We start from the raw sequence: 57,671 nt of genomic DNA on the forward strand, positions 1-57,671 counted from the left end.
AATAGGTTTTCCAAACTCCGTATTCATAATTGTACTTGGATACAGCGTTCTTCCTTTATTCCAAACTACAGTAAAAATATCTGTAATCCCGGATTCTTTACAAATTCTGACCGTTTCTTTAATATTGGCAAGTGAACTAAGCGCTGGAGAAGCAACATTTGTTACCCAAACGCCTTTTATTCCTTTTCCTGCAACAGGTTTTACTACAGGCTGTACTGGCTCATAATCTCCACTTGAAGAACAAGAAACGATTAGTAAACTTAAAAAAATGAAAAATTTTCTCATAATACATCAAAATATTTAAAGCTTATTTCTTCAAATAATCACATTAATAAAGAGGCTGTTTTGGGATATAGCCTCTCTAAAAGAAATTGATTTTTTAGAAACCTAAATTATATACTGCCAGTTTATCGTTGGTAGCAAGGAAAGCAACATGAAGCTTACCGTTGATTACAGCAAAATCCGCATCGACCGTTCTGTTTGTATTAGTTGCTACAGTAGTTGAAACAATATTGACAATTGGATTATCTAATGCCGCTTGTGAAGAATCAGTGATGTCAAATATTCTGAAAATTGCTTTATTGTCTCCAGGAATTATAACTGTTGCCAAATATTTACGCCCTTTATAAGTGAAAACTCTACCATCTGAAGTTGGGATACCACTTAATTTTGCACCTTCTACCATTGAACTACTCAACAAGTTAATTCCATTAAAATTAGTTCCAGAGGCTATCCCAACAAATCCAGTATCATTTGGTTCGATACTATAATAGAAACCTGTTCCAGTATAATTATAGGCTTTGATTGCAGGCGTTGGATTTAAAACCCCTCCACTTACAGTCCAAACAAGTACATCTGTTTTTTGAGCCATACCTACAGTAATTACAGCATCTCCATCTAACGATCCTGAGATATTAATTCCGGCAGCTCTTGGTCCGTAAGTAAGCCCAAGTGCAGCACCTGTATAGTTAATATAAGCTTGTGGAGCTGTATCATCTTTAGAATTCCATTTTACAATTTTCAACGCTGTCGCTGTAGTAGCGCCAGCTCCTAATTGTACACCAAGAATTTTACCATTAGCATCAGTAGCTACCTTACGAATACCTGTCACAGCACCATTATCAAAATCTGTAGCTGTTCTATATAAACCATTTTGATAATTACCGTTCAAATCATAAGCATTTATACCATAAAGTATAGGACCCGCAGCCATAGCATGTGATGTTACTAATACAGATCCATTTGAAAAGGCAACTGAAGAACCAGCGTCAGCATTTAGCTGCAATTGTGCTTGTGTTTTTGCAAAAACTAATGTTGGATCGATAAGTGCATTTTTCACTGTAAACTCAGTTTCAACGCCGTTTGTTCCCGTGATTTTTACTTTAAATCCTTGTAGCATATTAATATTAGCCCCTGTAAAGGCTGGATCAATAATACATCCAAAACCAGCATTAATTTGTACCGTTGCAGCATTTAAATTAGTCAATGAAGACAGAACAGGCTGCACAATATTCTTAGTCGCATCAACAATAATCATTTGAGTAGTGCTTAGACCATTGATTATCATTGATTGAATTGTGGCTGGACCAACAGGATCTGAGGTAAAAATTACATCATAATAGTACTTCGTAACACCATCTGCCCCTAAAACTTCCATCTTAAATGGCGGTTTGTTTGGTAGAGAAATTGAATAATCTTTCTTGCTTCCATTTGTGTAATTAGTCATGATTCCGTTTACCCATGTATAGTTCACAGTTAGATTTGACACATCTGTACCTACTGGAATCTCCACAATAACTGTCGTTTTACCAAAATGTACTTTTTCTTGAGGGATTGTCATGCCAACCACTTCCAGATAACTCAACTTTGGTGGGGATTGTATGATTAATTTCCATTTTGACACATTTCCGTCTTCTCCTTTAACAGTAACATCCACTGGTTTTGTAAAATCATGCGGTACATTATTTTCAAAATCAGTTAACGATCCATTCGCAACTAAAACCTCTGTTTTAATAGCATTAAGAGGAAGCCCTGGCTGTAAAACCACTTTTAACTCATTTGAGCCGTCATTTGTAAATGTATACAGCGTTCCATCCAATTTAAGAGCGACAATTTTTGCTCCTTCAAAAGCACGATCGTCAACTTTATCTGCTTCACAAGACGAAAAAAGCAGTAATCCTGTCAATAAGCATACTAACATGCTTATGCTGTTTTTTATTTTTAAAATCATACTAATTATTTTTTTATGGTCTGTAATCCTTTCATTTGATCTAAAAATTCAGCCCAGTTAATGTAACATAAATCAAAAATCATAAGTCCTGAAGAATTTTTAAAGGCCGATTTAATAGCAATTCTTCTTTCACTATCATTCAAATCGGGTAAACTCAATGATGCAGAAACTGGTATCTTACCATCGACCAAAATGTTTCCTAACGTTACATATTTCGCTATTTCCTTATCTGTTTTATAATAAGTTCCAATCATGATAAAATCTAAATTGTCCAAATAGCTTGTTTTTGAATATTCAGCTGAATAGAACTTTGATTCTGGAAATCCCAATATCGGATTATAATTAAATGTACTGCTGGCCCAGTTTACCCCATTTTGATAATAGGTCTCATACCAAGAACCTACGTAAGCCGCCAATTGGAGATTCGGTTTTGTTGAAGCTTTATACTCATTAACAACCTTTCTTACTTTTGAAGCGAATTCTTTGATAAGTGTACTTCTGAAAGTAATCCAATCAATAAAATATTTGCCTTCAACCATTTTACCTTCACTATCAATACTAAAGGCATCATTTGGAAAATGATCAAGCTGTTTGCCTTTTTGTTTAAGATACTCAGCAAATTTGTTTTTTGACAATTCGCTGAAATCAGCATAAAAATTATCAAAACGGGTTCTGTCCAGTACAATACCGTCTATTGCGTAATTATCCAAGACTTCCTTTACACGCAAAAGTTGAAAATCGACCACTTCGGGATTCGCAGGATTAACAAAAGCTAATGCCACACGTTTTCCTAGCTTAGCTTCCTGTCCTACTTTAGATTCAGAAATTTTTAAAATCTGGCCTTTGTCTTCTGGACGTTGTACCATTTCTTCCCATTCAGGATGTGACCTTAAAACAGCGTAATCTTGGGTAGTTACATTCCCTTCTGTAAAGAAATTAAAACTTACGAACATCTTAAATCCACCCTTTTTAGCTCCATCAGTCAATTCTCCAAGCAAATCAAAACCATCATCATTTATCTTTTTATTCGGGTTTGAAGTACTTGTGAAATAAGGTGTATGTGACAAATTATTTTTTCTGTAGGAAACATAACCTTCTGGTCCTTTTACATCTAAAACTAAATGTGTAAATCCAGCAATTTTAGCATTTTTCAGCATCGAATCAACTGCAGCGCGATTTGTCAATACTTTTGCATTAGGAAATTGTTCAATCCACAATACTTTAATTTTTGATGCAACTTCTTCTTTTTCTTTGTAAAAAACGACTAGATTTTCTTCGCTTATTTTTTTCGAATTCTCTAAAAGAACAATATTGATGTAATTAACTCCTTTTTGCAGTTTGCAATTTAGAGCCAACTTATTTTGAATACTCTTTTGGATCTTCTGATCTGAAACAACAATCTGATATTTAGAACTTGAATTCTTATTAATCAATTCGCAGTTCACAAGAAATTGTTTGTCATAAACAGTCGTAAATTTATCACGATCAACTTTGAGCTGTGCAGACTGAATCCCTAAAATTTCTTTCAGATTTGAAATGTTTCCATTTTTTCTTAGCTTGACAACATCCTTCTTTTTAAAATGACTTTTGATGAATGACTCTGCAACTGCATTTTTTGATGCTTGCACAGCCACTAAATAATTCCCATCTGTTATTTTAGAACAGTCTATTTGCTGATTGGAAAAAACATCAATCACTAAATTGTTTTTGTCAATTAAAACACCTGTTACAGGAAAATCCAGTTTTGAATCTGTCGTTTTAATAAAAACTTTATCACTTAGCTGATTTATGGTTTCAATCGTCAATTCATTTCCTCTTACTACCAATGTAGGATCAGAGCTGGCGGCCTCTAGAGTAATTTTATCAGATTGAGCGAAAAGTCCAACCTGACAAAATAAAAAGAATAAATAAATCAAATATCTACTGCTCTTAACTCTTTTCTTTGTTTTATAACTATTGTCCATATCCATCATTTTGAGAAAGCCATGGCGCTTTATTTCTTTCCACCTGCGGTATTGGCCATAAGTAGTATCTGTCTTTCCAGTTATTTGGTCTATCTGCATCTCTTTGGCGTAATTTTGAACCATATGCAGCATATAAAGCTAAATCATTTAAATCTCTGTCAGATCCAGCTCCTCCATACTTTGGAACCATATCTGCAGTTACCTGAGTGTATCCATCAGGGTAAGTTCCCGGATTATTACCTGAAGGAGGAATTACTCCTGTTGCTATAGGGAATCCATATGTTTTTTCTGCATTTTCTAAAGCTCCGGTTCTCCATCTTCTCATATCAAAAAAGTGTAAACCAGTTTCTCTTGCCAGTTCTACTTTACGTTCTCTGCGCACCAATTGTCTAAGTCTTACAGGATCTGATGACGTTACTCCAGGCATATTGACCCTTCCTCTAACTTCATTGATCGCACTAAGCACTGTTCCATCAGCTTGGTTTAACTCTATTTTTGCTTCGGCATATATTAATAAAATTTCAGCATAGCGCATCATTAATATGTTGTAAGAAGGCTCAGAAACAATTTCGTCATTAAAATAATTGTATTTTCTCCATAAATAACCTACTCCACTTTGAATGTATCCATATTGTGCCACTGATCCAGTATAGTCAAGATTTGAAATTGATTGAGAATTTCCTGCTGCATCAAATGATAAAGTTGTTGGTTTATACAACTCCATTAAAATATTTTGTTTAACTCCTCCATTATTTGCAATAATGTGATCTTTATGAGTGTAGATTGTAAGTTTTAAACGAGGGTCTCTATTCGCAAATGGATTTTTCGGATCATATCCTGAACCTGCTTCATCAATTCTTTTGCCGTTAGTCATTTCATAAGTGTCTACAAGCAATTGCGTTGGAAATCTACCTGATTGACCACCAACTGTTCTGGCTATTTCACCAAAAGATTGATAATGTGTTTTTCTTGCTCCTTGATCTGAATAAGCCAGTGCAAATATATTTTCCTTTTTTGCAGCAGGGGTAAGTTGTCCGGCTCTAGTAAATAAATCATCAAAATTAGGATCCAATGCTCTTCCCGATTCTGCCATAATACGTTTTGCTGTTTGTGCAGCAATATCAAAATAAACAGCTGCTTTAGCAAGATCTTTTACACCTTTCTCACCAAAACCTTCTTTACACCAAGATCCCGCATACAAAGCCATTCTTGCTTTTAAACCTAATGCATACGATTTATCGATTCTTCCAAATTCTGCAGCTTGCCATGGTAATTGTGTACTAGCCTCTTCTAAATCGTTTAATAAATAATCTACAATTTCTGTCCAAGGTGTTCGGGCAATTGCTTTTTGTTCTTCCGCTGTTACCGATTTCGTAAAAAAGGGCACATCTCCATATAAAGCTGTTAAATAATGATAATGAGTGGCTCTAATAACCTTTACCTCTGCTATATATTGTTTTGCCTTATCACTTAACCCATTAATATAAGGTGCAGAACCTTCTAATACAGTATTGGCTCTTGCTACACCTTTGTAAAAGTTGGCCCATTGTGCTTCTACCATAAAATTGTTTTCCAAAGCGACGTTGTTTACACCAATCGAATTATTATCAGCACGTTCTATTCCCATTGGAGTGTACATATCATATAGAGTAAAAAAAGGAAGCTGACTTGTCTCCATATACAAACTCTGATAAGCACCATTTGTTCCTTGTTTTATAGCGGCTTCGTTGTTGTAAAAATTAGATGATAAATAATCACTTAAAGGTTCTTTATCAAGATAATCATCACAAGATCCTAACCCTACGACAAGAGTTAATCCTAATATTGTTTTTCTGATTAAGTTCATTTTGTTAAAATTTTAAATTAGCACCAAATGTTATCGTCTGCATAATTGGATAGAATTCACCACCCAAACTTCCTCCATAACTTACCTCAGGGTCATATCCTGCATAAAAATGACTTAAAGTCCATAAATTTTGTCCACTAACATAAAGACGAAGACCATCAATATGCGCTTTTTCTAAAAATGATTTTGGAAGACTATATCCTAAAACAACATTTTTTAATCTTAGATAAGCTCCATTTTTCACCCATTTATCAGAAGTAACAAAGTTATCTCCCGAGTTAGCTTCCGGAACCAAAATTGGATATTCTGCATCTTGATGATCTGGAGTCCAGGAATCTAATTGATGTGTAAATAAATTTGATCCGTTTGCAAATGGTTTAACTCCAATACCACTCATTAAAACCTTTCTTTCCCCAACTCCCTGCCAAAAGCAAGTAAAATCAAAATTTTTGTAACTAGCTGTCAAGTTTACACTGTATTCGTAATGCGGAAAAGGATCTCCTAAATATACTTTGTCACTTTCTGTAATTTGATTTGGATTCAGACCACTTTGATCCATTTTAAGGTATTTTACATATCCTGGCTTAGCTGCACTTGACAATTTTGGTGAATTAGCAACATCAGCTGCGTCAACATAGTATCCATTCGTTTTGTAGCCCCAAATTCCCTGATTAGGATAGCCTACCGTTACTGATCTGTCTGAGTTTGGTCCATACAATTTTGTTATCTCATTTTCATTATTACTAAGTGCTAGAGTTATACCATAATTGAACTCTCCAACTTTATTTTTATATGAAATAGTAGTTTCCCAACCTTTATTTCGCATATCTCCTGCATTACTGTATGTGGCATTAAGACCAACATAATAAGGCACGGGATAAACCATAAGCATATCATAAATATCTTTTATATAATAATCAAAAGTTGCAGAAAGCTTTCTTTTGAAGAAAGTAGCATCTAAACCAAAATTGGTCTGCCTTGATTTTTCCCAGGAAATATTAGAATTTGATAAGGTCGTTTGTGCCACACCTTGCGCTAATTGTTTATCAATCCAGTAGCTATACCCAGATTGTATAGTTGAGGCATAAGGATAGTTTCCAATATCCTGATTCCCTAAAGTTCCAACAGACGCTCTTAATTTGAAGTCACTAACATAGTCTAAAATAGGTTCCATAAATTTTTCTTTACTAACAGTCCATCCTGCTGAAAAAGAAGGAAAGAAGCCCCATTTTTTTCCATCTACAAAACGAGAAGAGCCATCATAACGTCCACTAACTTCAAGTAAATATTTACTTGCATAATTATAATTAAATCTTCCATAAAAAGATGACATCGCCCATTCTGAAGCTCCTCCAGTTGCGGATGCAGTAGCCCCGTCTCCATTTACTAAATAATATCTTTCAAGATCAAAACCATTTTTACTGGCACTAAAATCTCTATACTGATTCTCTTCACTTTGTGTACCTACCATCAACTTAGCTTCATGTTCACTAATTTTTTTAGTATAAGATGCCTGAGCTCTGAAATAGTTTCTAACAGTTTCGGTATAAGATTCTGTTACTAGATCTCTAGCTGGATAATAGCCTTGTACAACACCTTTTAATGAAGTTAAGTATGGTGTTGTTATATAGGTTCCTCTGGCATCTGTTTTTCTATAACTATATTGACCTAAAATTTCTAAATCTTTTATTGGTGTAGCAGTTAAGGTTGCATTCATTAATATCTCTGGTCTAATCATAGTATTTTGTCCTGAAGCTACGGCATTTGCAACTGGATTGTCTCCATTTTTTCCGTATCCCCAGTTTCCATCCAACTCCTTAACAGCTGAAAGCGTAGGAAGCATATATAGAGCTTTATTAATAATAGATTTTGGAGTTGAAATTCCAGGTGTTATTTGTGTGGATGTTCTATATGAAAATTCATTGTTTAATTTTAACCAACTGTTGATATTTGCATCTGTATTTAACCTAACATTGATACGTCTAAAATTGTTATTATCAATTAAACCACCTTGATTAAGAGATGATAAAGATCCAAAATACTTCAAATCCTTACTACCACCAGATAATGTAACATTATTGTTGTTCATTAAGGCACTATTTTTAACAGTAGCCTCTTTCCAATCTGTATCATACCTGTTCCAGTTATCTGGTTTATAAGCTCTTTGATCTGCTATCATTTGCTCTCTTGCTGCTCTTTGATCCGCAGGAACTACAATCCCTGCATTGTCAAAAGAGTTAAGTTCCGCCTGAAGATAATCTGCTGCTTTTACAACTTTAGGCATATTAGTAGGTGTCTGAATCGAAGTATAAGAATCAAAAATCAATCGCATTTTACCTTCTTTACCTCTTTTGGTGGTAATAAGAATAACCCCATTTGAAGCTCTTGAACCGTAAATTGAAGCAGAAGCTGCATCTTTCAATACCGAAACAGATTCAACTGTATTCATGTCAATCTGATTCATATCCATTTCAATTCCGTCTACCAAAACTAATGGGAAAGTATTAGAATTTACAGAACCAATACCTCTAATTCGAATGTTGGCACCGTCTGAACCTGGTTCTCCAGAAGTTTGCTGTACTGTTACACCTGCAATAGTTCCTTGTAAAGCTGTAGACAAAGAAGCAACAGCTCTTTTATTAAGATCTCCTCCTTTAACAGCTCCAAGAGCTCCTGTCACGGTTTCCTTTTTCTGAGTTCCATAACCTACAACCACGACTTCCTGCATTTGGTTCTCAAGAGTCTGCATTTGTACTTTTACAGTTGTCTTCTCTGTTATATCAACAGTCATGTCTTTGTGTCCCATATAGCTGACCTTTATCAAGTTTTTGCCAGCCGGGACATTAATTTGAAAATTTCCATCAAAATCTGTTGAAACTCCTTCCTTTGATCCCTCGACAGCAACATTTGCTCCAATCAGTGGCAAACCATCAGGGTCAATAACAGATCCTTTTAATTGTCTTGATTGTGCCTGTATTGCAACAGAAGACAAACAAAACAATAAAAAAAACATCATTTTTTTCATAGTTACATAATTTAAATTGGTTAGTTAATTAGTTTATTTTAAGGTTGTCCACAATTCGTACAATCCTCTAGGAACATGAAAACATCCTTTCCATTTTCCTCCTTTGGCTTCAAGGAGCGGTTTACCTTCTCTGGTCAAATAGCCAAACCATTCCCCTTTGTATTTTTCATCTCTAAAGTGATTCCAAGTATAATCATGAAGTTTTATAAACCATTCTTTGGATTTTTCATTCCCTGTCAGTTTATAAGCTTTGGCGAAAGAAATCATGGTTTCAATATGAACCCACCATAACTTTTGATTCCATTGCAGTTCCTGTGTTGGATGGCCTTTTATATCTAAGAAATAATAGATTCCTCCAAACTCCTTATCCCACCCAAATTCTGTTGTTTTTATTAAAATTTCTTCACACTGTTTAATCAATTCTGGTTTATTGTATCGAGCTGCGATATCCATAAGAAACCACATTGATTCATTTCCGTGGCCTGGATTGATTATTCTTCCCTCAAAACTGTCACTAAAAGCGCCGTTTGCTCCAACATTCTCCATGATAATACCATGCTCTTTGTTCAGAAAATTAGTCATAATATCTTCAATAAGTGGTGGAATCATTTGATCCACTACTTCTTTACCAATTGCTTCTTCCAGCAATAAAGACAGATTGCACAAAATCATTGGAAGCGAAAAGTTCTTTAATTCTCTCGTACCCACAAATGCCTTGCTCCACTTGCCTTTTGGGTTATTTTGTCTTGCCAGAATGTTGTTATAGGTGTTTACAGCAACCTCTTTATGCAAAGGATCATTTGTCGCTTTAAATAACTCGCCAAAAGCCATTGCTGCGAAACAGTCTGAGAATATATTGTAAGGAACTACTAAAGGTTCTCCTTTTTGGTTTAAAGAAAAATACCAGTTCCCTTCTGCGTCTCTTCCATTATCCAATAAAAATTTTGCTCCATGAAGTGCAATATCAAGCCATTCCTGTTTTTTTTCTACTTTATTATAAAGCATCGAAAAAGTCCAAACTTGTCTTCCTTGCAACCAAATAAATTTATCTGTATCGTAAACGTTACCTTGTCTATCCAAACACGTAAAATAGCCTCCGTACTCTTTATCAATAGAATATTTTTCCCAAAACGGAATAACTTCTTTCAATAATTCGTCTTTGTATAAGCCTGCGTATTGATACAAATCTGTATTTTGAAGCTGGTCAAATTTGATATCATTATTTGTTTCTAACATTTACACTATGTTTTAAAGTTTATTATTTTCTAAATGTATTTTTTGATCATTCCCGCCCATTTTAAATACCCTGGACCAAGAAGATGCAATCCGTCATTGGTGTATGTTTTGCTCAGTTTTCCGTCTTCATCTAAGAATTCCGGAAAGAGATTTATAAAAAACACTTTATTTTCTTTAGCTAATTTTTCTAATCCGATGTTTACTTCTTTGATAATCTGCATTTTTCCTTGATGTTTTTTGAAGGTGTCAAATGCATCATTTGTAGGCAAAATACTCTGAACATAAACTTGCGTTTTAGGGCTATCTTTTTTGATTTTGGAAAGAATTGCTTGATAATTATTCCAAATCACAGCAGGTTCAATTCCCAGCGAAATATCATTTATCCCAATCAGAATGAAGATCTTTTTAGGCTTTCGATTAACGATTTCATCCATACGATCCAAAACACCTAAAGTGATATCACCTGAAATTCCTCTGTTTCTGACTTTTCCGTCTGTAAAAATTTCATCCCAATTCGCGCAATTCGTTATGCTGTCGCCTAGTAGAATAATTTCGTTTTTCTGCACAGGCATAGCTTCAAAAAAAGAGCGTCTTTGATCGTAGAAATAATTATGAAAAACCTGTTTGTTTTCTTGAGCTAAAAGCCCCATAAAAAGAGTAGAAAAGAAAACACAAATACTCTTGAACATTTTATTTCTTTTTAGTTTTAATATTTCCTGAAAAATCAATTTCTTTCTCAAATGCTTTTAAGCCTTCTTCAATCAAAACAGCCAAATCTCTTTTATTTATTGGCTTTGCCGAATAATTCTTTTTTTGAATCTTAGCACCTGCTTTTACAAGAAGATTAACCGCTTCTTGTTCTGTAAGAAGTGTTCCAGATTTTACAATTTGATTTTTTTTGTCAAACTGATTCAACCCCTCTGTAAATTCCTGAACCGAAATATTCTGTTCTGGATAAAACCAAGTTCTGTTCGCCCATTGATAACTTTCTCCTTTTGTTTTCAATATTCCTGTTGCTGTAACTTTTTGAATAGTTTCAAAAGCTGAATCGGTCGACTTTACATCAAAAAGTGGCATGATATACGCTTTTTGATCTAATAAAGATTGTTGTACACTTCTAACAGAAACATTACGAACATCTTGATTTTTGTTAACTGCCAAGGCTGCCAAAGTTCCTGCTGCCTGACCCGTTAATAGTACTACTGGCTGTAAACGTGTTGCACCATTTATTAAGTTTGAAACAGAGATAGCTTTATCCGAAACAATAAAACCATCTACTTTTTCTGGTATCAAAGCTCCTAAAGGAATGTTATAAGATGGTACAGGCGGAAAACCGACATGTGGTGCTTCAGGATTTTGATTATGATGATGATCTACAGGATAATCGCCAACTGAAATTCCAGTTTTATATAAAGCTTCTTTTTGATTATAAGGTTCTGCAACATGATTATAAGTTAAAAATGAAACTCCTTTTAATCTTCGGCCTTCTCTATGATATGGTGCGTAGGCAAGCAAATCTGATGTCGTAAATTCATCATCTGCTAAACCTAAATTTTTATATCCTAATTCTTTCTGAATGTAGTAAACGAATTGTAAAGTATAATTTCTTGCTTTAAGAAGTTCTTTGTTTCTTTCTTCTCTAGACATTTCAATAACGTTCAAATACACATCATTCCCTTTTTTAGGCCAGTTGATCATGTATTTGTTGTTGGGTAATTTTCCGTAAGTCAACATTTGATCACAATCAATTTGCTTATTATCAACCGTCTCTGCACATGAACCTTCGAAATGAGAAGCCGAGTAATTTTCAGGTTTTACGATTGTCTTGTCAGCATCTTTTCCGTAGTCTTTTAAAATAGCAACCCAAGTTAAATCCTGAACAATATTATTTGCTTTCAGCGGTGCATTTTCTTCTTTAGTTTCTGCTTTGGAATCCATACCCAATCTATATGCAGTCCCAGCCATCTTAAGGCTTTCTCCAATGTCGGTTGCATCAATTGTAACTTTTGCTGTCACTTCTAAAACATCATTTTTATCATTTTTAAAAGTAGCACCAACCACTTTATTCCCAGATTTTTTAATAGCTTCAATATAAAACCCATGAATAATTTCTAACTTCTTTTCTTTAGAAGCTATTTTATTAAAAATCATGTTTCCAACAGATGGTTCAAATAAAGTATTGCTTACCCAACCAGTTTCTAAAGCTGCCGCTCCCCCATAGTAATCTCTAAGTGCACCTCTGAACTCATTCCAAATTCCTGAATCTAGATTATGGTTTCCATCGCAAGCTCCCACTCCCTGTGAAGTAAACATACCTCCTATCCATGGAGACTCTTCAACAATCAAAGTATTAGCTCCTAATCTTGAAGATGCTATACCAGCAGATGTTCCGCTGGTAGAGCCTCCAATTACTAAAACGTCAACCGTCTTTTTAGTGATATTCTGAGAATATCCATAACAAAATAAAAAAAATGCAATTATTTGAATTTTCATAATATATAATATTTTAATAGCAAGCTTGAATTATTTAGGTTCTCCAAAACCATTTTTTCTTAGAGAAAAAAGTCGTTATTAAAACGGCAAATACCGTAAGTATAAACCCTCTAAGAAACCCCATAAAAGCATTTTTGTTAAATACTTCAAAATAATTTGTAATCGTTAAAATAGTCAAAATCGGCATCACGAACATTGAAGTTGAGACATAGGCGATCATTGGATTTTGTCCTGTTAAAACCAAAAATTTAGTAGCCCTACTGCATTTGAAATAATCACAAATCACAGAGAAAAAAAGTATCGCAAAAAATGCCAATCCAGATGTTACGAAATAATAACTATATGTTGAAGTATCTTTTCGAATACCACCTTCATAAGCTTCCAAAAACAACCCTAATAGCAAACAGTAAGCTCCTGCCGAAAAAAGTTTTTTCCAAAAAACACCAAATTCTGAAGTACTCGATTTTAAAATAAAATAGTTTAAAATCAACAAACCTAAAGAAACCACAAGATTCATTTCTAATTCACGTACAAATAAGAAATAAACGTTGCTTATAATGATTGTTAAAGAAATTAGACCTGCTACGATTGCTTTGTTGTCATTTTCTCGCACTTCATTTTGTGGCGCAACAGTCCATTCTTTAATATATTCTCCGGCAAGAGTTCCTAGAATTACTATAAAGAAATATTTTAAGTAATAAAATTTATAAGCCCATGCGAAAGGCGTAAAGTCATACAATTGTTTGACCCAGCCATCATTTTTACTTGATAAAAATACAGCCATAATAAAGGGCAAAACCAATAATCTATAAACTGGCTTTTTGAACGTGAAAATATAAATCATACTTGTCCAAAAAGCCATGTTTGCAAGTACTATTAAGATAATATCGCTGTAATAAAAATCAAAATTATGATTTTCTTTTCCTTGAAAATTTGTCGCTAAGAGCAAACCTAATCCAATTGCAAAAGCAACTAATTTTATGATTGAGCTATTCAATTTGGGATTTTTTGATTTTTTTATAAACGAAAATGTATCTGTCGAAAACATAAAAAACATCAAAACAAAACTGCCTATAGAAATTATGCATGACGTAATATCTACTGGGCTGCTAATTACAAATGGCCTCATGTGCATAAAGAATATGGCAAAAAAGACCAATTGTAATCCTCTAAAAAATGAGTCTAGACAGAGTGTCCACTTATTGGCACCATTTTCTAATTTGCTTCCTAATGAAAAAGGAAAAGCGGCTCCCATTGAAAATAAAAAGAAAGGAAAAACAAGATCTACCCAAGTAATCCCGTAAATATTAGGATTAAATGATGAATTGGGAGGTACTTGAGCATGTGCCATCCAAGCGGGCAAATAAGTAAGTATTATTTGTCCAGAAAGGATCATTGCAATAATCGCAAATCCTCTTAAGGCATCAATAGATAAAGCTCTTGTTTTCATATCCTGATTTTAAAAATCAATTATTTTAAGACAATATTATACCTGTCGCTGCAATAGCGATTATTTTTTTTGACTGTTGTGTCAATCTACTTTTTAGTGGTATTCTTTTGAAAAATATTCTGGAAAAGCTTTTAAGCCTTCATAGAAAAAAAATGATTCTCCTTTTATTCCTAACTTTCTGTTAGTATCAATCATTGCCTTTAAAAAATCAGGCTTTGGATTTATGCCATTCACTTGAAGCAGGACTCCCGAAAAGAATTTACTTTTCTGATCTTCTTTAAGAAATTTCAACTGCTCTTCTAATGTACTAGTATAACTTTCAATTGTTTTTCTATAAACCTGCGGAATAACATAATCACAATATCCTTTGTTCAACCATGTGGGCCAGTCTTGCAAATATTCCTCTTTTGCCCAAGGATGAATACTTGGAGCCATGCTTACAATCAGTTTAGGTTTAATTGCTTTTAATTCTTTATAAAGCTCACCAAGAAAAACAGTCAATTTATCTGCACGCCAAGTAAGCCAATCTTCGTTTTTATAATCATCTGGCGGAAGATTTCCTTTATGTTCTTTTTTATATAAAGCAATCGTGTAAGGATCATAACCGCCAAGCGATGGCATTGCAGGCAAACGGTCATCGCCTTGAATCCCGTCAACATTATATTTTTTTACAACCTCAACAATCAATGATTTTACAAAATTTTGAACTTCTGGGTCCATAGCGTTCATCCATTCAAAACCATTTTTTGTAACCAAGTTTCCTTTATTATCGATTGCTTTCCAGTTTGGGAACTTTTTTAAGATCGCACCTCCGTTTTCACCATATGAAGAGGCAAAACCAAATTCAAACCAAGCGTGTACTTTTATATTTTCTTTATGTCCTGCATCAATCATTTCTTGTAAAGGATCACGATCTTCAAAACGTTTCATAATTGCTTTACCAAATAAATCTTTCATTATCTTACTTGGATACAAAGTTGTTCCTCTATTCCAAACCACAACATATATATCTGTAATACCTGATTTTTTGCAAAGCGTAACAGTCTCTATAATATTTTCTTTAGAATCTAAAGCTTTTGATGCAACATTAGTAACCCACACTCCTTTTACTGGAGCAATTGAAAATTTGCCATTAATTGATTCTTTATTGCTCCCACAGCTAAAAAGCGAAAACAACAAAATAGGTAATAAAGTAATTTTAAATATATTCTGCATTAGTTGTGGTTTTTATTCTGAACAAATATATAAAATTTTATTAACCACAACTTAGTTATTAAAAAAATTTATTAATTAAAAAAAAGATTATTTTTAGAAAAGACTAAGTATAAAACAGAAAAACCTAGCAAACACAACCCATAAGCCACTAAAACCATTTTTTAAAAATTTTCATTTTTTTATAAGTATTTTTTTTGAAAAGAAAATTATTCGGACAAAACAAACTTATACTCATATAAAAAAAGAACAAATACTAATTATTTATCAATTTAAAAGATTCTTAAACATACTTTTATCTGAATTTAAAACAGTAAAAAAACAACAGGTTTTGAAAAAAAATTTAAAAACTAAGCTTTATTTTGAGAGCAGGAACTAGTAGATATAGAAACAAAAAAAACTCTATAAAATCAATTTATAGAGTTTTGGAAAAATCTTAAGAAGGATTAATTATTTAAAAAAAGGGGAAAGCATCTTTTCTTTAACAATACAGCAAGCACCGATTACTCCTACGCGATGTCCGAGTGTTGATTTCTTTAATTTCATATCGCGATTTACCAAGCCAAGAGAATGTTTCTTAAGTGCAGACTGAATAGGCAGTAGTGCAAAATCTCCGAGCTGTGAAAAATCTCCTCCAATAACAAGCAAATCTGGATTAAATATATTCAACAAAATAGATAAATAACGCCCCATTTTTTCACTTTGTCTTGTTACCAATTCTATACACAAACTATCTTCTAAATTTATTGCGCCAGAAATAATATCCAAATGCTGTAGGTCTTCATTTTCATTGAGTTCAATTTTAGAATGTTTACCTTCTTTAAGTGCTTCTTTAAATTGTCTAACTAAAGACCAACCGGAAATTTCAGTTTCTAAACAACCTAATTTACCACACTGACAAATAATTTCATTTTCAAAAAGAGTACTATGTCCAAATTCTCCAGAATACCCAGATTTTCCATAATAAAGCTTTCCATCTGTCATAATACCAATAGCCACACCCCAGCTGTAATTTAAGAAAATTATATTCTGCTCATCATCCACTACACCTTCACAATATTCACCAAAAGCCATTGCTCTCGTATCATTTTCAAGATGAACCGGAAGCTCAAGCTGTTCTGATATTATCTCAGTAAGAGGTCTATTTTCACTAAAGAAATAGTTATAACTAAAACCTTCCATAGAATTTATACGACCAGAAAAATTAATACAAATTCCTACGATCAACTTTTTCTCTACAGAACTTTCTTCTATATAATTATTTATCAAAGCACAAAATTCTAAGAGAGATTCCTGAGAATTTTTTAATGCAAACGGAACACGTAAATCAAGACTTATAAACTCATTTTTAATATCCTGTAATCCTATAGACATATGAGTCCTCCCTACTTCAACACCAAGAAAAAAAGCGCAAGTAGGATTGATACTATACAATGAAGGCCTTCTTCCTCCGCTATTGGTAATTTTCCCCATGTCCACAACATTACCTTCTTGTAAAAGTTCATTTACAGCCTTGGTAACAGTAGGAACACTAGATTGTAATTCAGAGCTTATTTCTGCAATTGTAGCATTTCCTGCAGAAAGCAATCGTTTCACAATTGACTGCCTCAGCATATGCCATTTTTGCCCAGAAAGGCTATTGTCTTTACTAATATCAAGTAAATCTTTTAAATTCATTTATCTTAGATTTTAACAAATTTTACTACAAACATAATTCATTTTCAAGTCAACGATTATTTTTTTATTATAAAAATCAAATACAATCTTACAAACTTCGTAACAATATTTTTGACTTTCAATACTTTAAACATTATAAAAAGCAAACTGAATACGAAAAAAACATCTAAAAAAAGCAACGTTTTTACTTTTACTCAAAGATTTAAAAAAAAATTAAAATAACAATCAATTTATTATTAAATATTCTTAATAATAAAGCTGTTGATATTAATTTTTGACTACTTTAGCAAACAACTAACTGATTATCAAAATAATTAAATCTAACCAACCATGAAAGTAAAAAAACTATTATGCATTATTACCACAACTATTCTTACTTATGCTTGCTCACACGAGGAAACCATTGAAAAAACGAATGCGAAAATCGCTGTTGAAAACACAACCAATCCGACAGCTAAAACACAATTAACTTTAAATTCAATAGTTTCATCTGACTGGACTTCTGGTACCCTTTCAACTTCGATTATACCTCCTCAAAATTTAAAATATTTAAATGGTAATTTGTCTGAAAAGCCTATTTGGAAAAGCAATAATCCCGAAATCATAAACGGAAACGGATGGCTCATGCAAAATGCACGAGTTGATCCTAACCGAGGTGGCTCTTCAAATCCTCTTTCAGGCACTTTTGGCGTTTATTTATTTCATATCAATCAATCTGGCGCCACAAAATACCTACATATTTTAGTTTCAAATCCTCAAACCACCGCACTAACAATTTCAGGAAAAGGATCTACTTATACAAATGCCGAGAAACCCTTAAACGGAAGCGCAACAGGGCAAAGTTATTTTGTTTCTAAAGACTGGCTGCAAAACACGCCACGAACAACATTCAGCAACATCACTGTTAACCCTTCTAAAGTCTATGAGGTTTACAAAGCAACATTAGCCAATAATAATATGGTTGATGGTTCTTATGAAATTACAGCTTCACAAGGCGTATATGTTTACACTGTGGTCACTTCGACTGGAAATATAAATGACGCCGTAAACGCTACTCAAACTGCCGCTGCGGGAGATATTTATACTGAAAGCACTAACGCATATGGTCGAGAAGCGGGTATATATACCGACTCGGGATGGTCAGGAACAACAGATATTGACTTACCCTCCGGACCTGCTTACATGGGATTATGTCTTAACACAAGTTCAAAATTTGCAGTGAGCGGAGCTTATCTTCAAAATCAAAATGCACCTTACTCTTATAAATTAAATGGAGCTTCACAAAATACTTACGGAAATTATGGTCATAAATATACGTTGACTTTAAAGCTGAATAATCCTAATAGTATGGCTAAAAATGTGTCACTTACATTTGCTTCAAATTTTACTTCTGGAACTAATTCACCTTCATTTACTTTTAATGGACCGCTTTATTTAAATGGGGCTTTGAAAAATATTTACACGACTCCAACTCAACCTGCCCAAAATTTATCAAATTGGAGTATTCCTGCAAATTCCTTTTTTAATGCTACAATAACATTTTATGTTCCTGGCTTAATTACAACCGGACAACAACTAATTCTAAAACAAACCAACTAAGTCTATCTTTTAGCCAGTACAATATTAAAAATGCATAAATATGATTTCGTTCTTAAAGATAGTATAGCTTTTTTTCATTTTATATTTATCAAAAAACTAACAAAAAAAGATTGACAATTTCTTAATCAACTTACACAAAACAAAAGAGACGACCAAATAGTCGTCTCTTTTTGTTAAGATCTAAATCTTTTATTTTCTAGTTTGTTTTTGCAGATGCTAAATCTACAGCAGCATCAACTTCTTTTATTACTTCTGGATTCGTAATTACAAATTCGGTTCTTCTGTTTAACTGATGGTCTGCTTCAGAACAAATAACACCATTTGAACATTTATTTACCAATTCTGTTTCTCCATAACCTTGTGCTTTGATTCTAGTGGCACTAATTCCATGTTTTACAATCCAGTCTTTAGAAGATTTTGCTCTTCTGTTTGATAAGCCCCAGTTGTACGAATCGCGTGCTCTACTATCGGTATGAGAACCTAAATTGATTTCCAATTTTGGATATTTCTGCATAATTCGAACTACTCTTTCAAGCTCTAATTGTGCGTCTGGTCGAATGAACCATTTATCCAAATCAAAATATATCGGATTGATTTTGATCATCAACTTACCTCTTACATAAACAAATTCGCTAGAACCTAAGTCTAAATTTAGAGCAAGTTCCAAGTTTGCTTCATTTGTCGAGGCAAATGTTTTTTCGTCCATATCATAGTAATCTTTTACAGCTGTTACTTTGTATGAAGAATCACAGTTTACTTTAAAATTAAAAACAGCAAATTTATCTGCGATAGTGCTTTCTACTTTATTGCCTTTTGCATCATATAAAGTTACTAAAGCTCCTGGTAAAAGTGCTTCTGTTTCTTTTTCACGAACGGTTCCTTGAACAAATTGGTTACATTTTGCACCAACTAGACTGTTTAATTCTTCAAAAAAGTAGATATCGTCATCCCCTTTTCCGCCCTCTCTGTTAGATGAAAAGTGACCTGTTTTTTTCCCGTTTTGAAAAACCAAAGAAAAATCGTCTTTTGCACTGTTTATTGGAAAACCTAAATTTACCGCTTCTCCAAATCCTTTGTTATTTTGAATTTCAATAGCATAAATATCTAAACCGCCATTTCCGTCTTTCATACCATTTGAAGAATAATAAAGTACATTATTCGAATCAATGTAAGGAAACATTTCGCTTTTGGTGGTATTTACTTCTGGTCCTAGATTGTATGGTTCGCCATAAGTCCCATCAGTTTTTACATCTACAGCCCAAATATCTGTAAGTCCCATTGAGCCTGGTCTGTTTGATGTAAAGTACAACTTTGTGTCATCCGAATTTAATGAAGGATGACCTGTATCAAATTGATCACTATTGAATGGTAATTTGGTTATGTTTTTCCAATTACCATCAGTATCGACATCCGCTTTATACAATTGTATTAAAACCCAGCCTTTTTTATCTGTATGATATTTTTTGCTATTGTAGTTATCTCTAGAAAAATAAACTGTTTTTAAGTCTTTTGTAAATGTAACATTAGACTCATGCATTTTAGTATTTAAGTCTTTAGAAAACAATTCAGAATCAACTAGTTCACCAGTAGCTGTTACGGTTGCTTTATAAAGTTCTAAAAAAGGCTGACTATTAAGATACCATTTTGCGTTTCTCGATTGTTTCGTCTTTTTTGATGAAGCGTAAATTGCACTGTTTTCACCATAATACGTTACGCCAAAATCAGAATATTTTGTGTTGACGTCAAGATTTCTAATATTATAATTTTGAGAATAAACAACCGCTCCAAATAACAATATTATAAGTAAAGTAATTTTTTTCATATCTTATTTTTTATTTAGAAGAATCGAGGGCTTTTTATTTTTTTCTTATGCAAATCAAATAATATCATAATCTCGTGAGATCCCGAATTAAACACTCCATAATTTGAAGTAGTGTAATCATAAGCATATCCAATTCTCATGTCTTGACTAATATTGTAACCAACCATACCGCTGATTGAGTCATCTAATCTAACTGAAACTCCAAACTCTACTTTTTCCTGAACTAATAAGTTTAAATTCAAATCAACTGAAAGTGGTGCTCCCGGTGCTGCCTTTAACATGGTAGAAGGCTTCAATTTTAAATCCGGATTTAAATCAAACACATAACCGGAAGTAAGGAAATAATGTGTTTTTTCTGAAGCTGTAGAAGTGATTCCGTTTTTCTTGTCCAAGTATCTTGATTCAATAAAATTCGGTGCAGATAATCCAACATAAAAACGCTCATTGTAATACATCAAACCGATACCAAAATTGGGTGCAATCTGATTTATCGGTTGGTTTAATGGATCAGGATCTACCGTTACAAATTCTCTGATATTTAAGAATGTTGCTCCAGCTTTAAGACCAAAAGCAAATTTATCTTCTTCAGAAAGATTTAAGGTATAAGAGAAATCAACGTATGCGTTATCTTCTTTTACAGGTCCGATTTCATCGTGAATAACAGAGAAACCCAATCCTACATTTTTTCCAACAGGACCATTTATCGACAATGTAGCCGTTTGAGGCGCACCATCTACTCCTACCCATTGCGTTCTTCCTAAAATACCAATACTTGTAAATCCTTTTGAACCAGCGTAGGCAGGATTTATAATATTCATGTTATACATGTATTGTGTATACTGAGGATCTTGTTGAGCAAAAATTGTACTAGTGGAAAATATCAAAACAAAAAATCCAATTAGTATTTTAATTTTTTTCATAAAAACGAGTTTAATTTTTAAAAGGAGAGAAGATTATTAACCTCTTCTCTCCCTAAAGAATTGTTTATTTTTTTAAGTATATCCAGCCTGTTTGTGGCTTTCTTTCGTCATTGTTGAAATGAATAGTGTAGAAATAAGTTCCAGCTGGAACTGTTTCTCCTGAAACATTCATTCTTCCTGTAGAATAACCATCCCACCATAATGGCGTTTTAAATTTGTCACCATTGTGTTTGTACTTGTAAACAAGGTTACCGTATCTGTTTACGATTTCCATACTAAAGTTTGGATATAATACTTGTAAATGCTCAATTTCAAAAACATCATTTATACCGTCACCGTTTGGAGTAAATCCTTCTGGGATCAATAAAGAAACCTGAGGTTCTAATGTTACAGCGTCTTGATCATCTTCCTGTAGTTTATTATTTCCAGGTGTAGAATCGATATCCATTTCATTTGCTGCGATAACTTCTGCAACGTTTGTGAAATCACCTACCGGCAATACATAAGCCGTTACTTTTAATGTTTCTACCCCATTGATTCCAATAGTTCCTACTTGCCATATTCCAGTAACTTCATTGTAATTTCCTGTTGTTGTTACAGCACTTAAGAATTTGTAACCTGATGGAAGCAAATCTTTAACCTGAACACCTGTTCCTCTACTTGGTCCTTTGTTTGATAATGTTATTGTAAATTCAACATTAGTTTCAGCAATTGGTTTTAAGATATCAGCTTCTTTAGTCAATTCTAAATCTATTATCGCTATCGGAGTTGCAGTGATACAGCTTTGATTATTTGCTGGATCAATATCTGTTTGATGCAATGCTTTTATACTTGCACAGTTTTGATAATTACCTGACTCGTTAACAATAACATCAACAATCAAAATCTCTGTTTCTCCGTTTAAGATCTTACTCACTTTCCAGTCACCTGTTACGTAATCATAAATTCCTTTTGTAGAACTATAATTTACAAATGTGTAACCTGACGGAAGTAAATCTGATACCACAACATTTGTTGCATCTATATCTCCATTATTTGTTAATAGAATTTCGAATGAGATCTCAGAATTTACTTTTGGACTCGTATTATTTTTCAGGATAGTCTTAACAATTGCCAAGTCTACAGATTGATTAGGCGCTGCCGATGCACAAGCATAATCATCTTCTGAAACATTTCCGTTACCTGGAGTAGAATCAATATCTGGTTCATTTGCTTTAGTAATTTCTGCACAGTTCATGTAATCTCCATTATCTAGAACTTTAACATCAACTAATAAAACTGCAGTATTTCCTGTTTCTACAAAACCTACTTTCCAAAGACCTGTTGCAGGACTGTATGTACCAATAGTCGAGCTGTAGTTGATAAATTTATATCCAGAAGGAATTAAATCTACTACTTCTACTCCCGTTGCTTTTGTAGGTCCGTCGTTCATTACTCTTACTTCAAAAGTAATGACATCACCTACAGCTGGATTGGTAACATTTCCAACAATTTCTTTCGTTAAACTCAAGTCTATGTATGCTGTTGGCACAATCGCAACACTACCAATGTTATTCGCTGGATTAGAATCTGCCTGATCCGCTTTTACCGCACTAGTTGTGTTTGTTATTGTTGTACCGTAAGTTCCTGTATTGACTTTTGCATCAATTGTAAGCGTTGCAACAGCACCATTTACAAGATTACCAATTGTCCATAATCCTGAACCATTGTTGTAATTTCCAGCCGAAACTACGTCACTTGCGTAAGTAACTCCTACTGGTAATTTGTCCACTAAACTTACATTGGTTGCATCACTAGCACCATTGTTTGTTACTGTTATTGTATAACGAATAGTTTCACCTTCGTTTGGTCTAGCGTTATTAACTGTTTTAACAACTGCTAAATCTAAATTTGTAACCGTTATGGTTTCAGTAGGATCATCAGGGGTTCTATTCGTATCAAATTGATCTTGCGTATTAGATACAGTGTTTGTTAATACATTTCCTCCCTGATCTAATCCTACCAATACTTTAATTTCGATAGATCCTTCTTCACCTGGCTGTAATGTTCCTACTGTCCAGTTTGGAGTTGTCCATACTCCTTTTCCTGGAGTAGCTGAAACAAAGGTTAAACCAGCTGGCAGATCATCTTTAACTACCAAGTTCGTTACTAATGTTGTTCCTTTATTGGTTACTGTAACGGTATAGGTTACTGTTTCTCCAATGTTTGGTGTGCTGTTATTAACTACTTTAGTCAATACTACATCAGCACCATTTTGAACTACAATTGTTTCTGTTAAATCATCGCCAACAGTTGTTGGATCTGATTGATCACCTTTGGCAGCAGTAGTTGTATTTACAATTGTTTTTCCTGCTGATCCAGAGTTGATTATTACATTAATATCTAAAACTTTAGTTGCTCCATTTGCAAGATCTCCTATCGTCCATATACCAGAACCGTAATTATAGTCAGCTCCCTGATTGTTGCTTACATACGTAACTCCAATTGGAAGAATGTCTGTTAAACGAACTCCAGTCGCATTACTTGGACCGTTATTAGTCACTTTTATGCTGTAAGTAATGGTTTCTCCCTCACTTGGGTTCGATTTACTTACTGTTTTTTCAGTTACTAAGTCTGAACTTGTCACAATAATTGGCTCTGTTAAATCATCTCCAACAGTTGTCGGATCTGATTCATTACCTGCTGCAGGCGTAACTGTATTAATGATCGGTGTCTGACTTGGCGTTCCTGCCGCAGTAACTCTTGCATTAATTAATAAAGTTGCAGAAGATCCAATATTTATATTTCCAATACTCCACTGTCCTCCAGTATATGTATTTACTGTTCCTCCAGTTGCAACATGCGATACATAAGCTAATCCTGCTGGTAAGTTATCTGTTAAACTTACTCCTGTAGCTGTGCTTGGACCATTGTTTACAACTGTTATAGTATACTGTACAATATCTCCTTGATTTGGATTTGATTTATCAACTGTTTTTGTTGTAACCAAATCAACTATTTTCACTGGAACAACTGTAACATCTGACTGATCAATTTCATTCGGTGTGTTGTTTCCGTGAATAATACCATTTGGATCTAATTGATCTACTTTAGTAACTTCAGCAATATTGGTATAATTTCCTGTCGCATTAATTCTTGCTATTATAGTTAATGTTGCTGTTGAAGCATTTGTTAAGCTTCCTAAATTCCATAATCCGTTTGATGAATTATATGTTCCAGTGTTAGGCGTTGCGCTAACGAAGCTAAATCCGCTTGGCAATTTATCTACGACGTTAATACCTGTAGCATCACTTGGCCCGTTATTTACTACCGAAACTAAAAATTCAACATTATCACCAATTCTATGAGGCGCTGCTGTTACAATTGTTTTTGTAAGAGCGATCTCAGCTAACCCGTTTACAGTGTCAGTATCCGTTTGACTATTATTAGTAGTATTAGGATCTTGAACTGATGATGATGCACTTGCAGTATTTACAATCTGACCTGTATAGTTACTTGGAACTGCAATTGTTACTGTATAGGTAACTGTTTCACCAACATTTATACTATTAATTGTTGCATTAGCAGCCGTAATATCTCCACTACCATTCGCATTTGGCACTATTGTTCCTCCTGTTCCTACAGCAGACCATGTTGTTACTGCTTCAAGTATTGGATCTGTGATATCATCTAACACCACTACGTTTGTAGCTACTGCTGGACCATTATTTTTAACTGTTATAGTATAAACACTATTTGTTCCAGGAACATATTTATCTTTATTATCCGTTTTAGTAACCACTAAATCTGCCTGCGGTATTACTCTAATAGTTATTAAACTATTATTAGACAGATTACCTTCATGATCTTTAACATTATAATTGATTGGAGTAGGATCTGTAATGAAACCAGAATTTGGTGTAAATGTTACTCTTCCATTTACTAAATCTACATTCCATCTTCCTTCTCCAGGAATTGTTATACTTGTAATGTCTCCACTTGGATCCTGAACAATGTTGGTTCCATTTCCAGGATTAACCAAACTTACTGTCGTTGGATCTACTAAATCTCCCGTAGTATCGTTAGCTATAACATCAACCACTACTGGTGTATTAATAGGGTTTCCTATTGATAAATCAGGTGAAGTAGTTGGAGCGTAATCTATTGTTATAGTAGCTACGTTTGAACTATTTCCTTGATTATCTTTTATTGTATAATTAATTACAGGCGGATCAATTGTGTATCCTGCTTCTGGAGTAAATGTTACATTTCCAAGAGCATCTGCAATCCAAGTACCAACTCCTGATACAGAAACTTCTCTCGGAGATACTTGAACACCTCCAAAAACACTTGTTGCATCTAGTACTACTGTTGCTACATCAACTGTATCTCCTGTAGTATCATTTACAGCAACATTTATTGCCACTGGCTGACCTGGAGTACCAGGTGTTGTATTTCTATCGTTTGTAGCAACTGGTACATAATCAATTGTTACTGTTGCATTATTAGAAATATTGCCATCATTATCCTTCACATTATATTGAATAGGTGTAGGATCTTTGTGGAATGTTGGTAATGGTGTAAATGTAATTGCACCAGTTACTGGATTAACACTCCATTTTCCTTCGTTTGGAACATCAAAACTTGTAGTTCCTTTTGAATCTGTAACGATAGCAGTAGCTCCAGCAGGATTCAATAATCGAACTGTTGAAGGATCGATTGTTCCATCAGGATCTGCATCTACTCCAGAACCGTTATTTGCTAGTGGATTTACAGTAACCGCTGTGTTTACTGGATTTCCACTACTTAAATCATTATATGCTACTGGCGCCTGAGCGATATAAGTTACTGTTATGGTAGCAGTATCACTCAATCCAGTTTGTGTTTCTGTTAATTTATAAACTATTGGTGTTGGATTTGATGTAAATCCTACTTGTGGTGTAAATACAATTAAACCAGTTGCTGGATCGTAATTCCAAGTTCCTTCTCCTGGCACTGTCAATGTTGTTTCTACACCAGGTGTACTAGGATTTAAATCCACAATAGTATTTGTTGGAGTTGCCAGAGTTCCATCTCCTAATCTATCATTTGTTAGAATATTTAATGGCGTTGATGGCTGATTTGTTGTATTACCATTGCTAATATCATTCGCAGCAGTTGGTGGTAAACTAACTACAATTGTTTCCTCTAAATCATCTCCTACTGTTGTTGGATCAGTTTGATCACCTTTAGCTGCAGTTGTGGTATTAACGATAGTTAAACCTTTAGTACCTGCGTTTACTTTTACAGTAATTTCTAAAGTAGCTGTACTATTAACTGCTAAGTTCCCAAGAGTCCATACTCCAGAAGCACGGTTATAATTTCCTGTAGTAACGGTATGACTTTCATATGTCAAACCTGCAGGGATAATATCTGTTAAACTTACATTTGTAGCATTAGTCGGTCCACCATTATTAGTAACAACTATATTGTATTTAATAGTGTCTCCTTCATTTGGTCGTGAAGCAGATATTCCTGCAACAGTCACAGCTGAAACCGTTTTTACAGTTACTAAATCTGCTACATTAACCGGCGTAACGATTACAGTACTTTGATCATTCTCTAATGGATTATTATTTCCAGGAATTGAATTCGGATCAAATTGGTCTGAGCCTGTTACTTCCGCAACATTGTTATAAATTCCTGTTGCTAATACTCTGGCAGTAATTCTTAAACTAGCGTTTGCTTGATTTGCTAAACTTCCAACTGACCAACCACCAGAATTACTATCGTATGTTCCTACTGAAGGAATTGCGCTTACGAATGCATAACCAGATGGTAATTTATCAGTAACAACAACACCCGTTGCATCGCTAGGTCCGTTGTTTGTTACAACTATATCAAATATGGCATTTTCACCAACATTTGGAGATGCATTTACTACTGTTTTTACTAAGCTTAAATCTGCAATGGCTCTTGGAGTACTAGAAACTGAACTTGTATTATCAGTAGGATTTCCATCATTTTCTGTACTCGTTGCTGTTGCTGTATTAAGGTAAATACCTGTTGGATTTACAGTAGCAGAAATATTTAAAGTTCTTTTTGCTCCAACTGGCAAATTACCAATTGTCCAGTTACCAGAAGTACGATCATAACTATTTGCCGAATCATCACTTACCCAGGTATAACCAGTAGGCAATCCATCATTTACAACTACTGTTGTAGCATCGCTCGGTCCATTATTTACAACTTCAATTGTAAATACCACTGTAGATCCTACATCTGGAGTTGCGTTATTTATTCTCTTCACTACTGCAAGATTCACTAATGGTGAAGGTGTAGTAGTTACTGTTGAAAAATCATCTCCAGTTCCATCATTTGGTGTAGAATCTGGATCTAATTGATCACTTGCTATAACTTCGGCATTATTAACATAACTACCGTTTTGTAAAACTTTAGCTGTTATCTGAATTGTTTCTGTAGTATTGGCAATAATTGGTCTTGAAACTGTCCAATCTCCTGTAGTTCTGTTATACAGACCTGCAGTTGAAGCCGCATTAACAAACTCGTAACCAGAAGGCAATAAATCTCTAATTACAACTCCAGTAGCACTACTTGGACCTGCATTTGAAACTGCAATAGTAAAGACAACATTATCGCCTACTTTTGGAGCAGTTACATCAACAATTTTACTAACTGATAAATCAGCAATTTGTATAGGAGTTACAATAACTTCACTTTGATCATCTTCTGTCGCATCATTATTTCCTGGAGTAGAATCGCTATCCACTTCATTAGTTCCTGTAACTTCTGCTACGTTATTGTAATTACCTGTTGGCAACACTCTAGCCTGAATAGTTAAAGTAGCTGTCGTATTTGTCAAAGTTCCTACTGTCCAAGAACCTGAAACATTGTTATAACTTCCCACAGATGGAATTGCACTAACAAATGAATATCCAGATGGCAGTTTATCTGTAACCACTACTCCAGTTGCATCACTTGGTCCAGCATTTCTTACCGTAATAGTGAAAGTTACAACATCATTAACATTAGGCGTAGCATTATTAACTGCTTTGGTTAAACTCAAATCCACTAATGGACCACGAGAAATGGTTACCTGATCCTGATCATCTTCTTCTAAAACATTATTATTAGGAATTGAATTTGAATCGGTTTCATTAGCCCTAATTACCTCAGCAACATTGGTGTAATTTCCTGTCGCATTTACTGTTGCTCTAACAGTTAAAACCGCTGTTGCTCCATTTGCTATATCTCCAATAGTCCATAATCCTGTTCCGCTAGCGTAAGTTCCTATTGAAGGTGCCGCACTGACAAAAGTGTAACCGCTAGGAAGTAAATCTCTAACTTCTACTCCAGTTGCATTACTTGGGCCTGCATTTGAAACTCTTACTGTAAACACAACATCTGATCCTGCTAAAGGACTAATATTATCTACTGATTTAGTTAATGATAAATTAATTAAAGCTGTCGGAACAGTAGTTACAGTCGAAGTATTATTCGCAGGGTTTGGATCTGTCGTAGTTGCTGTTACTTGAGCTGTATTTCTATATTCATTAGCTGTTCCTGTTATAGGTTTTACTTTAGCTATAATATCTAAATATTCTGTTTTTCCGTTAAAAACACTTCCTGAAAGTGTCCAGTTTCCTGTACTTGCGTTATAAGATCCTGAAGTAGAAGTGTAGCTTACAAAAGTATATCCTGATGGAAGTAAATCATTTACAATTACTCCTATTGCGTCACTTGGTCCAGCATTTCTTAATTCAATGGTAAACTTAACATTATCTCCTACTCTTGGAGCAACAACATCTACAGTTTTAATAACTGATAAATCAGCTAATTGATTTGGTGTAATAACTACTTGTTGTTGATCATCTTCTGATGCATTATTATTTCCAGGTGTTGAATCTGGATCAAATTCGTTAGCATGTACTACTTCTGCAACATTTCTATAATCACCAGTTGCATTTATTCTCGCAACAACAGTTAATACTGCCGAAGCGCCTCTATTTATATTTCCAATATTCCATGAACCCGTAGTATTAGAATATGTTCCTGTACTCGTATGATTTACATAAGTATAGCCTGTAGGTAAATAATCCATTACATTGACTGAAGTTGCAGTACTTGGTCCAGCATTAGTAACTGTTACAGTGAAGGTAACATTGCTACCAACATTATATGGACCTGCACTTACCGTTTTGGTCAAACTTAAATCTGCAATTGCTCTTGGAGTACTAGAAGCGCTACTTGTATTGTTAGCAGGATTAGAATCTGTCTCAATACTCGTTACAGTTGCAGTATTAACATAATTTCCAATTGCATTTACTGTAGCAGTAATGGTCAAAGTAGCTCTTGCTCCATTTGCTAAGTTTCCTATAGTCCATGCACCAGACCCATTGCTATAACTTCCTCCAGCAGCACTTACAAACGTGTAACCATTCGGTAAAATATCATTTGCAATTACTCCTGTAGCATTACTAGGTCCGTTATTTACAACTTGAATCGTAAATTGAACATTTGTTCCTACGTCTGGCGTAGCATTATTTATTTGTTTCGTTATCGCTAAATCAACATTTGGTGTTGGAGTCAGCGTTAAAGAATCCTGATCATCCTCTGCAGGATCATTATTATTTGGTGTTGAATTTGGATCAATTTGATCGCTTGCTGTTATCTGAGCCGTATTGGTGTATTCATTAGCAGCTCCTGTTGCAGCATTAACTCTGGCTTTGTAAGTCAAGTTTAATGTAGCTCCATTTACAACTGATAATCCAGTCCAGTTTATTGCATTTCCTCCAGCATTAAAATTCCCTTGATTAGAAACACTTCCTGTAACTAAAGCAAAACCAGCTGGTAAATTATCTCTTACTGCAATTCCAGTTGCATCACGGTTTCCGTTGTTTCTAACAGCAACAGTAAAAGTTACAATATCTCCTACTCTTGGTGTCGCAATATCAGCTGTTTTGGTTAGACTTAAATCAGTCTGTCCCACTAATGTAATTTCTACAGTATCAGAATCTACAGCACAAGAACCATTAGAAACAGTATATTTAAATACATATTTACCTGGAATAGTTCCTGCAATTTGCGTAGTCGGACTGTTAACATCTAAAATAACCGGAGTATTTGGTCCTGATACAAATGACCATGTCCCTGTATTTGGTGCAGGATCTGTTGCTGCCATTGTAACCGCACTATATTCGCCTAATGTTTGGTCTGGGCCTGCATTTACAGATGCAATAGCTGGATTAATTGTAACCAACATTGTATCTTCTAAATTACATCCTCCACCATTAGAACTTGACCATTTAAATTCGTAAGTTCCATTTGCAAGACCTGACACGGTAGATTGAGCACTAAATCTATTAGAAAAAAGAGCTGTTGTTGGCCCTGAAACTTGACTCCATGTTCCTGTTCCTGGGTTAACAGGATTAGCATTCATTACTGCGGTAGTAGCATTACATAAATTCTGGTCAGGACCAGCGTTTGCTGGCGTTGGAGGTGCTCCTGTAAAAGTAATATTCACAGTATCTGAACTTGGCGCACAAATAGGACCATTTCTTACTGTCCAAGTAAAAGTATAAGTTCCTACCGGCAATAAATATGGGTTAGCAATTGATAATGTCGATTTTGGATTATTTGGACTATCAATGATAATTCCAGTTGTAGATGGCCCCGAAGTTAATGCCCATGTTCCAATTCCTCTTGTAGGTGCTTCAGCGTCAAGTTGAGTCGCTAACTGACAAGCACTTTGATCTGCGCCAGCGTTAGCTGTACTTGGAGGTGAATAAGCATTTATTCTAACAACGTCACTTAAGTTAGTACAGCTGCCATTACTAGCTGTCCATTGAAAAATGTATAATCCTTCTGTTAAACCATTAACTGCTGTAGTATTAGAATTTGGTGAAACTATTGTTCCTCCTGCTGGTCCACTTACCTTTGTCCATCTACCAGTTCCAGAAGTAATTAAATTACCACTTAAATTAATTGAATTTCCACCCGATAAACAAATGTCTTGGTCAATTCCTGCATTAGGTGTTGTTGGTAAAGCGCTATTTGCCACTGTCATTGTATCGCTACTCGCGCCACAAGTTCCAGCATCTGCACTTGATATGCTATATTGAAAAGTATAATTTCCAGGTATAATTGTAGCTTTCGCTGTAGAAGCAGAAAGCGCTGTAATTGTTGCACCAGTTCCTGAAGTTACAGACCATGTTCCTGTAGATCCTTTTGTACCTTGCAAAATAATTTCAGTTGCATTACAAAGAGTCTGATCTGGCCCCGCATCTGCAGGAGCATTTACATTTATTGTTAAATCTGCAGTCGATGTTGCACATGCCGCTCCATTTGTACTAGACCATCTTAATACATAAGTTCCTGTTGTAAGTCCTGAAACTGCAGTATTTCCGCTATTTACGTCAGCAAATACTGGATTGTTTGGACCGGAAACAACCTGCCAGGTTCCTATTCCAGCTGTAATTGTATTTCCATTTAAAATTGTAGATGTTGTACATACTGTAAGTGGTGAGCTTGCAACTGCTGCAATTGTTGGCGGCAAGCTTACTTTAAAACTTACTTCACTTGAAGCCGAATTACAAGCTCCGCTGTTAACTACCCATTTAAAAACATAGTTACCAGATGCTAAATTAGTAAAGACTGCTTTTGGATCGTGTACATCTGAAATTGTCCAAGAACTTTTTCCTGAAACCTGAACCCATGTTCCTACTAAACCTGGGGTAAGGGTATTTGCATCCATCCTAACACTATTACCAGAACTATCAGTACAAACATCCTGATTAACTCCCGCAACAGAAGTTGGTGTTGCTGCTATAGTAAGCGTTGTAGTGTCTGAAAAAGTTGAACAGCTAAGATCAGCGGTTGAAGTTGTCCATCGGAATGTATAAATTCCATCTGTTAATCCTGTCAGATTAGCATTAGGACTATTAGGATTATCAAAAACAGCTGTCGATGGTCCTGAATCCTGAGTCCATGTACCCGTTGTACCCGTTGCAGGAGCAGTTGCTGCTAATTGAGCTGTAGTTGTTCCTGAAGGCAGACATCCGTCTGAACCTGCATTTGCAGGAGATGGAGAAAATGTAGTCGTAGTGTTTATTACGACATCACTAAATGACGGAGCGCAATCTAAAGCAGCACTTGTAACCGTCCATCTAAAAGTATAAGTACTACCTTCCAACATTCCGTTTACATAAGTTTGCGGACTAGTTGCATCGACTATTGAAGCTGGCGTACCTGCCACTTGTGTCCATTGTCCAGTCTGTCCCTCTACTAATGAATTTGCATTCAGTAAGTAACTACCTGCACATACTGTAACTGGTGTTGAGCCTGCATTTGCATCAGGCCCTTCAGACACTGTAATCGAGGTTTCGCTAAAAGCATCAACCGCGTTTACTCCACCTGTGATATTCCATCTAAAAACATACACTCCAGGACTTAAACCACTCACATTAGGATTGTAATTATTTATATTATCAAAAACAGCTGTATTAGGACCACTTACTTGAGACCAATAACCTGACAAACCAGCTGTTGTCATTAAATCAGGATTATTACCTGATAATTGAGTTGTTTTAACACCACAAAGCAAGGCAACTCGCGTACCTGCATTTGCTGGTTCAGGACTTAATGAAACCACAACTTTAAGATCAGCAAAAGCCTCAGAACACCCCGTAGCAAAACTACCATCTGTGTATCTTCTTACTCTAAAAGTGTAGGTTCCTGGCTTTGATAAACCTGAAAAACTAAAACTACTTCCATTAAAACTTGTATTAGGTGTAACACCTGCTGGGCCATTTACAAAAATAGCTTGGTCTGCATTGCCACCACTAAAACTCATTGGAACACTTCCTGAAGTATTGTTAACTGGCAAAACAAAAGTACTGTCCCCATTATTTAATATAAGACTTGTTGGACTGCTTACATAACGTACTGTAAAAGTAGATTGTGTTCGACAATTTGGATTAACTGCACTATTTCCTAGAATTCTATATACAAAAGTATAATTTGAAGTAGTATTAAAATTTAATCCTGTAATTTGTGTAGTTGGACTGTTTGGAGAAACAATAGTTGCTCCAGAGTTTGTAGTCCATTCAACCGTTTCACCTGCAAACAAAGGTATATTTCCCTGTAAGATTGTCGAAGTTATGGAGTTATCACAAAAAGATTGTGTATTATTTGTTCCTCCTGCACTTGTAACGTCTTGCGTCGCTGCTGGAACATTTATCGTTACGGTATCAGTACCAATAGCACATGGTCCTTGAACAGACCATCTAAATACATATGTTCCTTGCGTTAAATTAGAAACTGTTGCATTTGGAGTATTGGCATTTGCAATTGTAGGTACCGCTGGACCTGATACAAATGACCATGTTCCTTGCTGTGTACCTGTTCCATTTCCTCCTATTGATGCATTTAAACTTGCTGTCTGCGTAGCAGTATAACATTCTGATAACGTTTGATCAGGACCTGCGTTTGCAATAACCTCACCTCCGTAGTTTGTTACCGTAATTGATGAAGATGATGAACAATTATTAGTAGAACTGATTGTCCAAGTTAATTGCGTAGTACCTGCAGCACTTGAAGATAGTGATATAGTCGCATTTGGCGAACTCGGATTATTGATTGTTACACCAGCATTATCTGCACCACTTTTAACCCACAATCCTGTTTCTCCAGGATTTAAAGGTGCATTTGCTGATAGTGCATAAGTACCAGGACAACCTTGTATATTTGTTCCTGCTCGTGCAATAGTTATCGGATTTACCGTAATACTAACATCTTGAAAAGCTGTTCCAATATTACAAACACCTGATAAACGGAAGGTATAAGTATGACCTCCAACAGCTCCTAAAACCGGTGTAATAGCATTAGTAGGATTTTGAATCACCACAGAAGGACCTGCTATTTGAGTCCATTTATAGCTTCTTATAATACCTCCCACTACACCATTTAAAACAAGTGGTTGATTTGCACAAATTTCACGATTTGTTCCTGCATTCACAGAACAATCCTGCGCATAGGTGCTTTCATTAAAAAAAAGAACAGCAAACAATACCAACAAGTATCTGAGTATGGTATTTAAGTCGGATTTTTTGTGTTTAGACGAGTAGTTTTTTCCCATAAATAATCTTAAAATAATGTTCTCTATAAAAAGTTTCCTTTAAATTTTCTTTATTTAAATTCTTAACAATTTCATTTTAAAAGACAGATAAAAATCTTAAACCAATAAGTAATTATCATAGCAACGCCCTAGAGCTATCATATTTTGTAATATTAATAGCACAGCATTTTTTTTTGTAGAAATAAATCAATCTTTCTCCAGTGTAATTCAAAACAAAAATGGATACGATACCAAATAGGGTCGCTCAGATTTTCTATTTTGATATTATTCAAACTTCAACATATGAATATCTAAAAAGAGACAATCATTAATCTTCTCTGTCTCTTGTTTTATTCTTTCACATATTCTAAAGTCTGTTACTCGATTTTATTACCGCTCATTTTAGCGATAAAGTCATTTTTTCAAATAAGTAGGAAAAACAAAAGAATCTTTTGTTTTTTGTTTTGGATGAGAAAAACTTGATAAAGAAATTTTCTTCTCAAATCGCAATTTCAACTACATCATCATACCGAATTGCCGGGCGAAATTAATGAACTGATGTGCGAAAATTTAAAAGAAGACTTGCCCGATTACGTAAAACAAAAAGTGTTTTAGGAAAAACAAATTACTAAAACACTAAATATCAAAAACTTAAAAAACATCGACGATTAACACCTTTTTTAGAAAACAAGAGAAGAATACTACAAACTAAACTTAAGAATTAAAAAACAGAGCCAAGCTTACTCAAATCCGTAATCCTTTTCATTCATTAAAATCGCCGCTTTTTCTCTTTAAAGCAACAAAAACCCAGCAAAAAAGCTTGTTTCTAGTGCAAATTGAATCCTAGTTTATTCGATTCAATGATGATAATTATAAAAAGCAGTACTATCTAAAAAACAAAAAAAACATCAATTTGACTTTTCAAATTGATGTTTTTCCAGCATGCTTTTTAAACAAAAAATACAGATTATTGTTTTTCCTTATCGCGTTCTTCCTGAAGATCATTAATATAACTTTGAGGAGAAACTCCTGTCACTTTTTTAAAGGTAGTAGTGAATCTGCTATGAGAAGAAAAACCACATAAATCTGCAAGAAAACTTATTTTATATTTCAGGAAATTACTATCATTTTTCAAACGATCTGTAATATAAAGTATTCGTAACTCATTTATGTATCCTGCAAAATCTTTTGATTTATTTTTATTTATAACATAGGATATATAACGCTGATTTATAGAAAGTTTTACCGCAACATAATTTAACGAAATATCCTTATCAAGATAAAAATGAGTTTCCTCCAGCTTTTCTATTTTCTCCAAAATAGCACTTTCTGTTGCCTCCGACATGTATTCCTTAGAAGTTTCCTCCTTAGCCTTTATTTCTTCTTCATTACTAATTATTTCCTTATCATCAACAATGGCTTTAGGTTTAATAGGCTCTTTTTTTGTTCTAAACACATAAATCAATATTGTAACTAAAATAATAAAACAGATTATAGCAATCACCTTAATATTCTCATACTTAGACTGATTAGCTACTTGCTCCTCTCCTAGTGTCTTAATTAACTGGTCTGTATTTGATTTACGGCTGTCTTCCTCGTCTTTTTTTAGCTTTAAATTCAGTTCATTATACTCAATATACTTTTTATAATCGGTTTTTTTATAAAACTGCATTAAAGAGGCATATACCTCCTGTTTTAATGTGAAGAAATTTGAGATATTTGCAATCTCTTCCGCTTGATTGTAATAAGTTAATGCCTTTTTATAATCGCCTAAATTTGCATAAACATTTCCAAAACCATTTAATACAAACCCTTTCAGTGGACTATTCGAAGATTCTGACTCTGCAAGTTCCTTCTCCGCTTTTTTATAATACTCTAAGGCTGATTCAACGTCATTTAGCAAAAGATAATTTTTTGCAATCAGTTCATCATTGACTGCAAATTGAAACTTTTTATCAATACCAGAGTCTGTCAATTCAAATAATCGTGTACCAGCTTTAAGATCCGAAATCGCTTTAGAATAATTTGAAGTGGACATTTCGTAATAGGCTTTTTCCTGTGATAAGTTTCCCTGAAACTTATATTTTTCGTTTTTATCTACGATTTTTCTACTAATTGCAATTGCTTTTTGCAAATAAACTTTCCCAAGACTGTAAATTTCATATTCACGGTAAATTGTCGAAAGAAACCCGTTTATCCTTGCCTGTAGTGTATAATTCTTATCTATTACAGCCAAACTATCAGCTCTTTTTAAAGCCTCAACAGCCTCATTACGCATACCATGTTGACGTAAAAGGGTTGCTCTAAGCATAGAAGCCTTGACACGCTCCGTATTATTGGCTGCAATCTTATAAAGATAAGCAGTATTTCGCAGTGCCTTTTCAGGATCTGAACTTAAAAGTACCTTAGAAGTTTGATCAAAAACTTGATCAAATTTTGAAACTTGGGAATAGCCAAATTCAATAGAAATCAAAAATGCAAAAAGGAGGAGAATGGAGGATAAGCGCATATAAATATAAAGAAAATTAAGCTTTGCAGCTTGCTGTTTACTCGTGAAATCAATTAATCATTCTAAAAAATTCAAATAGGTAGGTTGAGCTAATTATCCAATTAACTCTCATCTTCATTTTATAATAGCAGCTTAAAGACTTGGGGGCCTTGTATAGTGTTGGATGCTCTTATTAACTAACATTGGAAAATGGAATGATAACTAAAAAGTAATAAAAACCGACCAATCTTCTAATAAAAACAACCTGTGCAAAGATTTACTTCACAGCGGGCAAATTTAAGACATCTAACATATAAATACTATAGAAATCTAATTTATAATTACAAAAAAGTATATCTCATTTTAAGAATAATACTAAACATTTTGTTTCCGTAATTTTTATCTGATAAATTTCAAACCATAAACTAAAAAAGATTTATTATTTTAATTTCTAGGATTTTTATTTTTCTTTAGTCAAGATTACATCAAATTGTTTTTCTATAAAAAACAGAGCCCAATAAAACCTGTCAATTTTGAGTTATAAATCTGGAATTGTTCACTTTAAAAAAGCTCAGACATCTAAATTCTGTTGCTTATTTTTCTAAAATTAGCATACAGATATTATTTTCTTTACAAATAGTCTAAAAAAATTTTTTACAATCAAAAAAACATTCTATATTTGCACCCGCAATCAGAAAATGATATGCGACATACTGGAGAAATGGCAGAGCGGTCGAATGCGGCAGTCTTGAAAACTGTTGACTGTAACAGGTCCGGGGGTTCGAATCCCTCTTTCTCCGCTGAACACGAGACCCTTAGTAAACACTAAGGGTCTCGGCGTTTTTAGGCGATGCCTTTTATTTTCGAACCCATAATCCAAAGATAGTTTATTCCCCTTTTAAGCCCCGAAAACACAGGAGAATTTATTTCTTCTGCAATTACAGATCCTCAAAACCTGAAATCATAAGGCATACTTTTGTGTCCCTATCAGTGTCCCTATTATTATCAAAAAAAATAGATTTTTCAAGCTTGAACTCAAACTTTAACCAGCTTGTTTTCAAAATCATGAATAGGTAAATCCATAAAATTTTCAGACCTTTATTTTTCTTATTTTTCCAAACTGAAAACCGGTGAATCATGCTGAAGATTTATTTTTTTCTTAAACCTGGAAAGCTAAACTGGAAAAATGAATCTCCTGTTTATGTGCGGCTTTGGCATGGACATGATTCCATAACAATGGCAACCGGCCATTACATTACTAAAGAAAGATGGGATTTTACAAACAAGCTGCGCAGGGTTCTCAGAATGGAAACAGAAAAAACGCTCCGCAGAAGCCTTGATGCTTTCCAATTGGTAATTGAAAAGAAATATAATGAAATCACTCGCAGAGACGAGGACTTTTCCCTAGTTGGACTCAAAAATGAACTTAACGGCAAAACACCAGACAAAATTACTGCCTTAAAGATTTTGGAACTCCATATCGATTATTTCAGCCGGAAAGTCAAACATGATGAAAGATCCCGTGCGTCCCTAAGCAAATATGAGCGGTCTAAAGACCTGCTGTCGAATTTTATCAATGAAGAATATAAGAAAGGTGATGTAGGGTGGAAATCAATAAGCGGCAATTTTATCAATAAACTGGAATTATTTCTTAGGTACCAGAGCACTTTTAAAGGCCATATAGGAATCAGGAACAATTCAACGGTAAAATACATGCGCATGTACAAGACTGCATTCAACTATGCCCTCAAATCGGACTTAATCACCAAAAACCCATTTGACCTGTACGAAGGCAAGGTATTTGAAACCGACGCTGTTTATCTATTTCCTGAAGAATTAAAAACGATAGAAACAAAGGAAATTACTGCAGGTCGGTTAGTCAAAACCAGAGACATCTTCATATTCTGCTGCTACACAGGGTACGCACCGGCAGATGCCTCTGCTCTTAAGGAAGAAAATCTTGTTTGTGACAATAACGATGATCTCTGGATTCTAGCAAACAGAACAAAGACCTCAATGCATGAAAATGTCCCCCTTCTTCCTCCTGCAGGCAGAATAATTCATAAGTATAAGCATTTGCAGCCAACACTTCTGCCTTCCATATCAAATCAGAAAATGAATGAATACCTCAAGGAAATTGCAACATTATGCGGCATCAAAAAGAAACTGACATGGTACACAGCACGGCATACTTTTGCAACGACAGTCACCTTGGGAAACGGCATCAGAATAGAAAACGTTTCATCAATGATGGGGCATGCGAATATACTGCAGACACAGCATTATGCCAAAGTGCTGGACCTAAACATAAAAGAAGACATGAAAAAATTGATGGATAAGTACAGATGATTTCCTTCATTGGAATTATACCTTTAAGTATTTAATGTAGTTACCAAGACTAAAACCTTATTTCAAATTATAATCTGAAACAATGTTTTGTAAAAAGAAAGAGCACAATAGATCACTATTCACTAATTTTAAATGATGTAATCATAAACTTTTGCAAAACTAACTCCATTTTAAATTATGAAAAATTCAGTTTTCCTAATAATGGTTTTCTTTCTAGGTATAATGTCCTGTAAAAAAAAATCCAACTGCAGATACTAAAGATACAGCAGCTTCAGTCATGAAATTGCCACAATTTTGCAGCATAAGGTTAAGGCATAATTTTAATGATTTTTCGCCAATTTAAGTTTTGTGCAAAATCGTGGTACGTTGATTGTTAAACAGATAATGGTCTGTAAAATCAGCACCTAGTATCTTTAGGTTCGAGTAAATTAGAGAAAGAAGTAGATCTAGAAAAATTTAAATACCTTTAATACAAAATCGGTCCAGAATCGGTGCATGTAGAGTTAAGACAAAAAATAAAAAACAGAAAAAGAACAACTTAAAAGTTTAGGTTCAAAACATTACTAGCTTTAGACTTAAAATACCGCCATTAATTCTATTGCTCCTATTATCGGTTTGCTAAGATGCCGATTAATTTAGCCTTACTTACCGCTTCTGCTACATTACTGACCTTCATTTTACTGATGATATTCTGTCTGTGCCTGTGGACAGTATTAACAGAAATTTGAAGATGAAAGGCAATATTCTTACTAAGAAGCCCCTGCGAAATTAATGTCAAAACTTCAAGTTCTCTTTCTGAGATTGAAGACTGTTCCGGTTCTGCAGTACTGTCAAAATTAACGACCTTTCCTGTAGTATTATTATAGATAACACCGTCGATCCCTGCAGTCAGACTCTGGTTCATTGCCGGATAATACAGGCAGACTGCCAGCCAGATTGTGCCGTCAGGCAGACTGCGGGGATATCGCATCTGATGCATAATATATTGATATTCCTTTTCTTGATTTTGTACACGGATCCTGCATTCGGTATTATATTCGATTCTTTTAGAAGAGGGCAAAGAAAGCTGAAGGTCTATATACTGAACTTCCAGTTTATGCCTCAATTCCAGATCAGCGGGATGGATTTTCTCGAAAATGAAATCTTCAAAGGCAGAATCTATATTCTGCTCCAAGTTGCTTATGCCGAAAAAAGAAGCAAAGCTTCCCGCGAAAACAAAACTTCTGTCATCTTTAAAATCTGAAAGCACGGCAACACAGTTGTCGATTTTTACGAATTCCCTTAATGAGCTCTTAAGATTCTCCAGCTCGTCTTCCAAAGCAAAGGAGGAGAATTTCTGTCCTAACAGGAGCTTATTTATATTTTTTTGTGTGAACTTATCATTCATAATCTCATGGTTATTTTTAACTATTGCAGCTTCTTTAGCCTCTATTTAAATTTACATCTAGTATTTTATAGCAATTAATAACAGTTCCGCTTACATTAAATTCTGGCTTTGAATATTATTAATTTATTCAAATCACACTGGAGAAATGCAGCTGTGAAATTATAGGCCTGTAAAGCCTGAGTTTAATGCCAAATCTTGGATGTCGACAGTCTAAAGTTTTGGTCATAATTTTAATCTTTTCTATTTAAATAAATAATTGAGGTTGGTTAGTTAAGTAATTGAGGCAGGTCTTTGAAAAGGCCTGCCCTTGTTATTAATTACAGGATTTGCCAAATAGCTTTCTATGCGTAAAAACAATCATCTTACAGTTATCAATGCGTCAAAAATGAGAAAAAAATATTCCAGTTTTTTATCTTCTAATGTGACTGCATCGGTCTTAAAACAACAGATTGGTCCGATTATATCGCTGGATCATTTCTATATTAATTCTCCGCTTTACCCAAGCATAAAACATATGGACTGCAATTCAATTACCTATATTTTCCAAGACAGCGCAGGCGAAATTATCTATGGCTCATCCCAGCAAGCACTGCAGACATTAAAGCCTGGCGGCATCCTTCTCAATGTTGGCGGGAACGGTTTGATAGAAAATGGCATAACTTTAAAAAATGAGTCTTTGCTTCATGGCCTCCAGATATTTTTAAAATTGACTACAAAAGAAACACTGTCAGGCAAGACCAGCTTCTTTTATGAACCGAACAGCCTGCCCGTCTTCCGAGACCAAGACAGCATTGTACGTGTTCTTGTAGGCAGATTCAGAAATATAAAATCTAAAATTTCAGCTTCAAAAGACTTGACTATCCTGGACGTCCAGCTCAATTTCGGCACCAGATTCGTCATTGATGCTCCCGAAAAGAACAATGTGCTGGTCTACATAGTAAAAGATGGGGATGCTTCATCAATCGACAATTCAGCAGAAAGCCCCATTGAAATTTCACGCCAGTCAGGACACCTATCGATTCTTTCACCTTATGCCGATATTCATTTTATCCTTATTTCAGGAAAGAGAATAAAAGATAATGTATTCCAGCGCATTAAGACGGCTTACTTCAGCTGATAACTCTATACGGTTTACTTCAATCAGATGAGATGATCCCAAACTGTAGAAGATCTTCTTTTAACTGCTGCGAATCCTTAAAATGGATGCTTACGAATCCAAGCCTGCCGGCAGCCGCAGCATTCTCCCTGCTGTCATCTATAAAGATGCATTCCTCAGCTTTAAGATCAAAGCGGCTCAGAAGCAGCCTGAAAATATCCTCTTCAGGCTTGATAAGCTTTTCCTGCCCCGAAACAACGATTCCGTCAAACAGTTGAAAGAATGCAAACTTTGAGAAGGCAATGGGAAAGGTTTCAGCCGACCAGTTTGTCAGCCCATAGATTTTGTAGCTTTTTTTGAGCTCACCTAAAATCTTCGCTGTTCCCGAAACTTCCCCATTAAGCATCTCATCCCATCTGTTGTAGTACATTTCGATATAGGAAGCGTAATTAGCATGCTTCTCTTTAAGTTCAGCAATGCCATCAGAAAATTTTCTCCCCCTGTCCTGTTCCCTATTCCATTCTTCATTGCAGATGTTGGTAAGAAACCAATTCATTTCTTCCTCGCTTAAAACCTTTCTATACAAATAGGACGGATTCCAATCGATTAGAACCCCTCCAAAATCAAATATTATAGCCTTCATCATTTTGTATTTTTCTAAATTTAGGCCGATATCTCTACGTAATTCCCCTCTGGATCAAGCACGACACTTTCGTAATACCCATCTCCCGTCGTGCGCGGTTCGCTTTCAATTGTAAAGTTATCTGCTCGAAGTCTTTCTGTCAGTTCATTCACAGCGTCTTTTCCTCCCACAGAAATGGCAAAATGCGCTATGCCTTTACTGAAACCTCTTCTTTCCGGCTCTACGCTGATATCGAGCCTGTTCATTACCTCCAATCTGCATCCGCCTTGATTAAAACTTAAAAAATAGGCAGTAAATCCTTTTTTTTCATTGGTATATTTCTCTCCGCTTTCAGCTCCAAAATATTTGACATAAAATTCCTTAACCGCTTCTATATCGTCAGCCCATAAGGCCAAATGCTCAATCTTCATAAATAAATGATCTTTAAATAATTAATCCATTAAAATATATATATTTTGCAAATTTATGCAATTTTGCTTATGATTGCAAAATTTTCAGTAGTAATAAGATTTGCAGAACAATTAAAACAATTGTTCGCTAAAGAAAATCGCATGGATTTAAAATCATGTCCAGTTTAGGATGCCTGCCAAATTAATCATACTAAAAAAAGACGGGAAAATAATTCTGGAACACATCACAATATAAAAATGAAAGCTTTAGATCAATTTTTAAAAAAGCACAATGTCGCTTTAACTGACCTCTCCTTGGGCAAACTGCAGTCAATTCTGATTAGAAAAACCTACAGTAAAGAAAGCATGATACTCGAATATGGGCAAAAATGCACAGATCTATACATTATCCGAACCGGCATGGTCAGACAGTTCTACTATAAGGACGGAAGGGACATATCAGAGCATTTCGCATGCGAGCAGGAGATGGTTTTCTGCATCGAAAGCTTATTTTTGAAAGAGCCGACATCACTTATGATCCAGGCGCTTGAAGACTGCGAAATATATTTATTGGATTATGAAAGATTCAAGGAGCTGTGCGACAGATTTCCGGACATAAACCGTCTCTACCGCAGCATATTTGAATCTGATCTTGTAGTCTCCCAGAGAAAAGCAGATTCATGGAGATTTTTAAGCTCCAAAGAACGTTACGAACGCTTTTGCGAAGAATATCCTGAAGCTATGCGCAGAGCGCCCATTGCATATATAGCAACCTATCTGCTGATGACGCCAGAGACCCTGAGCAGAATCCGGGCAGGAAGATCCTAAGAAAACGGCAAAGAAAAAAGCCTGCAGACATCTGCAGGCTTTTTAACAAGCATTAAAGCTGCTTCAAACCTTTGGTTTTCGTTCCATCTTCAACAGGAACAATGCTGATTGCATACCCTCCCCCCGGTGCAGAAAACTGTGCCAGTTTTGATCTGCTGGTTACTATAGCTTTACGGATGCTGTATGACTGCGGGTTGGTTTTATAGTGCGCGTCTTTGCCGTCAGAGTATATAGTGGCGATATATTTCTTTCCGGGATCCAAAAAATCAAATGATATCTTTGACGTAAATGCCTTTTCAGATACCGTATTTCCAACAAACCATTTTTCCGAACCTTTTGCTTTTCGGGCAACAGTTAGGTATTCACCAGGTTCTGCCTCTAGATAACGAGTATCATCCCAGTCAACGGCGACATCTTTAATAAACTGAAAAGCATCAGTGAAGCGCTCGTAATTCTCTGGCATATCCGCAGCCATCTGAAGCGGACTCCACATTGTAACATACAGCGCCAGCTGATTGGCTAAAGTGCTGTTAACATGCGAATCATTGCCTGGGTTCATTTTGCTGATGTCCATTTCAAATATTCCTGGCGTATAGTCCATCGGTCCTCCAATTAAGCGCGTGAATGGCAGTATATTCACATGATGCACCATATTTCCACCGAATGCCTGATATTCGGTTCCTCTCCCCGCTTCATTTCCTATCAGATTTGGCCACGTACGGCTGAGTCCAGTCGGTCTGACAGACTCGTGCGCATTTAGCATTATCTTATATTCCGCCGCTTTTTCTAAAGCATATTGATAATGGTTATTGGTCCATTGGCTGTAATGAAATTCACCCGCAGGGAGAATCCTTCCCACATAGCCCACCTTAACTGCCGGATATTCGTATTTATTCATCAGTGCATAAGCCTTATCCAGATGGCGCTCGTAATTACGAGTGGCACCGGAAGTTTCGTGATGCATGATCATCTTTACACCCTTTTCTTTTGCATATCTGTGGATTTCTTTGATGTCAAAATCCGGATATGGGCTCAAAAAATCAAACACATAATCTTTTGAATTCCCAAACCAGTCTTCCCATCCTTCATTCCATCCCTCAACCAGAACTCCGTCAAATCCGTTCTTTGATGCAAAATCTATATATTTTTTTACATTCTGCGTTTCTGCCCCATGGTTTCCTTTTGGCTTCAATTTAGAAAAATCCGTCACCCCTAAATCAACTGAAGGAAGTTCCGTATAGGCCCAGCCTTTTTTTCCAACTATCATTTCCCACCATACGCCAACATATTTCATAGGCTTTATCCAGGATGTGTCGTCAATTTTACTGGGTTCGTTTAGATTCAGCGTTATATTAGAAGAAAGTATCTTTCTGGCGTCATCGCTGACAATCACTGTTCTCCATGGACTACTTGAAGGTGTTTTGAGATGTCCTTTTGTTCCATCTGAATTTGGGGTAAGCCAAGACTGGAATATAAATGTCCTATCATCCAGATTCAAATGCATGGCTCCAAAATTAACGAGAGCCGCCTCATGGAGGTTAATATACAACCCTTCTGCAGTTTTAAGCTGCAGGGATGTCTGTACACCGGTATCTGAGAAAAAAGTCTGGCAGACATTATTCTGTCTTACCACTTTGCTGAGCTTCCTGATTTCAGAAAGTTTTGAAACAGTATAGTCGTATTCCTGCGTATCGTAATCTCCAGTAATCCAATAGGCAGTATGGTCTCCAGTCATTGCAAACTGGGTCATCTCTTCCTTCACAGTAAAAAACGACATGGCCTTCTGCTGAGGGAATTCATATCTGAAGCCTAATCCGTCATCAAATACTCGGAAGCGCACAATCATAACTCTGCCCGAGTTTTTCTGCTGAAGCTTAAATGCAATCTCATTGTAATTATTCTCTATGTTTTTGGTCTGGCCCCAGACCGGCTTCCAATTCTGGTTAAAAGAATTTCTGGTTGTTTCAAGAATTGAAAAATTATCAAAAAGAGAGTTGTCTTTTTTATCCTGGGCACTTCCTGAAAAGTCATCAAATGTTCGCTGGCCTCCTTCCTGTGCCAATTCAAATCCCATTTGGCTTGGCTTGATGACGTTCTTGTTTTTAAACTTTAAAGAATAGGTTGGGACGCCATTATTTTCAAGTGAAAATTTCATGGAAACATCTCCGTTTGGCGAAGTAATCTCTTGGGCCGATAGTACGCTTGACAGTATTACCGCACTTAAGATTAAATAAAATTTCTGCATTTTTAAATTTCTTAATATGTTATTCAAAATCCTGCTGCCGCAACAGCAAAGACCGCAAAAATACCGTGAGGTTTCTGCAACTAAAATGACGAGCGTCAATTTAGGTCCAAAAAAAAACAAATAATTTAGCCGCTATTTTCCGTTGCACAAAAACGGAAAGCAGTTTTAATCTTTTTTAACTCTGCAGTTTTTTAACACTATATCAGAATGAAGACAATTCTCCTTTTCGCTGTAATTCTTTTTTCGACAGCCGGATACACTCAAAATGCCAAAATGATTGAACTGCTTACCCGAGAAATATCACACAAAGATGAATATGCTCGGAAAAAAGAAGAGGTAATAAATTTGCTTAAAAATAGCAGGCACAATACTTTAAAAGATATTTATGACAATAACCAGAACATTTACAAGCTTTACAAAAACTACCAGATTGATTCTGCAGTGGCTTATGTCGAGAAGAATGAATTGATTGCCGCTAAGCTGAAGAATTCTGATCTCATCGTCGAGTCGAATCTGCAGCATGCGCACCTGCTTTCTACAGCCGGAAAATATAAGGAATCAGAAGAGCTGCTAAAAGCCGTCAAACCTAAAAATCTTTCCGTTACACTGAAAGCGCTGTACTACGGCACTTACAGCAGATTTTATGAACATTATACTGCAAATAATTATAGCAAAAGAAATCAGAACCTGATAGAGAAATACAGGGATTCGCTTCTAATGAATCTGCAGGAAAGCTCAAACTCCTATAAAATCAACCTCTCGCAGAAATACATCTTCCAAAAGGATTTTTCAAAGGCTGAAAATATGCTTTTAAAACTCGTTTCTTCTCTCAAGCAAGATGAAGCGGATTATGCAATGTGCACTTATCTGCTTGGACAGGTATATGGAATAAAGGCAAAATCTGAAAAACAGATCGAATATTTTCTGATTTCGGCTCTGGCGGATACCCGAAACGCAATAAAAGACAATGCCTCATTTCAGGATCTGGCCTTAATTTTCTACCGCATGCAAGATTTGGACAATGCCTACCTCTTTACAAAATCAGCTGTAGATGACGCGATTTTCTGCAACGTGAAATTTCGTACTCTCAATATGTCGGAGATGTATTCCATTATCAATAAGGCATATGTGGAAAAAGAGATTAAAAGCAAAAAACTATTGATGCGGCTATCCATTTTCATTGGAATTCTTTCTCTGATTCTAGCGCTGCTAATATTTTTCATTTACCGCCAGATGAAAAAAGTTACAAGAATCAAAGAACAGCTGACGGAAGCTTCAGACAACCTCACTATTTCAAATTTTGAAATCACCCGCACAAACGGACAGCTCCAAGAGCTCAATGACAAACTTTTTGAATCAAATCGAATAAAAGAAGAATATATAGCATACTTCTTTGATACGTGCTCCTCTTACATTAATAAGCTGGAACTCTACAGAAAGTCACTGAATAAAAAAGTGAGGAAAAATCAGCTCGAAGACCTCTTCCAAACCCTTAATTCAAACACCTACATTGATCAGGAACTTGCCGAGTTCTACAGAAACTTTGATCAGATTTTTTTGAACCTCTACCCTACTTTTGTAACTGAGTTCAATTCGCTTCTAATTATTGGCGAGCAGGTTGTTCTAAAACAGGGAGAACTGCTCAACACAGAGCTGAGAATTTTTGCCCTGATAAGGCTGGGAATAAAAGACAGCGTAAAGATTGCCGCATTCCTGAGGTATTCGCTCAATACCATATACGCCTACCGAACAAAAACCAGAAACAAGTCTGCAATAGATCGGGATCAGTTTGAAAACATGGTTATGTGCATTGGAGAAATCAGCCATAATCAATCATGAAATTTTCATAAACACTATATTTTTCTCCCCTAAAAAACACATAAACAACTAAAAAACAGAAAGTTAAATTTAAAATCCGCTTTATTTTTTTTATCGCTGATATTTTCCGTCTAATTAAGATTTAGTTTTACATCCATCACTTTACTGAATATTTAATTTCACAAATCACATTAAAATGAAAAAGATTTTAGCAGCCATCTGCATTCTTGCAGGAGCGGTAAACTTTTATGGACAGAATCTGCCCCCAAAGGAAAAACTGAAAATGGATAAGTTCATAACCAGTCTGATGAATAAGATGACCATCGATGAAAAAATCGGCCAGCTTAACTTTCCCGGGGGAGGCGATGTCACTACAGGGCAGGCAAAAAACAGCAATATTGCAGAGAAGGTAAGAAAAGGAAATGTTGGGGCTGTTCTTAACTTGAAGGGAATCCAGAAAATTAAGGAAATCCAGAAAGTTGCTGTAGAAGAAAGCAGACTGAAAATTCCCCTTTTCTTCGCTTTGGATGTAATCCATGGATACGAAACAGGTTTTCCCATACCTTTGGCACTTGCCGCGACATGGAACATGAAAGGCATAGAAGAATCAGCAAAAATTGCAGCAAAAGAAGTTAGTGCAGACGGAATAAGCCTAACTTTCAGTCCAATGGTGGACGTATCAAGAGATCCAAGATGGGGAAGAGTTTCCGAAGGAAGCGGTGAAGATCCTTTTTTGGGCGGTGAAATTGCCAAAGCCATGGTCAAAGGCTATCAGGGCGATAATACCTACCGCACCAATTCGCAGATTATGGCGAATGTGAAGCACTATGCCCTTTATGGCGCAAGTGAAGCCGGCAAGGATTACAACACTGTTGATATGAGCAGGCAGAGAATGTTTAATGAATATATGTATCCGTACAAAGCAGCTGTTGATGCAGGTGTTGGAAGCGTTATGACCTCATTTAACGATATTGACGGGCTACCCGCCTCTGCCAACAAATGGCTCCTTGACGATGTATTGAGAAAACAATGGGGATTCACCGGAGCGATCATGACCGATTATACCGGTATAAGCGAAATGGTCGACCACGGAATAGGTGATCTTCAGACAGTCTCAGCAAAAGCTTTAAAAGCTGGCGTGGATCTTGACATGATCAGCGAAAGCTATCTGGCAACATTAAAAAAATCTTACGACGAGGGTAAAATTAGCCAAAATGAAATAGACAGGTCATGCCGCTATGTGCTTGAGGCAAAATACAAAATGGGCTTATTTGAAAATCCTTATAAATACATTGACGTAAATAGACCAGCCAAAGATATCTACACAAAAGACAATAGGGCTTTTGCAAGAAAAATAGCTGCTGAGAGTTTCGTACTGCTTAAAAATGACAACATACTGCCTCTGAAAAAACAGGGAACGATTGCGGTAATAGGCCCACTGGCTTCTACAAGATCAAATATGCCCGGAACTTGGAGCGTTTCTGTCGATCTTAAAAAGCCCGCTACGCTGGTTGAAGGAATTCAGGCATCTGCAGGAAAAGATGTAAAAGTACTGTATGCAAAAGGAAGCCATCTGACGGAGGATCCTGAATTGGAGAAAAGAGCAACAATGTTTGAAAGAGGACTTGGAAGGGAAAATGAAAAAAGAACTGATCAGCAGATGATTCAGGAAGCGATAGAAGTTGCGTCAAAATCTGATGTCATTATAGCTGCACTAGGAGAATCTTCCGAGTTCAGCGGTGAATCCAGCAGCAGAACCGACCTAAATATTCCTGACGTACAGCAGAAACTGCTTGCTGAACTCTTAAAAACAGGAAAGCCCGTAGTCCTTCTAGTCTTTGACGGAAGACCGCTTACCCTTTCCTGGGAGGAAAAAAATGTGCCTGCCATATTAAATGTATGGTTTGGAGGCTCTGAAGCTGCTCCCGCAATTGCAGACGTATTATTCGGGGATACAAACCCAAGTGGTAAACTTCCGATGACATTTCCGCAGAATGTCGGTCAGATTCCGATATACTATAATCACAAAAATACTGGGAGACCGCTTCCTGAGGGCAAGTGGTTCGAGAAATTCCGCAGCAATTATATAGATGTCAGCAATGAACCGCTCTACCCTTTCGGTTTCGGTCTGAGCTATACAAAATTTGAATACGGCGAAATCAAGTTAAATGCCACCAAAGTGTCAGATACGGGAAGTATAACCGCTTCCATTGCAGTTAGAAACACTGGCACACGAGAAGGCCAGGAAGTGGTCCAGCTTTATATTAGAGACCTTGTTGGAAGTATCACAAGACCGGTTAAAGAGCTTAAGGGATTTGAAAAAATTACCTTAAAACCTGGAGAGACTAAAGAGGTAATCTTTAAAATAACGCCGGAAGACCTTAAGTTTTACAATTACGATCTTCAGTATGCTGCCGAGCCTGGCGATTTTGAGCTGATGATTGGAACCAATAGCCGCGATGTAAAAAAAGCTAAATTCACTTATAATTAATTAGCTACCTTTTAAATTAATATTTTCAAAAAGCTGCCACATGTAGGCAGCTTTTTTTATGACAATGCAATAGCAGCACTGCCTTTTTCTCACATTCAAAAGAGATTAACCAAATAATCCTTTGTTTGATGGCATGACGCTTTCAATAAAATATTGCGTATTTTTGCAATTTTGCGTATTTTTGCAAATATACGTCTGAACGAGATTTCAGCAATTCAATTTCAAAAAAAAGAATATGAACTTTTTAAGCAATAAAAAAATTCAGCATATCATTTTTGACTGTGACAACATATTAGTTAACACCGATACCGTTTTGATTTCTGTCATTCTCGATGTCTTGGAAGGCCAGGGCATAGATATGCATCCAGACAAGCTCATTAAGCTCTTTGGCGGACTAGATATAGAAGACGCGGCAGTCATACTTCAAAAGACGTGTCAAACAGATTTTCATGAAGAATTTGAAAGTGAACTGGTTAGAAAATTCGAAAATGAGATTTTCCATGGATTGGAAAGTCTGCCTGGAGTAAAAAAATTCCTTGAAACGACAAACTGCAAAATTTCGCTTCTAACCTCTCAAGATCATCAGCAATTACAGAGAAAACTATTCCTTACAGGACTGCACTACTATTTTGATGAAACAAACACACATCTTACTTCAGAAGAAAACTATGGAGATTCACTACTGGCTTTAATCGAAAAAAATGTTGTTGCGCCTTCCCTCTCACTATTGATTAAAGACAGACCAGCACAAATTTCAGCCAGTCTGAAAAACGGCATTTCAATAGCCTCTTCAAGCAGTTTTCCCATTGAAACTATTAACAATGCAAATATTTATCATTATGAAGTCATTGAAGATCTCCACAAAAGATATAAATTTACTTAATATTTAAAATTTAAATCCGGAAAATGATTAAAGAAGAACGTTTTGGAAAAATACTGGATCTGCTTTCAAAAAAGGGAAAACTTCAATATGATAAAACGGCAGAAGCGCTTAATGTATCTGAAGATACCGTTCGCCGAGACATCGATGCTCTTCACAACAACGGTCTTTTATCCAAAGTTCGCGGCGGAGCCATCTCAATTACGAAGAACCCATTGACCTTTGCCGACAGAAGGTCGTTTAAGGCAGACAAAAAGGAAATAGTCGCACTCAAAGCCCAGCGGCTAATACAGGAAAACCAAACCATTTTTATGGACGGGGGAACCACAAACTGCATTGTTGCATCCAAACTTCCCATAGATATAAAACTAACGATTATCACCAATAACCTGGCACTGCCTACGGTCTTATCAAATCACAAAAATGTTGAATTGATAGTTCTTGGGGGATTGTATAATCCGTCAACACAAACCACCGAAGGCGCAAAAGCATGCGAAGAAATCAATAAATATTTTGCAGACTTGTACCTGTTGGGCACATGTGTTATCGACAGCAAAAATGGAGTTACTGCAGTATTTATCGGGGATGCTGATATAAAAAGCGCAATGCATAAAAATGCTAAAAAAACTGTTGCACTTACCTTGAAAGATAAACTAGATGAAACTGAATCCTTCAGGGTGTGTCCTATGGAAGAAATTTCTATTTTAATTACCGAACTGGCTAGTTCAGATAAAAAATTAGATCCTTACAGAAACAAAAAACTCATGATCCTATAAAATAAAATTACCGCAGTCTCCACTGCGGTAATCCCCAACTTAACTTAACTCATCTCCTTACGTGAAGGAAAAACAAATTAACTTTTCCAGAATGCTTCCGGATTTCAAAAAGTAGATTGACCTTTTAAACCTCCATTTCGCATTCTTCCTTAACTTTTATTTCTGTTTTGTCTACCTCAACTGTATTACTGTCAGTCCCATTATCTCCTTTGTATGTAAAGCTGAAGAGTGCTCCTACGGCAAAAAGCAAGATCGCACAAACTTGAAGTGCTTCTGAAAGTGAAGAACTATGGGCGATAAATCCAACTCCCACTGGTCCGAGAAGTTGGCCCGAATATCCCATAGTGGTAATAACTGCGATTGCAGTCGCCGTTTTAATATTGGTTAATTTGCCAGCCTCACTAAAAAAAACAGGAATGATATTGGCAGCTCCACATCCTAACAAAAAGAATCCTATTAGGGGCAGTAAAATCCCATTGCAGACTACTGCTACCATAATTCCACTTCCTGCAATTATGGCACCCGCAGTTACAACTTTTGCAGAATCAAATCTATCCACTATTCTGTCTCCGAAAAGTCGCATTCCAGCCATTGCCATTGAAAAAACTGCATATCCCAAGCCTGACCAGCTTTCTTCTATTCCCTTGTTTTCAAATAAGAACAGAGCGCTCCAATCCAGCATTGCGCCTTCTACCATGAATACGATAAAACCCATTGAGCCTAAAAACAAAATATTGAATTTTAACCATGAAAATCTCGATGATTTTCCCGCTGGCTCTTCTATATTTTTAGGATTTAGTTCCTTTTCCTGTGAAAAAGTCAAAAGTTTGCTGTAGTTAATTCCAACTGTCAAAAGAACTAATATTGATACAATAATTGCGGCAATGAGTGGCTCCAGCCCTGTTTTGATTAAAAAACCAATTATAAGTGAGCCGAACAGACCTCCGACACTGAACAATCCATGCAGAGATGACATAATTGGCCTCCCAGAAATTCGCTGCAGCTGAACACTTGAAGCATTCATAGCGACATTTATCATTCCAATCCCAGATCCGAACAAAAGCAGTGCAAAACTCATTAGATAAACATTGCTGAGAACGGCAAGAAACGGAAGCGTTGCTCCAATTACAAGAACTCCGAAAAGGATAATTATTCTGTTTCCAAAACGCTGGCTTAAATAACTTGTGACGGGCATCATAATTAGTGCTCCCGTACCTAAAAAAAGCAACAAAATTCCTAATCCTGCTTCATCAAGTAAAAGTCTGCTTTTGGCAAAGGGTACCATTGGTGCCCAGCTGGAGAGTGTGAGTCCGCACACAAAAAAAATGCTTCTTATAGCTGTAATCGATTTTTTAATAGACAAATCCATATCTTAATTTTATTTTGCAATATTATGCAAATTTGCACAATATTGCAACTTTTAATAAATAAAAGTTTATTAAGACGATAAACCTATTTACTATGCAGCAAATAAAACACTAGTGCTAAATGGAAGTGAGCGAACAAATTTATATTTGATTATCAAATATTTACAATGTTTTTTTTTGTACAACAAAAAGAATAATATTATTGCATATTAGTTCGTCCGCATTTAAAATTTTAGGTTCGATTTAATAGTGAAAAAGCAAAAAAATGAATTTACTGCAGAATCGGTGCACATTGGTAAGGACAATTTATAAGACCAAATATAGACAGGACTTTAGCTATATAGTTCGAATCCTTGGCGCATTTAAACCCGTTATTGCTGTGGTGATCAGCGTGGTAAAAACTTTACTGCCAATTCGTTAATTGGTATGATCGCATTTCTCGTAGTGTGCTTATTATCATCATCTTTTAAAACCAAAAGCTCAATCATTGAGACTATTTCAGTTAAGCAAGACCAAGTAAAGTTTCTAATTTCTCAAGTGATTTATTGAAACAACATAATTATCTGATATACTTTTAATAGTTTTTTGTACTTTTGGAATTCTCTATGAGAGTTAAATTTGTACTGTACCTATGGGTGTACCAAGTTTTAAAAAATGCTGAAAACGCCAGCAATTGCTGAGATCTATATATGGTTTGCGGTACCTCTTTCTCCGCCAGTAGAAGTTTCAAAAGAAACTTTAAAAATCAAAAGCCTTTAAACTTGATGTTTAAAGGCTTTTTTATTTTCTATTAGCTTTCCAATTTTAAACCAATCTTTTCATTTCAGCTTTTTTTAGTAAAAACGACATCATCTACATAACAGCTTGATCCTGCTTTTCCTTCTGCCATAAAACCAATTTCAACCTTTCCTCCTTTTACAACTATATTTTCGATGGTAATTACCTTCCATGAAGAATTTTCCTTGTCAATCTTAAATGAGTATTTTTTATTGCCGCTCAGTCCGTACATTTCTAGATTGGTAAAATTATTTGTATTTTTTACTTTGGCAGAAAGCTTATAATTCCCATCCGCCAGCTTGACAAATGGTGTCGAGGACAAGACTTGAAATGTCTTTCTTTTATAATCTACATTATCACTAATCTGAAGGCTTTTTTCACCAATTACTATTTTTCTTTCTTCCTCGGTATTAAAATGATTTAAAACTGGCGAAATAGAATCTAATGAAAGTTTATTCCCATACATCACTTCAGAAAACCAGCCCGTTAACTGAATCTGTACTGGCTTTACTGGACTCGGAATATGTCTGCGATCTGCTTCAAAACTACCGTTCAGCGCGTAATTATTATCTTTGCCCGCACGCCAGTTACCTGTTTTTTCTTCAAGATCCCAAGAACTAAGCGAATTAAAATAAGGGACATCACCATTAAACGAAAGAGGACACCATTGATTATAACCTAATCCATTACCTGCAAAATCTGACCAACGATCGCCACAAAACACAATCGTTTCCTGCTTTGCTCCTTTAACTGACACAAAAAAACCTGTTTGCGAAACGTGAGCAAAATCCTGATCAGCACCTTTCATCACCTGCATATCATTCACTGGAAGATATGGACCTCTTATATCATCCGCAACTAAATAATAGGCAAATGAAGCATCCCAGCCATAAATATTGGACGCAACCATATAATACTTATTATTGTATTTAAACATACAGTTCCCTTCTCTACTTTCTCCTTTAAAAACTTCAGTACAATCTAACAATCCGACTTTACCATCTTTGATTCCGATTTCTGAAACATATATTTTATTTCGTCCATTTCCGTATGAATAAATTAGATACGATTTTCCACTATCTTCATCTGTAAAAACAGTTTGATCTCCAGTATTACTCGTACCAATCATTTTTTGCATATTTATTTTCTGATGCCATTGAAACTCCCCTACCGGAGAATCTGAAAGACAAATCAAGACTTCCTTATCATGCTGTATAAACATGGCATACTTTTTCAATTCTTGTACATATGCTACACCTAATCGGCCTGCCCAGGTTTTCCCATTTGGATTTGTTGTCTCTTTACCTAAAACATCACCTTCAAATTTCCAATTAACCAAATCTGAAGAACTATAACAAGTAACCGATTCAAAAGTTGAAGTTGCAAGCGTAACTGCTGGATTATGGCGATATACATCGGCTTCTTTATATTTAACACCATACCAGAAATATTTTTTTACACCACTGGAAGGATCTGTAAATTTAAAGATTCCTCCACCTTGACTATAAATAGGCTTTTGATCTGTTGTTTCCCAAAACACATCATTTTTTATATTTAAATATTGTGAAGTTCCGTTAAAAACCGTTAAAATTAAAATGACATTTAGAGCAATTTGCAGTATTCCTTTTTTCTTTATCATTATTCAAAAGTTAGTAGTTAGTTTCTTTTTAGCGAATCGGTCTTAACTGTTAAAAGCAATAAATATTTGGTACCTAAAAAACTAAACCAACGCTTTTAAAAGTCTTTATTAATAGTAAAAAATAAACTTTCTCAGGTTAAACAAAAAAAACAGCAATTCTCTTTTATTCAAACCATATTACAACCTATTAAAATGCAATTTATTTTTTATTTTTTGATACCCCATCCTGCACACACCTGACAAATCAAAAAAAACAACGTTAATTTTATTTTCTTTTCATTATATTTTAACATCATAGTACAGGATAGTTTAAAAAACAAGAAAAGTTAGATTTGAAAAGCACAATTTTAAAAAAGCATTAAATCGGTAAAGTTTCAACATTTCCAAACAGGTTTTTCATTGTCTTGATGGCAGTTTTTACTTCACTATTTTTTAATTTATAAATACAAAAAAATCATGTCATCAGATAAAGATCATTCAGAAATAAAAATAGAGTCCAATTCCAGTATTCCAAAATACATTCAGGTTGCCAATATTCTGGCAGATGAAATTTTATCTGGTGAATTGGAACCAGGACACAAACTTCCTTCTATAAATGATCTGAGTAAAAAGCATTCAATTTCGAGAGATACTGCCGAAAAAGCTTATAAAGATCTGAGAGACCGCAACCTTGCTTTTTCTGTTATGGGTGTGGGTAATTTTGCAGCGACGAGAGATCTAAATTCCAAAATCTATGTTTTGTTTTTCATCAATAAACCATGTTCCTATAAAATGGAAGTTTACGATTCTTTCGTAACAACATTGGGCAGTAGCAGTCATGTAGACATGTTTATGTATTACAATGATGAACAACTTTTTATTGAAGCAATCAAAAAAAACATGCATAGCTACAGCTTTTTCGTAATCATGCCACACTTTAAAAACAATAAGGAAAATCATACCAATTATACTCCAGCAGTTCTGGAGGCTATCGAAAATATACCGAAAGACAAACTGGTAATTCTTGACAATTCATGCGAAGAAATATCAGGAGATTTTACTGCCGTTTATCAAGATTTTAAGTTGGATATTTTTAATGCGCTTCAGCAAGGAATTAACAGAATAAAAAAATATGAAAAACTAATACTTGTTTACGCCAGAAAAGCATTATTTCCAGCACCAGGCGGACTTGTTGACGGTTTTTTAGAATTCTGCAAAGCGCATCAATTCTCATTTGAAATTGTAGATAAAATTTACGATGGGTTAGAATTTAAAAACAAAGAAGTTTATATCACCATTGAAGATGAAGATCTGGTAAGCCTAATACAACAGATAAAAGGAAAAAAACTCAAAATCGGAAATCATGTTGGAGTCATTTCATACAACGAAACTCCGTTAAAAGCACTACTTGACATCACAGTTCTTAGTACTGATTTTAAAGCAATGGGAAAAAAAGCAGGAGATTTGATTTTGGACAGAAAAAGAGAAATCTTCAAAAATCCTTTTAATTATATTCAAAGAACATCGCTTTAACAAACACCTTTCAAAATTGAGGACTTCAAATTAAAAAAAGTCTTTAAATAATTTAAAGACCTTTCTTTTTAATTGATCGTAAATAAAATTTACATCATTGTATTAATACGAATACTCGCTTTTATAAGTGCCAATGCAGATATTTTTGAAACATGAATATCTTTTGGCTGATGATGCGAATTCTGACTTACCAATTTTACATACTCCTGTCCCTGATCAGATTTCTGGACATATTTTACTGTAATGTACTCTTCCCAATCATTAAGTTTTACACTTAAAAGATACATTTCTCCAAAAAAGATATTTTCAAATTCCGTTTCCTTGTACAAAATAATATCTCCAGATTTCAACAACGGATACATACTATCTCCTGTTACAGAAATCGCTCCGTCACATTTTGGAAGATTTGGAATCTTTAT

31 protein-coding genes and 1 tRNA gene (2 of these 32 running past the window's edge) are annotated in these 57,671 nt (G+C 35.3%); 10 read left to right on the forward strand and 22 right to left on the reverse strand.

Going from position 1 to position 57,671, the window contains the following annotated elements; all coding sequences use genetic code 11:
* The 11 genes from NQQ59_RS07445 to NQQ59_RS07495 form a co-directional block, all read right to left on the reverse strand.
* Window positions 1-285, reverse strand: the start of a protein-coding gene (locus NQQ59_RS07445; protein ID WP_144215021.1) for a glycoside hydrolase family 10 protein. It extends 846 nt beyond the left edge of the window; only the first 285 of its 1,131 coding nucleotides appear in the window; its start codon is at window positions 283-285; the stop codon falls past the left edge of the window.
* A 94-nt stretch (window positions 286-379) separates the two neighbouring features.
* Window positions 380-2,230: a hypothetical protein gene (locus NQQ59_RS07450; RefSeq protein ID WP_144215022.1), complete on the reverse strand. Its 1,851-nt coding sequence runs from the start codon at window positions 2,228-2,230 to the stop codon at window positions 380-382.
* A gap of 5 nt (window positions 2,231-2,235) precedes the next feature.
* Window positions 2,236-4,194: a family 10 glycosylhydrolase gene (locus NQQ59_RS07455; protein ID WP_144215023.1), complete on the reverse strand. Its 1,959-nt coding sequence runs from the start codon at window positions 4,192-4,194 to the stop codon at window positions 2,236-2,238.
* Window positions 4,184-6,040, reverse strand: coding sequence for a RagB/SusD family nutrient uptake outer membrane protein (locus tag NQQ59_RS07460; RefSeq protein WP_144215024.1), 1,857 nt, complete (start codon window positions 6,038-6,040; stop codon window positions 4,184-4,186). The genes NQQ59_RS07455 and NQQ59_RS07460 overlap by 11 nt, the downstream gene beginning before the upstream one ends.
* 4 nt (window positions 6,041-6,044) lie before the next feature.
* Window positions 6,045-9,065: a SusC/RagA family TonB-linked outer membrane protein gene (locus NQQ59_RS07465; RefSeq protein ID WP_144215025.1), complete on the reverse strand. Its 3,021-nt coding sequence runs from the start codon at window positions 9,063-9,065 to the stop codon at window positions 6,045-6,047.
* Between the two features lie 33 nt (window positions 9,066-9,098).
* Complete coding sequence (locus tag NQQ59_RS07470) at window positions 9,099-10,301, reverse strand: n-acyl-d-glucosamine 2-epimerase (protein WP_144215026.1); 1,203 nt, start codon at window positions 10,299-10,301, stop codon at window positions 9,099-9,101.
* 29 nt (window positions 10,302-10,330) lie between these two features.
* A complete protein-coding gene (locus tag NQQ59_RS07475) occupies window positions 10,331-10,990 on the reverse strand; it encodes a GDSL-type esterase/lipase family protein (RefSeq protein WP_144215027.1) in 660 nt (219 codons plus the stop codon).
* A 1-nt stretch (window position 10,991) separates the two neighbouring features.
* A complete protein-coding gene (locus tag NQQ59_RS07480) occupies window positions 10,992-12,794 on the reverse strand; it encodes an FAD-dependent oxidoreductase (protein ID WP_144215028.1) in 1,803 nt (600 codons plus the stop codon).
* Window positions 12,795-12,828: 34 nt separating this feature from the next.
* The gene (locus NQQ59_RS07485; protein WP_144215029.1) at window positions 12,829-14,244 is read right to left on the reverse strand and encodes a DUF5009 domain-containing protein; all 1,416 of its coding nucleotides are present in this window, start codon (window positions 14,242-14,244) and stop codon (window positions 12,829-12,831) included.
* Window positions 14,245-14,337: 93 nt separating this feature from the next.
* Window positions 14,338-15,459 (reverse strand): glycoside hydrolase family 10 protein, encoded by a 1,122-nt coding sequence (locus NQQ59_RS07490; RefSeq protein ID WP_144215030.1) that lies wholly within the window; start codon window positions 15,457-15,459, stop codon window positions 14,338-14,340.
* 447 nt (window positions 15,460-15,906) lie between these two features.
* On the reverse strand, window positions 15,907-17,133 hold the full coding sequence (locus NQQ59_RS07495; protein WP_144215031.1) for an ROK family protein: 1,227 nt from the start codon (window positions 17,131-17,133) through the stop codon (window positions 15,907-15,909).
* Window positions 17,134-17,463: 330 nt separating this feature from the next.
* On the opposite strand from NQQ59_RS07495, the gene NQQ59_RS07500 reads away from it, so the two are divergent.
* Entirely contained in the window at window positions 17,464-18,732 is a 1,269-nt protein-coding gene (locus tag NQQ59_RS07500; RefSeq protein WP_144221515.1) for a DUF3370 family protein, read from the forward strand.
* Window positions 18,733-18,928: 196 nt separating this feature from the next.
* Here NQQ59_RS07500 and NQQ59_RS07505 read toward each other — a convergent pair whose 3' ends face one another.
* The 4 genes from NQQ59_RS07505 to NQQ59_RS07520 form a co-directional block, all read right to left on the reverse strand.
* A complete protein-coding gene (locus NQQ59_RS07505) occupies window positions 18,929-20,554 on the reverse strand; it encodes an OmpA family protein (protein ID WP_144215033.1) in 1,626 nt (541 codons plus the stop codon).
* A gap of 14 nt (window positions 20,555-20,568) precedes the next feature.
* Window positions 20,569-21,474 carry a PorP/SprF family type IX secretion system membrane protein gene (locus NQQ59_RS07510; RefSeq protein WP_144215034.1) on the reverse strand — a complete coding sequence of 302 codons (906 nt, stop codon included), beginning with the start codon at window positions 21,472-21,474 and terminating at the stop codon, window positions 20,569-20,571.
* A 64-nt stretch (window positions 21,475-21,538) separates the two neighbouring features.
* Complete coding sequence (locus tag NQQ59_RS07515; RefSeq protein WP_144215035.1) at window positions 21,539-34,588, reverse strand: PKD domain-containing protein; 13,050 nt, start codon at window positions 34,586-34,588, stop codon at window positions 21,539-21,541.
* A 946-nt stretch (window positions 34,589-35,534) separates the two neighbouring features.
* A complete protein-coding gene (locus tag NQQ59_RS07520; protein ID WP_144215036.1) occupies window positions 35,535-37,076 on the reverse strand; it encodes a helix-turn-helix domain-containing protein in 1,542 nt (513 codons plus the stop codon).
* Between the two features lie 694 nt (window positions 37,077-37,770).
* On the opposite strand from NQQ59_RS07520, the gene NQQ59_RS07525 reads away from it, so the two are divergent.
* A tRNA-Ser gene (locus NQQ59_RS07525) sits at window positions 37,771-37,855 on the forward strand.
* A 337-nt stretch (window positions 37,856-38,192) separates the two neighbouring features.
* Window positions 38,193-39,404 (forward strand): site-specific integrase, encoded by a 1,212-nt coding sequence (locus NQQ59_RS07530; RefSeq protein WP_144215037.1) that lies wholly within the window; start codon window positions 38,193-38,195, stop codon window positions 39,402-39,404.
* Between the two features lie 607 nt (window positions 39,405-40,011).
* Here the strand turns inward: NQQ59_RS07530 and NQQ59_RS07535 are convergent.
* The gene (locus NQQ59_RS07535) at window positions 40,012-40,791 is read right to left on the reverse strand and encodes a LuxR C-terminal-related transcriptional regulator (RefSeq protein ID WP_144215038.1); all 780 of its coding nucleotides are present in this window, start codon (window positions 40,789-40,791) and stop codon (window positions 40,012-40,014) included.
* A 343-nt stretch (window positions 40,792-41,134) separates the two neighbouring features.
* On the opposite strand from NQQ59_RS07535, the gene NQQ59_RS07540 reads away from it, so the two are divergent.
* Window positions 41,135-41,908: a pirin family protein gene (locus NQQ59_RS07540; protein WP_144215039.1), complete on the forward strand. Its 774-nt coding sequence runs from the start codon at window positions 41,135-41,137 to the stop codon at window positions 41,906-41,908.
* Window positions 41,909-41,927: 19 nt separating this feature from the next.
* Here the strand turns inward: NQQ59_RS07540 and NQQ59_RS07545 are convergent, their stop codons facing one another.
* Both NQQ59_RS07545 and NQQ59_RS07550 read right to left on the reverse strand, forming a co-directional pair.
* Entirely contained in the window at window positions 41,928-42,533 is a 606-nt protein-coding gene (locus NQQ59_RS07545) for an HAD family hydrolase (RefSeq protein WP_144215040.1), read from the reverse strand.
* 17 nt (window positions 42,534-42,550) lie between these two features.
* A complete protein-coding gene (locus NQQ59_RS07550; RefSeq protein WP_144215041.1) occupies window positions 42,551-42,940 on the reverse strand; it encodes a VOC family protein in 390 nt (129 codons plus the stop codon).
* A gap of 237 nt (window positions 42,941-43,177) precedes the next feature.
* Here NQQ59_RS07550 and NQQ59_RS07555 point away from each other — a divergent pair, with 237 nt between their 5' ends.
* Window positions 43,178-43,747 (forward strand): Crp/Fnr family transcriptional regulator, encoded by a 570-nt coding sequence (locus tag NQQ59_RS07555; RefSeq protein ID WP_144215042.1) that lies wholly within the window; start codon window positions 43,178-43,180, stop codon window positions 43,745-43,747.
* Window positions 43,748-43,799: 52 nt separating this feature from the next.
* Here the strand turns inward: NQQ59_RS07555 and NQQ59_RS07560 are convergent, their stop codons facing one another.
* Complete coding sequence (locus tag NQQ59_RS07560; RefSeq protein WP_144215043.1) at window positions 43,800-45,992, reverse strand: glycoside hydrolase family 97 protein; 2,193 nt, start codon at window positions 45,990-45,992, stop codon at window positions 43,800-43,802.
* A 207-nt stretch (window positions 45,993-46,199) separates the two neighbouring features.
* On the opposite strand from NQQ59_RS07560, the gene NQQ59_RS07565 reads away from it, so the two are divergent.
* The 4 genes from NQQ59_RS07565 (at window position 46,200) to NQQ59_RS07580 (ending at window position 51,957) form a co-directional block, all read left to right on the forward strand.
* On the forward strand, window positions 46,200-47,831 hold the full coding sequence (locus NQQ59_RS07565) for a DUF6377 domain-containing protein (protein ID WP_144215044.1): 1,632 nt from the start codon (window positions 46,200-46,202) through the stop codon (window positions 47,829-47,831).
* Between the two features lie 175 nt (window positions 47,832-48,006).
* Entirely contained in the window at window positions 48,007-50,301 is a 2,295-nt protein-coding gene (bglX, locus tag NQQ59_RS07570; protein WP_144215045.1) for a beta-glucosidase BglX, read from the forward strand.
* A 235-nt stretch (window positions 50,302-50,536) separates the two neighbouring features.
* A complete protein-coding gene (locus tag NQQ59_RS07575) occupies window positions 50,537-51,184 on the forward strand; it encodes an HAD family hydrolase (RefSeq protein ID WP_144215046.1) in 648 nt (215 codons plus the stop codon).
* Between the two features lie 23 nt (window positions 51,185-51,207).
* Window positions 51,208-51,957 (forward strand): DeoR/GlpR family DNA-binding transcription regulator, encoded by a 750-nt coding sequence (locus NQQ59_RS07580; protein ID WP_144215047.1) that lies wholly within the window; start codon window positions 51,208-51,210, stop codon window positions 51,955-51,957.
* A gap of 124 nt (window positions 51,958-52,081) precedes the next feature.
* Here NQQ59_RS07580 and NQQ59_RS07585 read toward each other — a convergent pair whose 3' ends face one another.
* On the reverse strand, window positions 52,082-53,326 hold the full coding sequence (locus NQQ59_RS07585; protein WP_144215048.1) for an MFS transporter: 1,245 nt from the start codon (window positions 53,324-53,326) through the stop codon (window positions 52,082-52,084).
* Between the two features lie 821 nt (window positions 53,327-54,147).
* Window positions 54,148-55,740, reverse strand: a complete 1,593-nt coding sequence (locus NQQ59_RS07590) for a family 43 glycosylhydrolase (RefSeq protein WP_144215049.1) — start codon at window positions 55,738-55,740, stop codon at window positions 54,148-54,150.
* A 456-nt stretch (window positions 55,741-56,196) separates the two neighbouring features.
* Between NQQ59_RS07590 and NQQ59_RS07595 the strand changes: the two genes are divergently transcribed.
* Entirely contained in the window at window positions 56,197-57,252 is a 1,056-nt protein-coding gene (locus NQQ59_RS07595) for a GntR family transcriptional regulator (protein ID WP_144215050.1), read from the forward strand.
* Window positions 57,253-57,341: 89 nt separating this feature from the next.
* Here the strand turns inward: NQQ59_RS07595 and NQQ59_RS07600 are convergent, their stop codons facing one another.
* Window positions 57,342-57,671: the 3' end of a S24 family peptidase gene (locus tag NQQ59_RS07600; RefSeq protein WP_257698163.1), read on the reverse strand. It continues 354 nt past the right edge of the window; only the last 330 of its 684 coding nucleotides appear in the window; its start codon lies beyond the right edge, outside the window; it ends in the stop codon at window positions 57,342-57,344.

It is taken from the genome of Flavobacterium panacis (assembly GCF_024649945.1).
Taxonomy (GTDB): Bacteria; Bacteroidota; Bacteroidia; order Flavobacteriales; family Flavobacteriaceae; genus Flavobacterium; species Flavobacterium panacis.

What these genes read in the sequence shown, in the direction of transcription:
- NQQ59_RS07450 (WP_144215022.1), bottom strand. Translation starts at nt 2,230, where the DNA reads ATGATTTTAAAAATAAAAAACAGCATAAGCATGTTAGTATGCTTATTG.
- NQQ59_RS07455 (WP_144215023.1), bottom strand. Translation starts at nt 4,194, where the DNA reads ATGGACAATAGTTATAAAACAAAGAAAAGAGTTAAGAGCAGTAGATAT.
- NQQ59_RS07460 (WP_144215024.1), bottom strand. Translation starts at nt 6,040, where the DNA reads ATGAACTTAATCAGAAAAACAATATTAGGATTAACTCTTGTCGTAGGG.
- NQQ59_RS07465 (WP_144215025.1), bottom strand. Translation starts at nt 9,065, where the DNA reads ATGAAAAAAATGATGTTTTTTTTATTGTTTTGTTTGTCTTCTGTTGCA.
- NQQ59_RS07470 (WP_144215026.1), bottom strand. Translation starts at nt 10,301, where the DNA reads ATGTTAGAAACAAATAATGATATCAAATTTGACCAGCTTCAAAATACA.
- NQQ59_RS07475 (WP_144215027.1), bottom strand. Translation starts at nt 10,990, where the DNA reads ATGTTCAAGAGTATTTGTGTTTTCTTTTCTACTCTTTTTATGGGGCTT.
- NQQ59_RS07480 (WP_144215028.1), bottom strand. Translation starts at nt 12,794, where the DNA reads ATGAAAATTCAAATAATTGCATTTTTTTTATTTTGTTATGGATATTCT.
- NQQ59_RS07485 (WP_144215029.1), bottom strand. Translation starts at nt 14,244, where the DNA reads ATGAAAACAAGAGCTTTATCTATTGATGCCTTAAGAGGATTTGCGATT.
- NQQ59_RS07490 (WP_144215030.1), bottom strand. Translation starts at nt 15,459, where the DNA reads ATGCAGAATATATTTAAAATTACTTTATTACCTATTTTGTTGTTTTCG.
- NQQ59_RS07495 (WP_144215031.1), bottom strand. Translation starts at nt 17,133, where the DNA reads ATGAATTTAAAAGATTTACTTGATATTAGTAAAGACAATAGCCTTTCT.
- NQQ59_RS07500 (WP_144221515.1), top strand. Translation starts at nt 17,464, where the DNA reads ATGAAAGTAAAAAAACTATTATGCATTATTACCACAACTATTCTTACT.
- NQQ59_RS07505 (WP_144215033.1), bottom strand. Translation starts at nt 20,554, where the DNA reads ATGAAAAAAATTACTTTACTTATAATATTGTTATTTGGAGCGGTTGTT.
- NQQ59_RS07510 (WP_144215034.1), bottom strand. Translation starts at nt 21,474, where the DNA reads ATGAAAAAAATTAAAATACTAATTGGATTTTTTGTTTTGATATTTTCC.
- NQQ59_RS07515 (WP_144215035.1), bottom strand. Translation starts at nt 34,588, where the DNA reads ATGGGAAAAAACTACTCGTCTAAACACAAAAAATCCGACTTAAATACC.
- NQQ59_RS07520 (WP_144215036.1), bottom strand. Translation starts at nt 37,076, where the DNA reads ATGCGCTTATCCTCCATTCTCCTCCTTTTTGCATTTTTGATTTCTATT.
- NQQ59_RS07530 (WP_144215037.1), top strand. Translation starts at nt 38,193, where the DNA reads ATGCTGAAGATTTATTTTTTTCTTAAACCTGGAAAGCTAAACTGGAAA.
- NQQ59_RS07535 (WP_144215038.1), bottom strand. Translation starts at nt 40,791, where the DNA reads ATGAATGATAAGTTCACACAAAAAAATATAAATAAGCTCCTGTTAGGA.
- NQQ59_RS07540 (WP_144215039.1), top strand. Translation starts at nt 41,135, where the DNA reads ATGCGTAAAAACAATCATCTTACAGTTATCAATGCGTCAAAAATGAGA.
- NQQ59_RS07545 (WP_144215040.1), bottom strand. Translation starts at nt 42,533, where the DNA reads ATGATGAAGGCTATAATATTTGATTTTGGAGGGGTTCTAATCGATTGG.
- NQQ59_RS07550 (WP_144215041.1), bottom strand. Translation starts at nt 42,940, where the DNA reads ATGAAGATTGAGCATTTGGCCTTATGGGCTGACGATATAGAAGCGGTT.
- NQQ59_RS07555 (WP_144215042.1), top strand. Translation starts at nt 43,178, where the DNA reads ATGAAAGCTTTAGATCAATTTTTAAAAAAGCACAATGTCGCTTTAACT.
- NQQ59_RS07560 (WP_144215043.1), bottom strand. Translation starts at nt 45,992, where the DNA reads ATGCAGAAATTTTATTTAATCTTAAGTGCGGTAATACTGTCAAGCGTA.
- NQQ59_RS07565 (WP_144215044.1), top strand. Translation starts at nt 46,200, where the DNA reads ATGAAGACAATTCTCCTTTTCGCTGTAATTCTTTTTTCGACAGCCGGA.
- bglX (WP_144215045.1), top strand. Translation starts at nt 48,007, where the DNA reads ATGAAAAAGATTTTAGCAGCCATCTGCATTCTTGCAGGAGCGGTAAAC.
- NQQ59_RS07575 (WP_144215046.1), top strand. Translation starts at nt 50,537, where the DNA reads ATGAACTTTTTAAGCAATAAAAAAATTCAGCATATCATTTTTGACTGT.
- NQQ59_RS07580 (WP_144215047.1), top strand. Translation starts at nt 51,208, where the DNA reads ATGATTAAAGAAGAACGTTTTGGAAAAATACTGGATCTGCTTTCAAAA.
- NQQ59_RS07585 (WP_144215048.1), bottom strand. Translation starts at nt 53,326, where the DNA reads ATGGATTTGTCTATTAAAAAATCGATTACAGCTATAAGAAGCATTTTT.
- NQQ59_RS07590 (WP_144215049.1), bottom strand. Translation starts at nt 55,740, where the DNA reads ATGATAAAGAAAAAAGGAATACTGCAAATTGCTCTAAATGTCATTTTA.
- NQQ59_RS07595 (WP_144215050.1), top strand. Translation starts at nt 56,197, where the DNA reads ATGTCATCAGATAAAGATCATTCAGAAATAAAAATAGAGTCCAATTCC.